This window comes from Paraburkholderia sp. SECH2, from assembly GCF_030464795.1.
Taxonomy (GTDB): domain Bacteria; phylum Pseudomonadota; class Gammaproteobacteria; order Burkholderiales; family Burkholderiaceae; genus Paraburkholderia; species Paraburkholderia aspalathi.
Genome location: NZ_JALPRH010000033.1, coordinates 1 through 57386, shown reverse-complemented (window position 1 = coordinate 57386; position 57386 = coordinate 1). Strand labels below are relative to the sequence as shown.

General features: G+C 62.3%; 55 protein-coding genes and 1 tRNA gene (1 of these 56 running past the window's edge). 31 read left to right on the top strand and 25 right to left on the bottom strand.

What is annotated here, in order from left to right:
* The 9 genes from ftsW to lpxC all read left to right on the top strand — a co-directional run.
* Positions 1–870, top strand: partial view of a putative lipid II flippase FtsW gene (ftsW, locus tag M0D66_RS33965; protein WP_054040789.1) — the 3' portion only. The gene continues 411 nt to the left of window position 1, outside the view; 870 of the gene's 1281 nt are visible here — the last part of the coding sequence; its start codon lies off the left edge, out of view; the stop codon is at positions 868–870.
* Positions 867–1985, top strand: coding sequence for an undecaprenyldiphospho-muramoylpentapeptide beta-N-acetylglucosaminyltransferase (murG, locus tag M0D66_RS33960; protein WP_054040787.1), 1119 nt, complete (start codon positions 867–869; stop codon positions 1983–1985). The genes ftsW and murG overlap by 4 nt, the downstream gene beginning before the upstream one ends.
* Positions 1982–3385: a UDP-N-acetylmuramate--L-alanine ligase gene (gene murC, locus M0D66_RS33955; RefSeq protein ID WP_200620023.1), complete on the top strand. Its 1404-nt coding sequence runs from the start codon at positions 1982–1984 to the stop codon at positions 3383–3385. The genes murG and murC overlap by 4 nt, the downstream gene beginning before the upstream one ends.
* A gap of 5 nt (positions 3386–3390) precedes the next feature.
* A complete protein-coding gene (locus M0D66_RS33950; protein ID WP_266212624.1) occupies positions 3391–4332 on the top strand; it encodes a D-alanine--D-alanine ligase in 942 nt (313 codons plus the stop codon).
* 35 nt (positions 4333–4367) lie between these two features.
* Positions 4368–5120: a cell division protein FtsQ/DivIB gene (locus M0D66_RS33945; RefSeq protein WP_200620025.1), complete on the top strand. Its 753-nt coding sequence runs from the start codon at positions 4368–4370 to the stop codon at positions 5118–5120.
* A gap of 27 nt (positions 5121–5147) precedes the next feature.
* Positions 5148–6380, top strand: coding sequence for a cell division protein FtsA (gene ftsA, locus M0D66_RS33940; RefSeq protein WP_007180311.1), 1233 nt, complete (start codon positions 5148–5150; stop codon positions 6378–6380).
* A 132-nt stretch (positions 6381–6512) separates the two neighbouring features.
* On the top strand, positions 6513–7709 hold the full coding sequence (gene ftsZ, locus M0D66_RS33935) for a cell division protein FtsZ (RefSeq protein WP_093645255.1): 1197 nt from the start codon (positions 6513–6515) through the stop codon (positions 7707–7709).
* A 261-nt stretch (positions 7710–7970) separates the two neighbouring features.
* Positions 7971–8474, top strand: a complete 504-nt coding sequence (locus M0D66_RS33930) for a peroxiredoxin (protein WP_054040776.1) — start codon at positions 7971–7973, stop codon at positions 8472–8474.
* A 289-nt stretch (positions 8475–8763) separates the two neighbouring features.
* Positions 8764–9681: a UDP-3-O-acyl-N-acetylglucosamine deacetylase gene (lpxC, locus tag M0D66_RS33925; protein ID WP_093645251.1), complete on the top strand. Its 918-nt coding sequence runs from the start codon at positions 8764–8766 to the stop codon at positions 9679–9681.
* An 81-nt stretch (positions 9682–9762) separates the two neighbouring features.
* Here the strand turns inward: lpxC and M0D66_RS33920 are convergent, their stop codons facing one another.
* Positions 9763–10248, bottom strand: coding sequence for a DciA family protein (locus M0D66_RS33920; protein ID WP_054040773.1), 486 nt, complete (start codon positions 10246–10248; stop codon positions 9763–9765).
* A gap of 291 nt (positions 10249–10539) precedes the next feature.
* On the opposite strand from M0D66_RS33920, the gene secA reads away from it, so the two are divergent.
* The 4 genes from secA to M0D66_RS33900 all read left to right on the top strand — a co-directional run bounded on the left by secA (position 10540) and on the right by M0D66_RS33900 (position 16075).
* Entirely contained in the window at positions 10540–13350 is a 2811-nt protein-coding gene (secA, locus tag M0D66_RS33915) for a preprotein translocase subunit SecA (RefSeq protein ID WP_093645249.1), read from the top strand.
* 151 nt (positions 13351–13501) lie between these two features.
* Entirely contained in the window at positions 13502–14743 is a 1242-nt protein-coding gene (argJ, locus tag M0D66_RS33910; protein WP_093645247.1) for a bifunctional glutamate N-acetyltransferase/amino-acid acetyltransferase ArgJ, read from the top strand.
* A gap of 43 nt (positions 14744–14786) precedes the next feature.
* Complete coding sequence (locus tag M0D66_RS33905; protein ID WP_093645245.1) at positions 14787–15656, top strand: ATP-binding protein; 870 nt, start codon at positions 14787–14789, stop codon at positions 15654–15656.
* Entirely contained in the window at positions 15653–16075 is a 423-nt protein-coding gene (locus tag M0D66_RS33900) for an NUDIX domain-containing protein (protein ID WP_054040765.1), read from the top strand. Before M0D66_RS33905 ends, M0D66_RS33900 begins: the two co-directional genes overlap by 4 nt.
* A gap of 98 nt (positions 16076–16173) precedes the next feature.
* On the opposite strand, the gene M0D66_RS33895 is transcribed toward M0D66_RS33900, so the two are convergent.
* The 9 genes from M0D66_RS33895 to M0D66_RS33855 form a co-directional block, all read right to left on the bottom strand.
* The gene (locus tag M0D66_RS33895) at positions 16174–16371 is read right to left on the bottom strand and encodes a DNA gyrase inhibitor YacG (protein WP_093645243.1); all 198 of its coding nucleotides are present in this window, start codon (positions 16369–16371) and stop codon (positions 16174–16176) included.
* A 102-nt stretch (positions 16372–16473) separates the two neighbouring features.
* On the bottom strand, positions 16474–17229 hold the full coding sequence (zapD, locus tag M0D66_RS33890; RefSeq protein WP_054040764.1) for a cell division protein ZapD: 756 nt from the start codon (positions 17227–17229) through the stop codon (positions 16474–16476).
* Between the two features lie 198 nt (positions 17230–17427).
* On the bottom strand, positions 17428–18030 hold the full coding sequence (coaE, locus tag M0D66_RS33885) for a dephospho-CoA kinase (protein ID WP_266212622.1): 603 nt from the start codon (positions 18028–18030) through the stop codon (positions 17428–17430).
* Between the two features lie 3 nt (positions 18031–18033).
* Entirely contained in the window at positions 18034–18975 is a 942-nt protein-coding gene (locus M0D66_RS33880; protein WP_266212621.1) for an A24 family peptidase, read from the bottom strand.
* Positions 18976–19001: 26 nt separating this feature from the next.
* The gene (locus M0D66_RS33875) at positions 19002–20231 is read right to left on the bottom strand and encodes a type II secretion system F family protein (RefSeq protein WP_266212620.1); all 1230 of its coding nucleotides are present in this window, start codon (positions 20229–20231) and stop codon (positions 19002–19004) included.
* Positions 20228–21541 (bottom strand): GspE/PulE family protein, encoded by a 1314-nt coding sequence (locus tag M0D66_RS33870; protein WP_266212618.1) that lies wholly within the window; start codon positions 21539–21541, stop codon positions 20228–20230. Before M0D66_RS33870 ends, M0D66_RS33875 begins: the two co-directional genes overlap by 4 nt.
* Positions 21542–21673: 132 nt before the next feature.
* Positions 21674–22978, bottom strand: a complete 1305-nt coding sequence (locus M0D66_RS33865; protein WP_256455991.1) for an HlyC/CorC family transporter — start codon at positions 22976–22978, stop codon at positions 21674–21676.
* Positions 22979–23181: 203 nt separating this feature from the next.
* Positions 23182–23258: transfer RNA gene (locus tag M0D66_RS33860), tRNA-Pro, on the bottom strand.
* Between the two features lie 38 nt (positions 23259–23296).
* Positions 23297–24289, bottom strand: a complete 993-nt coding sequence (locus M0D66_RS33855; protein WP_211706794.1) for a polyprenyl synthetase family protein — start codon at positions 24287–24289, stop codon at positions 23297–23299.
* A 239-nt stretch (positions 24290–24528) separates the two neighbouring features.
* Between M0D66_RS33855 and rplU the strand changes: the two genes are divergently transcribed.
* The 4 genes from rplU (at position 24529) to proB (ending at position 27672) form a co-directional block, all read left to right on the top strand.
* A complete protein-coding gene (gene rplU, locus M0D66_RS33850; RefSeq protein ID WP_007180329.1) occupies positions 24529–24840 on the top strand; it encodes a 50S ribosomal protein L21 in 312 nt (103 codons plus the stop codon).
* Between the two features lie 25 nt (positions 24841–24865).
* Entirely contained in the window at positions 24866–25129 is a 264-nt protein-coding gene (gene rpmA / locus M0D66_RS33845) for a 50S ribosomal protein L27 (RefSeq protein ID WP_007180330.1), read from the top strand.
* Between the two features lie 229 nt (positions 25130–25358).
* Entirely contained in the window at positions 25359–26480 is a 1122-nt protein-coding gene (gene obgE, locus M0D66_RS33840) for a GTPase ObgE (protein ID WP_266212617.1), read from the top strand.
* 73 nt (positions 26481–26553) lie between these two features.
* Positions 26554–27672 carry a glutamate 5-kinase gene (proB, locus tag M0D66_RS33835; RefSeq protein ID WP_211706795.1) on the top strand — a complete coding sequence of 373 codons (1119 nt, stop codon included), beginning with the start codon at positions 26554–26556 and terminating at the stop codon, positions 27670–27672.
* 114 nt (positions 27673–27786) lie between these two features.
* Here the strand turns inward: proB and M0D66_RS33830 are convergent, their stop codons facing one another.
* Positions 27787–28338, bottom strand: coding sequence for a CNP1-like family protein (locus M0D66_RS33830; protein WP_093645231.1), 552 nt, complete (start codon positions 28336–28338; stop codon positions 27787–27789).
* A gap of 76 nt (positions 28339–28414) precedes the next feature.
* The gene (locus M0D66_RS33825; protein ID WP_093645229.1) at positions 28415–29158 is read right to left on the bottom strand and encodes an RNA pyrophosphohydrolase; all 744 of its coding nucleotides are present in this window, start codon (positions 29156–29158) and stop codon (positions 28415–28417) included.
* A 372-nt stretch (positions 29159–29530) separates the two neighbouring features.
* Here M0D66_RS33825 and M0D66_RS33820 point away from each other — a divergent pair, with 372 nt between their 5' ends.
* Both M0D66_RS33820 and M0D66_RS33815 read left to right on the top strand, forming a co-directional pair.
* Positions 29531–31267 (top strand): proline--tRNA ligase, encoded by a 1737-nt coding sequence (locus M0D66_RS33820; protein ID WP_200620034.1) that lies wholly within the window; start codon positions 29531–29533, stop codon positions 31265–31267.
* A 12-nt stretch (positions 31268–31279) separates the two neighbouring features.
* Positions 31280–31879, top strand: a complete 600-nt coding sequence (locus M0D66_RS33815; RefSeq protein WP_054040747.1) for a MarC family protein — start codon at positions 31280–31282, stop codon at positions 31877–31879.
* Between the two features lie 138 nt (positions 31880–32017).
* Here the strand turns inward: M0D66_RS33815 and M0D66_RS33810 are convergent, their stop codons facing one another.
* Complete coding sequence (locus M0D66_RS33810) at positions 32018–32569, bottom strand: hypoxanthine-guanine phosphoribosyltransferase (protein ID WP_200620035.1); 552 nt, start codon at positions 32567–32569, stop codon at positions 32018–32020.
* A 143-nt stretch (positions 32570–32712) separates the two neighbouring features.
* Complete coding sequence (gene ffh / locus M0D66_RS33805) at positions 32713–34080, bottom strand: signal recognition particle protein (RefSeq protein ID WP_093645225.1); 1368 nt, start codon at positions 34078–34080, stop codon at positions 32713–32715.
* 81 nt (positions 34081–34161) lie between these two features.
* On the opposite strand from ffh, the gene M0D66_RS33800 reads away from it, so the two are divergent.
* From M0D66_RS33800 to M0D66_RS33785, 4 genes are all read left to right on the top strand, one after another.
* The gene (locus M0D66_RS33800; RefSeq protein ID WP_266212615.1) at positions 34162–35088 is read left to right on the top strand and encodes an inner membrane protein YpjD; all 927 of its coding nucleotides are present in this window, start codon (positions 34162–34164) and stop codon (positions 35086–35088) included.
* Between the two features lie 10 nt (positions 35089–35098).
* Positions 35099–35440, top strand: a complete 342-nt coding sequence (locus tag M0D66_RS33795; protein ID WP_266212614.1) for a PP0621 family protein — start codon at positions 35099–35101, stop codon at positions 35438–35440.
* Entirely contained in the window at positions 35437–36033 is a 597-nt protein-coding gene (gene ampD, locus M0D66_RS33790) for a 1,6-anhydro-N-acetylmuramyl-L-alanine amidase AmpD (RefSeq protein ID WP_200653093.1), read from the top strand. Before M0D66_RS33795 ends, ampD begins: the two co-directional genes overlap by 4 nt.
* 529 nt (positions 36034–36562) lie before the next feature.
* Positions 36563–39568 carry a ribonucleoside-diphosphate reductase subunit alpha gene (locus M0D66_RS33785; RefSeq protein ID WP_266212613.1) on the top strand — a complete coding sequence of 1002 codons (3006 nt, stop codon included), beginning with the start codon at positions 36563–36565 and terminating at the stop codon, positions 39566–39568.
* 88 nt (positions 39569–39656) lie between these two features.
* Here the strand turns inward: M0D66_RS33785 and M0D66_RS33780 are convergent, their stop codons facing one another.
* Positions 39657–39860 (bottom strand): hypothetical protein, encoded by a 204-nt coding sequence (locus M0D66_RS33780; protein WP_143131828.1) that lies wholly within the window; start codon positions 39858–39860, stop codon positions 39657–39659.
* Between the two features lie 411 nt (positions 39861–40271).
* On the opposite strand from M0D66_RS33780, the gene M0D66_RS33775 reads away from it, so the two are divergent.
* From M0D66_RS33775 to M0D66_RS33765, 3 genes are all read left to right on the top strand, one after another.
* Entirely contained in the window at positions 40272–41507 is a 1236-nt protein-coding gene (locus tag M0D66_RS33775; RefSeq protein ID WP_054040807.1) for a ribonucleotide-diphosphate reductase subunit beta, read from the top strand.
* A gap of 85 nt (positions 41508–41592) precedes the next feature.
* Positions 41593–41919 carry a hypothetical protein gene (locus tag M0D66_RS33770; protein ID WP_093645212.1) on the top strand — a complete coding sequence of 109 codons (327 nt, stop codon included), beginning with the start codon at positions 41593–41595 and terminating at the stop codon, positions 41917–41919.
* 30 nt (positions 41920–41949) lie between these two features.
* Positions 41950–42564: a histone H1-like DNA-binding protein gene (locus M0D66_RS33765; RefSeq protein ID WP_093645210.1), complete on the top strand. Its 615-nt coding sequence runs from the start codon at positions 41950–41952 to the stop codon at positions 42562–42564.
* A gap of 253 nt (positions 42565–42817) precedes the next feature.
* Here the strand turns inward: M0D66_RS33765 and M0D66_RS33760 are convergent, their stop codons facing one another.
* From M0D66_RS33760 to M0D66_RS33715, 10 genes are all read right to left on the bottom strand, one after another.
* Positions 42818–43294, bottom strand: a complete 477-nt coding sequence (locus M0D66_RS33760) for a glycine zipper 2TM domain-containing protein (RefSeq protein ID WP_054040737.1) — start codon at positions 43292–43294, stop codon at positions 42818–42820.
* Positions 43295–43319: 25 nt separating this feature from the next.
* On the bottom strand, positions 43320–44258 hold the full coding sequence (locus tag M0D66_RS33755) for a carbohydrate kinase family protein (RefSeq protein WP_256455996.1): 939 nt from the start codon (positions 44256–44258) through the stop codon (positions 43320–43322).
* Positions 44259–44354: 96 nt separating this feature from the next.
* Positions 44355–44855 carry a thiol peroxidase gene (tpx, locus tag M0D66_RS33750; RefSeq protein WP_054040805.1) on the bottom strand — a complete coding sequence of 167 codons (501 nt, stop codon included), beginning with the start codon at positions 44853–44855 and terminating at the stop codon, positions 44355–44357.
* 71 nt (positions 44856–44926) lie between these two features.
* Positions 44927–46258 carry a zinc-ribbon and DUF3426 domain-containing protein gene (locus tag M0D66_RS33745; protein WP_266212612.1) on the bottom strand — a complete coding sequence of 444 codons (1332 nt, stop codon included), beginning with the start codon at positions 46256–46258 and terminating at the stop codon, positions 44927–44929.
* Between the two features lie 48 nt (positions 46259–46306).
* Positions 46307–47209, bottom strand: coding sequence for a 50S ribosomal protein L11 methyltransferase (gene prmA, locus M0D66_RS33740; RefSeq protein WP_211701882.1), 903 nt, complete (start codon positions 47207–47209; stop codon positions 46307–46309).
* A gap of 3 nt (positions 47210–47212) precedes the next feature.
* A complete protein-coding gene (gene accC, locus M0D66_RS33735) occupies positions 47213–48580 on the bottom strand; it encodes an acetyl-CoA carboxylase biotin carboxylase subunit (RefSeq protein WP_054040733.1) in 1368 nt (455 codons plus the stop codon).
* 129 nt (positions 48581–48709) lie between these two features.
* Entirely contained in the window at positions 48710–49180 is a 471-nt protein-coding gene (gene accB / locus M0D66_RS33730) for an acetyl-CoA carboxylase biotin carboxyl carrier protein (protein WP_093645201.1), read from the bottom strand.
* A gap of 76 nt (positions 49181–49256) precedes the next feature.
* Positions 49257–49712 carry a type II 3-dehydroquinate dehydratase gene (gene aroQ, locus M0D66_RS33725; protein WP_093645199.1) on the bottom strand — a complete coding sequence of 152 codons (456 nt, stop codon included), beginning with the start codon at positions 49710–49712 and terminating at the stop codon, positions 49257–49259.
* Between the two features lie 194 nt (positions 49713–49906).
* Positions 49907–50455, bottom strand: coding sequence for a TlpA disulfide reductase family protein (locus M0D66_RS33720; RefSeq protein ID WP_200620043.1), 549 nt, complete (start codon positions 50453–50455; stop codon positions 49907–49909).
* A 17-nt stretch (positions 50456–50472) separates the two neighbouring features.
* Complete coding sequence (locus M0D66_RS33715) at positions 50473–51126, bottom strand: UDP-N-acetylmuramate--alanine ligase (RefSeq protein WP_093645194.1); 654 nt, start codon at positions 51124–51126, stop codon at positions 50473–50475.
* A gap of 212 nt (positions 51127–51338) precedes the next feature.
* Here M0D66_RS33715 and mpl point away from each other — a divergent pair, with 212 nt between their 5' ends.
* The 5 genes from mpl (at position 51339) to mtgA (ending at position 57279) form a co-directional block, all read left to right on the top strand.
* The gene (gene mpl / locus M0D66_RS33710; RefSeq protein WP_200620044.1) at positions 51339–52733 is read left to right on the top strand and encodes a UDP-N-acetylmuramate:L-alanyl-gamma-D-glutamyl-meso-diaminopimelate ligase; all 1395 of its coding nucleotides are present in this window, start codon (positions 51339–51341) and stop codon (positions 52731–52733) included.
* Positions 52730–53332: a YqiA/YcfP family alpha/beta fold hydrolase gene (locus tag M0D66_RS33705; protein ID WP_093645190.1), complete on the top strand. Its 603-nt coding sequence runs from the start codon at positions 52730–52732 to the stop codon at positions 53330–53332. The genes mpl and M0D66_RS33705 overlap by 4 nt, the downstream gene beginning before the upstream one ends.
* Before the next feature lie 177 nt (positions 53333–53509).
* Positions 53510–55624 (top strand): ribonuclease catalytic domain-containing protein, encoded by a 2115-nt coding sequence (locus tag M0D66_RS33700; protein ID WP_266212611.1) that lies wholly within the window; start codon positions 53510–53512, stop codon positions 55622–55624.
* Positions 55621–56484 (top strand): shikimate dehydrogenase, encoded by an 864-nt coding sequence (gene aroE / locus M0D66_RS33695; protein ID WP_256455998.1) that lies wholly within the window; start codon positions 55621–55623, stop codon positions 56482–56484. The genes M0D66_RS33700 and aroE overlap by 4 nt, the downstream gene beginning before the upstream one ends.
* A 72-nt stretch (positions 56485–56556) precedes the next feature.
* On the top strand, positions 56557–57279 hold the full coding sequence (gene mtgA / locus M0D66_RS33690; RefSeq protein WP_093645184.1) for a monofunctional biosynthetic peptidoglycan transglycosylase: 723 nt from the start codon (positions 56557–56559) through the stop codon (positions 57277–57279).
* The last annotated feature ends 107 nt before the right edge of the window (positions 57280–57386 follow it).

Genomic DNA, 57386 nt, shown 5'->3' with positions numbered 1-57386 from the left:
CTGATCCCGCACGTCGGCAAGGGCGTGAACGGTGCGCGTCGCTGGATTCCGCTCGGCATCACGAACATGCAGCCGTCGGAAATCATGAAGCTCGCCGTGACGATTTACGCGGCGAATTACACCGTGCGCAAGCAGGAATACATGCACAGCTTCGCCAAGGGCTTTCTGCCGATGGCGGTTGCAGTGGGTCTCGTCGGCGCATTGCTGCTGCTCGAACCGGACATGGGCGCGTTCATGGTGATCGCCGCGATCGCGATGGGCGTGCTGTTCCTCGGCGGCGTGAACGGCAAGCTGTTCGGCGGTCTGGTGGCGACTGCGGTCGGCACGTTCAGCTTGCTCGTGTGGGCGTCGCCATGGCGTCGCGAGCGGATCTTCGCTTACCTCGATCCGTGGGACGACCGTTATGCGCAAGGCAAGGCTTATCAATTGACGCACTCGCTGATCGCTTTCGGGCGCGGCGAATGGTTTGGCGTGGGTTTGGGCGGCAGTGTCGAAAAGCTCAACTACCTGCCGGAAGCGCATACCGACTTCATCCTCGCGGTGATCGGCGAGGAGCTAGGTTTTGTCGGTGTGCTCGTCGTGATCCTGATGTTTTACTGGATCGTACGCCGTTCGTTCGAGATCGGCCGTCAGGCGCTCGCACTTGACCGCACTTTTGCCGGGCTGGTCGCGAAGGGTATCGGCATCTGGTTCGGTGCGCAGACTTTTATCAACATGGGCGTGAACCTCGGCCTGCTGCCGACTAAAGGTCTTACGTTGCCGCTCGTTAGCTACGGCGGCTCGGGCATCGTGCTGAACTGCGTGGCGGTGGCTGTGTTGATGCGTGTCGACTACGAGAACCGGGTGCTCATGCGCGGAGGGAAGGTATGACGGCTCTCCCGCAACGCACGCTGATGGTGATGGCCGGTGGCACCGGGGGACACGTGTTCCCGGGGCTCGCGGTGGCGCACCTGATGCAGGCGTGGGGTTGGAAGGTCGTATGGCTCGGTAATCCCGCGGGGATGGAAGCCACGCTGGTGCCGAAGCACGGCATCCCGATGGAATACGTGCGCTTTGGCGGACTGCGCGGCAAGGGCTTGAAGACCAAGCTGATGTTGCCACTGAACCTGCTGCGCGCCTGCTCGCAGAGTTTGAGCGTGCTGCGTCGCGTGAAGCCGGACGTCGTGCTCGGCATGGGCGGCTACATCACGTTCCCGGCGGGTTTGATGACCGCTTTGAGCGGCCGTCCGCTGGTGCTGCATGAACAGAATTCGATTGCGGGTCTCGCCAACAAGGTGCTCGCGAAAGTCGCGAAACGCGTGCTGGTTGCATTCCCGAATGCGCTGCCGCACGGCGAATGGACCGGCAACCCGATTCGTGCGGAACTTGCGGGCGCAATTGCACCCAAAGCACGCTACGCAGCGCGCAGCGGTCCGTTGAATGTGCTGGTGGTGGGCGGCAGTCTGGGTGCAGCCGCATTGAACGAAGTGGTGCCGCGCGCGGTTGCGCTGCTGGCGCCGAATGAACGTCCGCGCATCGTGCATCAGGCGGGCGCGAAGCATATTGAAGCACTGCGTGAGAATTATGCGGCAGCGGGCCTGCAGGCCGGCGCCGATGTAGAACTCGTGCCTTTCATCGACGACATGACAAGCGCGTACGCGAACGCGGATCTGGTGATCTGCCGTTCGGGCGCGATGACCGTGTCGGAGATTTCAGCAGTAGGCGTGGCGGCATTCTTCGTGCCGTTCCCGTTTGCAGTAGACGATCACCAAACCACTAATGCAGCGTTCCTTGCCGATAACGGCGCGGCGCTGGTCGTGCAGCAACGCGATCTGTCGGCGGAAATGCTCGCCGACTGGTTGCGCAGCCAGACGCGAGAGACCCTCGCGGAGATGGCAGAGCGTTCGCGCTCGCTCGCGAAACCCGACGCCACGGAACAGGTCGCGCAGATTTGCGCGACTGTGGCGGGTTCGATTTCGGGCGCGAGCCCAGAAGGAAAGCAATGAAACACATCGTCAAACACATTCACTTTGTCGGCATCGGCGGTGTCGGCATGAGCGGCATCGCGGAGGTGCTGGTCAACCTCGGCTATCAGGTGAGCGGCTCGGATCTGTCGAGCAACGCGATCACCGATCGCCTCGCCGCGCTCGGCGCGCGCATCGCGATCGGTCACGCGGCGGAGAACATCGAAGGCGCGAATGCCGTGGTCGTTTCCACAGCAGTGCGCAGCGACAACCCGGAAGTGCTGGCCGCGCGTCATCGCCGCATTCCGATCGTGCCGCGCGCGGTGATGCTCGCGGAACTGATGCGCCTGAAGCAGGGCATTGCGATTGCCGGCACGCACGGCAAGACCACGACCACCTCGCTGGTGGCGAGCGTGCTGGCGGCGGGCGGGCTCGATCCGACCTTCGTGATCGGCGGGCGCCTGATCAGCGCGGGCGCGAATGCGCGGTTGGGTACGGGCGATTTCATCGTCGCCGAAGCGGATGAGTCGGATGCGTCGTTCCTGAATCTGTTCCCGGTGATCGAAGTCATCACGAACATCGACGCCGATCACATGGACACCTATGGGCACGACTTCGCGCGGCTCAAGCAGGCGTTCATTGAATTCACGCACCGTCTGCCGTTCTATGGGATAGCGGTGCTGTGCGTCGACGATCCGAACGTGAAGGAGATCCTGCCGTTCGTGTCGAAGCCGATCATCCGCTACGGTTTTGCGCCGGACGCGCAGGTGCGTGCGGTCAATGTCGAAGCGCGCGGCGGCAAGATGCATTTCACGGCACTGCGTGAAGACGCGGCGCCGATCGACATCGTCTTGAATCTGCCGGGCGAGCACAACGTGCAGAACGCTTTGGCCGCAATTGCAATTGCGACTGAACTTGAAGTGAAAGATGCCGATATCCAGCGAGCGCTGGCGGATTTCAACGGCGTGGGCCGGCGCTTCCAGCGCTATGGCGAAGTGCCGGTCATGTCGGAAGGCAAACCGGCCGGCGCGTACACGCTGGTCGACGATTACGGCCATCACCCGGTTGAAATGGCGGCAACGGTGGCGGCGGCGCGTGGCGCATTTCCGGGGCGGCGCCTGGTGCTGGCATTCCAGCCGCACCGCTTCACGCGTACGCGCGATTGCTTCGAAGATTTTGTGAAGGTGCTGTCGACCGTCGACGCGCTCGTGCTGACCGAAGTGTATTCGGCCGGCGAAGCGCCGATCGTCGCCGCAGACGGCCGCGCTCTCGCGCGCGCACTGCGCGTGGCGGGCAAGGTCGAGCCGGTGTTTGTCGATACGGTGGATGAAGTGCCGGACGCGCTCTCAGCAGTGGTGCGCGACGGCGATGTGGTGATCACGATGGGCGCGGGTTCGATCGGCGGTGTGCCGGGTCGCCTGGCGCAAGAAACGAAGGTGTGAGTGAAATGAGCAGCATCGACCCTAAACAGTTCGGCAAAGTAGCAGTGCTGCTCGGTGGGGATTCCGCCGAGCGCGAGGTGTCGCTCAATTCCGGCCGCCTCGTGCTGCAAGGTCTGCGCGACGCCGGTATCGACGCGCATCCGTTCGATCCGGCTGAGCGTCCGCTCGCCGCATTGAAGGACGAAGGTTTTGTGCGCGCGTTCAACGCGCTGCACGGCGGTTACGGCGAGAACGGCCAGATTCAGGGTGCACTGGATTTTTACGGCATCCGTTACACGGGTAGCGGCGTGCTCGGCTCGGCGCTGGGTCTGGACAAGTTCCGAACCAAGCTCGTGTGGCAGCAGCTCGGTATTCCGACGCCGCCGTTCGAGGCTGTGCTGCGCGGCGACGACTACGAAGCACGCGCAAAAGACATCGTCGCGAAGCTCGGCTTGCCGCTGTTCGTGAAGCCGGCCAGCGAAGGCTCGAGCGTCGCCGTGATCAAGGTGAAAAGCGCCGACGCATTGCCGGCCGCGCTGCTCGAAGCGGTCAAGTACGACAAGATCGTCGTGGTGGAAAGGAGCATCGAGGGCGGCGGCGAATTTACGGCCTGTATCGCCGGCGATCTGGATCTGCCGGTGATCCGCATCATTCCGGCCGGCGAGTTTTACGACTACCACGCGAAGTACATCGCGAACGACACGCAGTATCTGATTCCGTGCGGTCTGGCGGCTGACGAAGAGTCGCGCCTGAAAGTGCTGGCGCGCCGTGCGTTCGACGTACTTGGCTGCACCGATTGGGGCCGCGCCGATTTCATGCTCGACGCCGACGGCAACCCGTACTTCCTGGAAGTGAACACGGCGCCTGGGATGACCGATCACTCGTTGCCGCCGAAAGCGGCACGTGCGGTGGGCATCAGCTATCAGGAACTGGTGGTCGGCGTGTTGGCGCTGACGCTTAAGGATTAACAAAGGACTAACCGGGGCGACCCGAAAGCAACTCCATGTGGAACAACGTTCGCCAGCTCAATCTCGCCGCCAACGCATTGCATGCGTTGCTGGTGCTCGTGCTGCTGGCGGCAGGCGGTTACTGGCTCATCCAGCGTCCGAATTTCGCGTTGCGCGAAATCCAGATCGACGGCGACACCGAGCACATCAATTCGCCGACGGTGCGCGCGGGTGTAGTAGGGCGCTTGAAAGGCAACTTTTTTACGGTGGATCTCGACGTCGCACGCCAGGCGTTCGAGCAGATGCCATGGGTGCGTCACGCGAGTGTGCGGCGGGTTTGGCCGAATGCATTGGCTGTCACGCTTGAAGAGTACAAACCGCTTGGAACGTGGGGCAGCGATCAACTGGTGAGCGTGGACGGCGAACTGTTCACCGCGAACCAGGGCGAGCTCGAAGAGGAGCTGCCGGCGTTCGACGGTCCGGACGGAACGGCCAAAGAAGTCGTCGCGCGTTATGGCGATTTCAAGAAGTGGTTTGCGCCCTTGGGCGCGACGCCCGAAGAAGTCACGCTGTCGCCGCGTTACGCGTGGACGGTGAAGCTGTCGAACGGCATGCAGGTGGAACTTGGGCGCGAACGCAATCAGGACACATTGCTCGATCGGAGCAAGCGCCTGACCGCGGCGTGGAACGCGGTGACGCAACGTTGGGGAAAGGACATCGAGTATGCGGACTTGCGCTATCCGAACGGTTTCGCGATTCGTGCCGCTGGCATGCGCTTTATCAGCGAACCCGACAAGGGCAAGAAGTAAACGGACATCACACGCAATGAGCACGCTATGAGTAAAGACTATAAAGATCTGCTGGTCGCCCTCGACATTGGGACGTCGAAGGTAGTGGCTATCGTCGCCGAGTTGAAGGGCGAGGGCCACTACGAGGTGATCGGCCTCGGCCAGAGCGAATCGAAGGGGCTCAAGAAGGGCGTGGTGGTGAACATCGAAGCCACCGTGCAGTCCATTCAGCGCGCGCTCGAGGAAGCCGAGCTGATGGCCGACTGCAAGATCACGAACGTATTCACCGGGATCGCCGGCAGCCATATCCGCAGCTTCAATTCGAGCGGCATGGTGGCGATCAAGGAAAAGGAAGTCACGCAGACGGACGTCGCGCGCGTGATCGAGACGGCGAAAGCGATCAATATCCCGACCGATCAGCAGGTGCTGCACATCCTGACGCAGGAATTCATCATCGACGGTCAGGAAGATGTGCGCGAGCCGATCGGCATGAGTGGCATCCGCCTGGAAGTGAAGGTGCATATCGTCACCGGCGCGGTGAGCGCGGCGCAAAACATTGTGAAGTGCGTGCGCCGCTGCGGGCTCGAAGTGAACGATCTGATCCTGCAGCCGCTGGCTTCGTCGCTGGCGGTGCTGACGGAAGACGAAAAGGAACTCGGCGTGGTGCTGGTCGACATCGGCGGCGGCACGACGGATATCGCGATTTTCAGCGAAGGCGCGATTCGTCACACGGCGGTGATTCCGATCGCCGGCGACCAGATCACGAGCGACATCGCGATGGCGCTGCGCACGCCGACGCCGGACGCGGAAGACATCAAGGTCGACTACGGCATTGCAAAGCAAGCCTTGGCCGATCCGGACGAAATGATCGAAGTGCCGGGTCTCGGCGAGCGCGGTCCGCGCACGCTGTCGCGCCAGGCATTGGCGGCGGTGGTCGAGCCGCGTGTCGAAGAACTGTTTTCGCTCGTGCAGCAGGTGGTGCGCGAGTCGGGTTACGAGGAACTGCTGAGCTCCGGCGTGGTGCTGACCGGCGGCGCGTCGATGATGCTCGGCATGGTCGAACTCGGTGAGGACATTTTCCTGAAGCCGGTGCGCATTGGCGTGCCGGAATACGCGGGCGGTCTTGCGGACGTCGTGCGTAACCCGCGTTATTCGACGGCGATGGGCCTGCTCGTCGAAGGACGCTCGCAACGGATGCGCGGCCGCAAGGTCGCGGTGCAGTCGGGGTCGATGGGTCAGGTCTTCACGCGAATGAAAGACTGGTTCCTCGGCAACTTCTAACGAATTCTGGGTTTGAACGGTTTTACGTAAACACGCGCTGGTGCCGGCGGCTGGCGCGCGACAGGAGGTTGCCCGATCTCCTGCCGAATAACGGCCGAAGTGGCTGCAATTTTTTATCTTGACGGAGGCAACATGGAATTCCAGATGCTGGAAACCGAAACGAACGGCACCATCATCAAGGTGATCGGAGTAGGTGGCGCTGGCGGCAATGCCGTTCAGCACATGATCAACAAAGGCGTGCAAGGCGTCGACTTCATCGTGATGAACACGGACGCGCAGGCTCTGTCGCGTTCGCGTGCATCCGCGGTGATCCAGCTCGGTAACACGGGTCTGGGCGCTGGCGCCAAGCCGGAAATGGGCCGCGCGGCAGCAGAAGAAGCACGTGAGCGCATCGCCGACGCACTGCGCGGCGCGCACATGGTGTTCATCACTGCCGGTATGGGCGGCGGCACGGGCACGGGCGCAGCGCCGGTGGTCGCGCAGATCGCCAAAGAAATGGGTATCTTGACTGTTGGCGTGGTCAGCAAGCCGTTCGAATTCGAAGGCGGCAAGCGCATGCGTGTAGCAGAAGCTGGTTCGCAGCAACTGGAGGATCACGTCGACTCGCTGATCGTCGTTCTGAACGACAAGCTGTTCGAGGTGATGGGCGATGACGCCGAGATGGACAAGTGCTTCCAGTGCGCAGACGACGTTCTCAACAACGCAGTTGCCGGTATCGCGGAAATCATCAACGTCGACGGTCTGGTGAACGTCGACTTCGAAGACGTGAAGACGGTGATGGGCGAGCAGGGCAAGGCGATGATGGGCACGGCGACGGTTGCCGGCGTCGATCGCGCACGTTTGGCTGCCGAGCAGGCTGTGGCCAGCCCGCTGCTGGAAGGAGTGGATCTGTCGGGCGCGCGTGGCGTGCTGGTCAACATCACGTCGAGCCGTTCGCTGCGTCTGTCGGAAACGCGCGAAGTGATGAACACCATCAAGAGCTATGCTGCTGAAGACGCAACCGTGATTTTCGGCGCGGTGTACGACGATGCAATGGGCGACGCGCTGCGCGTGACGGTCGTGGCAACGGGTCTGGGCCGTGCGGCGAAGAAGCAGCAATCGGCCCCGATGACGCTGCTGCGCACCGGCACGGACAATCAGCCGGTCAGCGCGCACGCTGCTTACGCAACGTCGCAGTCCCACGCAAGCACGGCCGATTACGGCGCGCTGGATACGCCGGCTGTGTGGCGTACGTCGCGCGATACGGCGGCTTCGCACGTGCAGGCGCTGCAGGAAAAGGGCGTCGACACGTACGACATTCCGGCATTCCTGCGCAAGCAGGCGGACTGAGCGCGCGAGCAGGCTTTCGTTGTGGTGCTGCGGGTTGTACAGCAGCGTAGCACTGGCGGACGAATGCATGAGCGTGGCGGGTGAACGGCGAACAAGCCGCGTATCGTCTGATTCGCGGCAAGGACAAGTGCCCTCTTCGGATTCGCGAAGCGGATGGGGCAACTGTCGCCGGATGGCGGAGCCTGCAGTTAGGCAGACGCTGAAATTCACTGCGACACGATGGCGTGCGAGTGTGCTTCGCATCGATGCAAAGGACTGAGCATGATTCAAGTAGGTGAAAAGCTGCCCGACGCGACGCTCTTCGAGTTCGTCGAAGACGCGCGGGCGGGCTGCACGCTGGGGCCTAACAGCTTCGACGTGCGCGAGCAGACGGCGGGTAAGCGCGTGGTGATCTTCGGATTGCCCGGTGCGTTCACGCCGACCTGTTCAGCCAAACATGTACCGGGTTACGTCGAGCACGCCGAGCAGTTGCGCGCGCTTGGCATCGACGAGATCTGGTGCGTGTCCGTCAACGACGCGTTCGTAATGGGCGCGTGGGGACGCGATCAGCATGCCTCGGGCAAGGTGCGCATGATGGCGGATGGCAGTGCGGCTTTCACGCGGGCGCTCGGTCTTGAGCAGGATTTGTCGGCGCGCGGCATGGGAATCCGTTCCCAGCGCTACGCAATGGTTGTCGACGACGGCGTGGTCAAGACGTTGAACGTCGAGGCTGCCGGCAAATTCGAAGTCAGCGATGCAGGGAGTATTCTCGCTACGTTGAGCTAGTTACGATGGCGTTCGATGCCTTTGCCTCGATCTGCGCGGTTACCGCGTTGTATCAGGGCAACGGCGCATAAGACGCTTTTGTGACGGGCCGTTACTCGGGCCGATGACCGGAAACGCCTCCGTTCCGGACATCGGCCCGTCACGCTTTCCCTGACGGGCGCGCTTTGGGTAATGCAGCGAAACAGATTGATACGTTCCGTGTAACGACGCTCCTTAGGGTATTGGAGTATACTTCGCGCTATGGAATAAAAAGTCCCGATTGGGATTTTCAATCGAATAGAAGATCACCATGTTGAAGCAGCGCACTATCAAATCAATCGTCAAGACAGTCGGCATCGGCCTGCACTCCGGCCGCAAAGTCGAATTGACGCTCCGCCCGGCGGCGGCGAACACCGGCATTGTGTTTTCGCGGGTGGATTTGCCTACGCCGGTGGATATCCCTGCGTCGGCAATGGCGATTGGCGATACGCGTCTGGCTTCCGTACTGCAGAAAGACGGCGCGCGCGTGTCGACCATCGAGCATTTGATGTCCGCATGCGCAGGCCTCGGCATCGACAATCTTTATATCGACGTCACCGCTGAAGAAATTCCGATCATGGACGGCAGTGCGGGTTCGTTCGTGTTTCTGATTCAGTCGGCCGGTATTGAAGAACAGAACGCGCCGAAGAAATTCATCAAGGTCACCAAGCCGGTTGAAATTCGCGACGGCGATAAATTCGCGCGTCTCGATCCGTATTTCGGTTTCAAACTCAAATTCACCATCGATTTCCGTCACCCGGCTGTGGATAAAACCGGCCAGGCGCTGGAAGTGGATTTTGCCAATACGTCGTATGTGCGGGAAATTGCCCGTGCGCGTACGTTCGGCTTTGCGCATGAAGTGGAAATGATGCGCGAACTCGGTCTGGCACGCGGTGGCAGCATGGATAACGCCATCGTGCTGGACGAATACCGCATTCTGAACAACGACGGCCTGCGTTACGACGACGAATTCGTGAAGCACAAGATGCTCGACGCGATCGGCGATCTGTACGTGGTCGGCCATCCGCTGCTGGCTTCGTACACGGCATACAAATCGGGCCACGGCCTGAACAACGCTTTGTTGCGCGAGTTGCTGGCGCATGAAGATGCGTACGAAGTCGTCACGTTCGACGACACGCAGAAGGCGCCGCGCGGTTTCGCGTACGAAACGCAGACGGCATTTGCCTGATCGGCGTAGCGCTTTCGGATGAAATGTCCGAAGCGAATGGATGAAAAATAAGCGGCCCAGATGGGCCGCTTATTTTTTTGTTCAGCGATTTCTCCGATGCCGCGCTGCCATTTTCGCCAAAGCTTCCTGCAGCGGCGAGGGCGCGAGCGATTGGGAGAGCGCGTGCAGCGCGTCCGCGCCGACCGGCGTCATGCGCGCCTGTTTGACGGGCGGCGGCTCCTTCAAAGGCTGCGGCCGCACGCGAATTCTCAGCGCATTGACCGGCCAGCCGCGCTGCTGCAGATCCGACAGCAACCTCGGTTCGATCTGGCGCAGGCGGGCGGCCAGCGCATTGTGCGCGGCAAATAGGGCCAGCACGCCTTCCTTGATGAAGCTGGGCTCTACGCTCGTGGCCAGATAATCCGGCAGCAGTTCACGCAGATCCTTTTCCAGCGCCGCAATCTGCTCGACGCCCGCGCGCAGGGCCACAAACGCGTCGGTGCGATTGAGCACTTCGGCGACGGGCTGCGGGCGGCGCGCTTTGAACTGCTTGGGCGGCGGCCTTGAAAAGGACGGAATACGGCTCATGTTCGATAGTAACGGCGCGTTCGCACCCTATGTGCGTTCACGCCGCGATTGTACCGCGCGGGATGCATGCGGACCCGCCTCAATGCGTACCGTCGGACGTCGCTGCGGCGGGCTTTCTGTGCCCTGCCAACGTCGCACGGCTGACACAGGCGCGGCCGGGGGCGCGTGCTAAAATGCCCGATTCGAATTCACTCTTGGACTAAGCCGCCGAGGCCCTTCCGACCCCGGAGCGCACGTGCATGAACTTGCACGCCGCGAACCAGCCGAAGCCGCGACGCAGACACCGATCCGATGACCACCGGTTTTCTACAGAAGATTTTTGGCAGCCGCAACCAGCGGCTAGTCAAGCAATATCAAAAGACCGTCACGGCGATCAATGCGCTCGAGCCGCAGATCGAGCAATTGACGGACGACCAACTGCGCGCCAAAACGGGTGAATTCCGCCAGCGCGTCGCGAGTGGTGAGTCGCTCGACAAGCTCCTGCCGGAGGCCTTCGCGGTGTGCCGCGAGGCCAGCAAGCGGACGCTGAAAATGCGCCACTTCGACGTGCAGCTGATCGGCGGCATGGTCCTGCACTACGGCAAGATCGGCGAAATGCGCACCGGCGAAGGCAAGACGCTCGTCGCTACGCTGCCGGTGTACCTGAATGCGCTGTCCGGCCGCGGCGTGCACGTCGTCACGGTCAACGACTACCTGGCCCAGCGCGACGCCGAATGGATGGCGCGTCTGTACAACTTCCTGGGTCTTTCAGTCGGCATCAACCTGTCGCAGATGGATCATGGCGCGAAGCAGGAAGCGTACGCGGCAGACATCACCTACGGCACCAACAACGAATTCGGCTTCGACTACCTGCGCGACAACATGGTCTACGAGACCGATGCGCGCGTGCAGCGAGCCCTCAATTTCGCGGTGGTCGACGAGGTCGACTCGATCCTGATCGACGAAGCCCGTACGCCGCTGATCATCTCCGGCCAGGCCGAAGATCACACCGAACTCTATGTGCGCATGAATGCGCTGCCGCCGCTGCTCGAACGCCAGATCGGCGAAGAGAAAGCGGACGGCACCGGCGTCGAAAAGCCGGGCGACTACACGCTGGACGAAAAAGGCCGCCAGGTCTTCCTGACGGAATCGGGCCACGAAAAGGCTGAGCGTCTGCTCGCCGAATGGGGCCTGATTGGCGAGGGCGAAAGCCTGTACGCGCCGCAGAACATCACGCTGATGCACCACGTGTACGCCGCACTGCGCGCGCACACGCTGTTCTTCAAGGATCAGCACTACGTCGTGCAGAACGGCGAAGTCGTGATCGTCGACGAATTCACCGGTCGTTTGATGTCGGGCCGCCGCTGGTCGGATGGCTTGCACCAGGCTGTCGAGGCGAAGGAACACGTCAAGATCCAGAGCGAGAACCAGACGCTCGCGTCGATCACGTTCCAGAACTACTTCCGTATGTACGCGAAGCTGTCCGGCATGACCGGTACGGCGGATACCGAAGCGTACGAATTCAACGAAATCTACGGCCTCGAAACGGTCGTGATCCCGACCAACCGTCCGCCGAAGCGGATCGACAAGCAGGATCAGATCTACAAGACCGCCAAGGAACGCTATGACGCGGTGATCCGCGACATCCGCGATTGCCATGAGCGCGGGCAGCCGGTGCTGGTCGGCACGACCTCGATCGAAAACTCGGAACTGCTGTCGCATCTGCTGAAGCAGGCCGGGTTGCCGCACGAAGTGCTGAACGCCAAGCAGCACGCGCGTGAAGCTGAGATCGTCGCCGAAGCAGGCCGTCCGAAGCGGGTCACGATCGCCACAAACATGGCCGGTCGCGGTACTGACATCGTGCTCGGCGGCAACGCTGAAAAGCAGGCGTCCTTCATCGAGAAGGACGAAACGCTTTCGGAAGAAGAGAAACAACGCCGTATCCAGAAGCTGCACGACGAATGGCAGGCGCTGCATGATCAGGTGAAGGCCGCGGGCGGTCTGCACATCATCGGCACCGAACGTCACGAATCGCGCCGGATCGACAACCAGTTGCGTGGCCGTGCCGGCCGTCAGGGCGACCCGGGTTCGTCGCGCTTCTATCTGTCGCTGGAAGATCCGCTGCTGCGCATTTTCGCTGGTGATCGCGTGCGCGCGATCATGGACCGTCTGAAGATGCCGGAAGGCGAGGCGATCGAGGCGGGCATCGTGTCGCGTTCGATCGAATCGGCGCAACGCAAGGTTGAAGCGCGTAACTTCGACGTTCGCAAGCAATTGCTCGAATACGACGATGTGTCGAACGATCAGCGCAAGGTAATCTACCAGCAGCGCAATGAATTGCTCGAAGCGAACGACATCACCGAAACGATCGGCGCGATGCGCGGCGGCGTGATCGCCGATATCGTTCACCAGTTCGTGCCGGCCGGCAGCATCGAAGAGCAGTGGGACGTGCCCGAGCTGGAGGAAGTTCTGCGCAACGAATGGCAGCTCGACCTCGCGATCCAGGAAATGATCAACGAGTCGAACTCGATCAGCGCGGACGAGATTCTCGAAGCTGTCGAAGCCGCCGCAGACGAAGCGTATGAATCGAAGGTCGAACAGGTCGGCCGCGAATCGTTCAGCGCGTTCGAACGCTCGATCATGCTGCAAACGCTGGACCGTAGCTGGCGCGAACATCTGGCCGCGCTCGATCACCTGCGCCAGGGTATCCATCTGCGCGGGTACGCACAGAAGAATCCGAAGCAGGAATACAAGCGCGAGGCGTTCGAACTATTCGCCGCGATGCTCGACGCCGTGAAGCTCGAAGTCACCCGGGTGGTGATGAACGTGCAGATCCAGTCGCCGGAACAGCTGGAACAGGCCGCCGAGCAACTCGAAGAGCAAGGCGGCCACCTCGAAAACGTCGAGTTCCGTCACGCCGAATTCGCCGAAGCGGCAGCAGCAGCGCCTGCCGCTGCGGAAGCGGCTACCGCCGCCATGATCGGCGACGCGATGAGCCACGGCGCCTCGCACGCCATTGGGTCGGACGTGAGCGTGGACAACGTGCCGAAGGTCGGCCGTAACGACCCGTGCCCGTGCGGCAGCGGCAAGAAGTACAAGCAGTGTCACGGCAAGATCGCATAATGCCGAAAAGCGGCGCGCTTTAAGCGCGCCGCTTCGTTTTACACAATGTTTTGCTGATGATTTCGCGGTGGTTCGGCTACAGGCTTGAGCCATCAGTTACCGATCCCTCGATGCCGGCGCCTGCCGGCATTTTCTTCGACAGGTCGCGACCATGGCTGTCAATTTTCCCTCGATCGATCCCACTCAACTTCACCCTGTCGCCGGCGTCACGCTGGGCTGGGCGGAGGCGAATATCCGCAAGCCGAACCGCAAGGACGTGCTGGTCATTTCTGTCGGCGAAGGCGCGACAGTAGGCGGCGTGTTCACGCAGAACCGTTTTTGCGCCGCACCCGTCACTGTGTGCCGAGAGAATCTGGAGCGCGTGCGCGCGGGCGGCAAGCCGATTCGCGCGCTGGTGATCAACACCGGTAACGCAAATGCAGGTACGGGTGAGCCCGGCCTCGTGGCCGCGCGCGAAACCTGCGTCGAGCTCGCGCGTCTCGTTGATATCGCGCCGGAACAGGTGTTGCCGTTTTCGACGGGTGTGATTCTTGAACCGCTGCCGGTCGATCGTCTGAAGGCGGGTCTGCCCGCGGCGCTGGCGAACCGCAAGGAAGCCAACTGGTACGACGCCGCCCAGGCGATCATGACCACGGATACCTTGCCGAAAGCCACCTCGCGCCAGGTCACGATCGACGGTCACACAGTCACGCTCACCGGTATCAGCAAGGGCGCCGGCATGATCAAGCCGAACATGGCGACCATGCTCGGCTTCCTCGCATTCGACGCTAGCGTCGCGCAGCCTGTGCTCGACGCACTGGTCAAGCACGTGGCGGACCGCTCGTTCAACTGCATCACGATCGACGGCGATACGTCGACCAACGATTCGTTCATCCTGATCGCCTCGGGCAAATCGAGCCTGCCGGCGATCACGTCCACCGATTCGCCCGCTTATGCAGCGCTGCGCGACGCGGTGACCGAAGTCGCCCAGACCCTCGCACAGCTGATCGTGCGCGACGGCGAAGGCGCGACCAAATTCATGACCGTGCATGTCGAAGGCGGCTCGAGCGTCGGCGAATGCCGCCAGATTGCGTACGCGATCGGCCACTCGCCGCTCGTGAAGACAGCCTTCTATGCATCGGATCCGAATCTCGGCCGCATTCTCGCGGCTATCGGCTATGCCGGCGTCGACGATCTCGACGTCGGCAAGATCGATCTGTATCTGGACGACGTGCTGGTTGCTACCGCCGGTGGCCGCAACCCGGCCTACCGTGAGGAAGACGGCCAGCGCGTCATGAAAAAGAGCGAGATCGGCATTCGTGTCGTACTCGGCCGCGGTAATGCGCAAGCCACGATCTGGACTTGCGATCTGTCGCACGATTACGTGAGCATCAACGCCGACTATCGTTCGTAACCAGGTTTATTACGCGGCGCTTAAGGCCGCTTATCTCACAGCCATGGACAAACTCGAACAGTTTCTGACCCGGGCCGAAGCCGTGCTCGTCCGCCTCGAAGCAATGCTTCCGCCTGCTGCACCGGAGATCGACTGGTCGGCGGCGGTCGCCTTTCGCTGGCGCAAGCGCCAGGGGCGCGGCTATCTGCAGCCGGTGCCCGCCATTTCGTCGATCACGCTCGACGACCTGCAAAACATCGATCGCCAGAAAGGGCTGATCGAGCAGAACACACGTCAGTTCGTGCGCAAGCAGCCGGCTAACAACGTGTTGCTGACGGGCGCGCGCGGCACCGGCAAGTCGTCGCTGATCAAGGCTTGCCTGAACGCCTATGCAAAAGACGGCCTGCGCCTGATCGAAGTGGATAAAGACGATCTGCACGATCTCGGCGACATCGTCGATCTGATCGCGCAGCGGCCGGAGCGCTTCGTGGTGTTCTGCGACGACCTTTCGTTCGAAGATGGGGAGTCGGGCTACAAGGCGCTGAAGGTTGCGCTCGACGGCTCGATCGCTGCGCAGTCGGACAACGTGTTGATCTACGCGACGTCCAATCGCCGCCATCTGTTGCCCGAGTACATGAGTGACAACGAGACGTATAAGCACACGTCCGACGGCGAGATCCATCCGGGCGAACTGGTCGAAGAAAAGATCTCGCTGTCCGAGCGCTTCGGGCTGTGGGTCAGTTTCTATCCGTTCAAGCAGGACGACTACCTGTCGATCATCGGCCACTGGCTGCGCCATTTCGGCTGCGACGACGCGGAAGTCGAAGCGGCGCGCGGCGACGCGCTGGTGTGGGCGCTGGAGCGCGGGTCGCGCTCGGGGCGCGTCGCGTGGCAATTTGCTCGCGACTGGTCCGGACGGAAGACCCCGGCATGAGCGATGCGCAAAAGAACGTGGCTGGCCGCCCGGTGACTGAAGTCGCCGTCGGCGTGCTGATTCAGCCGGACGGACGCTATCTGCTGGCGCAGCGCCCGGCAGGCAAGCCGTACGAGGGATACTGGGAGTTTCCGGGCGGCAAGCTGGAGGCGGGCGAGTCGGTCGAGGCCGCGCTAGCCCGCGAGCTGCACGAGGAACTGGGTATCGACGTCAAGGCGAGCCATCTTTGGCACACGCTCGAACACGATTACCCGCACGCCTACGTGCGGCTGTTCTTCTGCAAGGTCACGCAGTGGTCCGGCGAACCGCACGGCCGTGAGGGCCAGGCATTTGTATGGCAGGCGCTGCCGGCGGATGTCTCGCCGCTGTTGCCGGCGACGATTCCCGTGCTGGAATGGCTCGCGGCTGAGAAAAACTAGAGAAATGATCGGCGGTTTTAAACGGCGCTGCGTGAGCAGCGCCGTTTTGCTTGGTCGCAGCACGCGTGCAAGCGGTGAGCGTCTGCAGTCTGCAGCGCTTAATGCGGGTTGTAGTCCCCGCCGGGCGATTCATCCGACGGCGTTTCTTCCTCTGTGCCGCCTATCTTGTACTTCTCAGCGGCCCAGGCGCCGAGGTCGGTCTGCTTGCAGCGGTCAGAGCAGAACGGGCGGAAGCGGCTTTCTGGAGTCCAGCGGACATCCTTGCCGCAAGTGGGGCATTTGACGACGGTAGGCATACGGTCAGGCAGTCAATCGGAAACGGAACAAGTTACGAATATAGGGGCATTTTTCGCCGCTTTAAAGGCGCGGCCCCTCGATTCAGGTCTGCAGGGCCGGCGTTACAGGCTGCAAAGTGTGAGCTGGAACGGCACGTCGACATCCACCGCGCGCGGACGCAAATCGCCGTCCTGCACTGTGAATCGCACCCAGAGCATGTACTTGTTGGCGCTGGCCTCGGGGATCACCCGCAATTCCGGTGCCACCCGTACCTGCATCAACTGGTATGAACGGCCTGACAGCATCTGCTGATAGCTGCCCTGCATCGCCATGACCTTGGACGCCTGACCCGATTCGCGCGCGAGGCGCAGCACGATTGTTGCCGCATCGCGCAACGGCAGCAGCGGCGTGACCCATTTGGCGATGTCCTGCCGACGCTGATCAGGATGGATCTGCTGCCATGCGTAGTACGAAGGCAAATCGAACTTGCAGGTGCCGCCAGGGATGATCGCGCGGCTGCGGATGCTGGCGAGCCATTCGTTGTCCGCCAGATGCTGGCCGGTCTTGCCCTGCATCTGTGAAAGCCCCGACAAGGTCTGCTCGATCTCCCCCAGCACGGATTCCAGCGCGTTCTGCTCGATCCCCGGATTGCCGCGGAACGGTGCCAAGGTTTGCCGTTGGCGCTCGAGCTCTTTCATCAGATCCGACTTCAGATCCGCGCGACCCGCAACCTCTGAGATTTCGAACAACGTTGTCAGTGCGACGTGATGTTCCCTGGCGTCTTCCTGAGTCAGAAAGAACGTGAAGCGCTCGAACAGATCTTCGAGGCGCAACAGCGTCCGGATTCGCTCGTTGAAGGGATACTCGTAAAGGATCAAGCGGGCTCGCCTCGGGCGTGGTCGGTGACGGGAATGCAGAACATTCTAATGCCGTGAGACTACCCTAGCAATCACGCACTTTTTCAGCGCGCTTTCGCAACTTTTTTCACATGTTTCAGGCGGTTTGGCGCGTGCTTTGCGTGTGCCTGTCACTGCATGGCTGAGCAAACATGGCAGCAAGCCACGTTCAGCGTATTCTCAGGCGCCCGCTAGGGACAGATAGACGCGATGCTGTGCGTCGACCTGCGCCTTGAGTGCCTCGAGCGGCGCGTTATCGTTGTCGATGATGTCGTCCGCTGCGACGAGGCGTGCTTCGCGCGTTGCCTGGCGGGCGATGATCGCCAGCACCTGTTCACGGCTAAAGCCGTTGCGGCTCATCACGCGCGAAATTTGCGTCTCGACGCTGCAATCGACGGTCAGTACACGATTCACGCGAGTCTTCCAGCTACCCGACTCCACCAGCAGCGGTACCACCACGATTACGTACGGCCCTTGCGCCTCGCGCTGCTCGCGTTCGGTCTCCGCACGAATCAATGGATGCGTGATGCCTTCGAGGCGTTTGCGCGCGCCGTCGTCGCTGAATACCAGCGTGCGCATGCGGGCGCGGTCGAGCGAGCCGTCTGCCGCGACGAACGAATCGCCGAACTCCGCGGCGATCTGCGGCATTGCGATGCCGTGTGGCGCCGTGATGCGGTGCGCAATCAGGTCTGTGTCGACAAGCGGCACGCCGTGCGCGGCGAACAGGTCAGCCACGGTCGATTTGCCGCTGCCTATGCCACCGGTCAGTCCCACAGCAAACATGCTTCAGCCTCCCAACGCCAGATAAAGCGGTGTGCCGAGAAATAGCGTAACAGCACCGCCCGCTGCGAGAAACGGCCCGAACGGCAGCGGCTCTTCGAAGCGCATGCGGCCGCGCCACGTTGCCGCGAGGCCGACCACTGCGCCGGCGACGGCCGCGATCAGCACGATTTGCGGTAGCGCGGCCCAGCCGAGCCACGCACCGAGCGCAGCCAGCAGTTTGAAATCGCCATAACCCATCCCTTCGACGCCGCGTACCAGCCGGAACAGCCAATGTACGACCCACAGCACCAGATAGCCGAAGATCGCGCCCAGCACTGCATCGTGCAGGCTCGCGAACATGCCGTAGAAGTTGACGATCAAGCCGGCCCACAGGAGCGGCAGTGTCATGGAGTCAGGGAGCAGATGAGTGTCGATATCGATCGCGCTCATTGCGAGCAAGGCGGCGCATAGTCCGAAGGCGGCGAGCGCCATGCCGGTCGGCCCATACAGCGCGAGGGCCCCAGCGGCGAGAGCGGCGCTGGCGATTTCGAGCAGCGGGTAGCGCAGGCTTACGCGTGTCTTGCACGCGGAGCAGCGCCCGCGCAACAGCAGATAGCTCAGCACCGGCAGGTTCTCCCACGCGCTGAGCACATGGCCGCAATGAGGGCACGCGCTGCGCGGCACCCACAGGTTGTAGCGGGCGGGCAAGCCGTCGTCTTCCGGCACTTGTTCGGTGACCTCGCTGACTTCCTCGCGCCACGCACGCTCCAGCATGATCGGCACCCGATGCACGACCACGTTCAGGAAACTGCCGATCACCAGACCGAACACGATCGCGAATGCAATCTGCAGGCCGCTGGGCAAGCTGCCGAACGCGAGGCCGAGACCGGTTGTGACGTGGCCGGACAGCAGGCCCGAAAACAGGCTGGAAGAAGTATCTGACACGAGCGGAGGGGTAGCCTGCATATAAAGGGTGGGATTCGGCTGCGATGCTACACCACGTTGCCGAGTTGAATAATGGGAAGATACATCGCGATCACCAGGCCGCCGACCAGCGTGCCCAGCACGATGATGACAAGTGGTTCGCACAGGCTCGAGAGCGTGCCGATCTTTTCGTCTACCTGACGATCGGCGAGCGACGCCACATCGATCAGCATCGTATCGAGCGCCCCTGACTCCTCGGCAACCGCAACCGGCTGCACGACCTCCGGTGGAAAGCAGTGCGCCGCGCGCATTGCGGCGGCGAGCCGTTCGCCGCGCCGCAGCCGCGCAGCAATCTCCACGGTGGCGCGATCGAAGAAAGCGTTGCCGGTAGCGTGAGTCAGTGAATCGAATGCGTCCGCGAGCGGTGTGCCCGCCGACAGCAAGGTGCCGAGTGCTCGGCTCCAGCGCGCCGCGCACAAGGTGCGCAGCAACGGACCGGCGACCGGCATTGTCAGCGATATGCGCGCGAAACGGATGCGCGCTGCTTCGGAACGTCGTAGCAGAAACGTCATAGCCGAGCCCACGGCGAAAACCATGATGAGCAGAGGAATGCTCCAGCGCGCGGCACCCGCAGACAAGGCCAGCACGAACTGCGTGGGCGCGGGCAGTTTCGCGCCGAAGCCGTCGAAGATCTGCTTGAAAGTCGGCACGACCCACACCAGCAACGCGGCGGTAATTGCGATGGCAAGCAACAGGATCGCGACCGGATAGGTGAGCGCCGCGCGCACCTTGGCACGCTGCGCGGCGGCGCGTTCGCGGTCGTCGGCGATCCGGGCGAGGACGGCAGGCAGCGCGCCGGCTGCTTCGCCGACTTCGACAAGTTGACAGTACAGCGCATTGAACTGCGCCGGATGCCGCTGCAACGCTGCCGAAAAGCGCAGGCCACCGGTGATGCCGCGTGCCAGCGCGCCGACGATCCGCGGCATGCCTTGCCGGCGCGAACCATCCGCTTGCGCCAGCAGTTCCAGCGAGGGCGCGAGTGGTAAGCCGGCACGCAGCAGACTGGCGAGCTGCCTGGTGAACACCGTGACGTCGTTGGTGCGGGTTTGGGGGCGCGGCGCTGGCCCGCGTGCCGCGAGTTCGACGATGAACAGCTTTTCGCGTTTGAGTATGGCGCGTGCTGTGCTGACGTCCGGCGCAATGAGCGCGCCGGTTTTCTGTACGCCGTCGGCATCGACGCCGCGCCATTTGAAGCGCAGCTCGGCCGCTGGCGGTGGGTGAGTCGTCGCTGTGCTCATGCGACCTCGGTGGCGCCCAGCGCCTCGGTTAGGCTCGTCGTGCCGTCGCGTACACGCGCCAGGGCGGCATCGCGCAAGGTGACCACCTGTTCGGTTTGCGCGAGCCGGGCCAGTTCATGGGTACCTGCGCGTGCCACGATCAACTCGCGCATCGCCTCGGAGACGGGCATCACCTGGTGAACCCCAACGCGGCCACGGTAGCCGATGCCGTGGCAGGCTTCGCATCCGATGGCGGCGAATGGTTGCCAGCTGTCGAGGTGATCGTCAGTGAAGCCTGCTGCTCGCAGCGCCGCTGCCGATTGCTGCGCCGGTGCGCGGCATGCCACGCAGAGCCGCCGCACCAGCCGCTGTGCCGTCACCATCCGTAGCGCGGCGGCGAGATTGTACGGTTCGACGCCGACGTCTATGAGGCGCGCGACCGCCGCAGGTGCGTCGTTCGTATGCAAGGTGGACAGCACCAGGTGACCGGTTTGCGCTGCCTTCACGGCAACATCGGCGGTTTCGTCGTCGCGAATTTCGCCGACCATGATCACATCGGGGTCCTGACGGAGAAACGCACGTAGCGCCACCGCGAACGTCAGGCCGGCCTTTTCGCGCACGCTCACCTGATTGATACCCGCCAGTTGAATCTCCGCCGGATCCTCTACTGAGCACAGATTGCGCGCCTCATCGTTGAGCATGTGCAAGAAGCAATACAGCGACAGCGTCTTGCCGCTACCGGTGGGGCCAGTGACGAGCACGAGGCCGTGCGGAGCGCGAATCGCGGCATCGACGGCTTCACGTTGCTGTGGATCGAGGCCGAGCGAGTCGAGCGACAGATCGGTGGGTAGTGCGTCGAGCCTGCGCAACACCAGCTTTTCACCGAACAACGTAGGCAGCGAGTTGACACGATAGTCTTCGACGCGGCCGGGCGACGTGGCAATCCGCAGCCGGCCGTCCTGCGGCACGCGCCGTTCGGCGATATCCATGCGTGCCAGCACCTTCACGCGTGTGATGAACGCGTCGCGCAGATGCGCGGGAGGCTGAGGGATTTCATGCAGTACGCCGTCGATGCGCAAACGCACGCGCCAGCCATGCTCCGCCGGTTCGATGTGCAGGTCCGACGCATTGCGGCGGGTTGCTTCCTGCAAGGTGTCAGTCAAGAGACGTACGGCAGGGGCGTTGTCGGAATCGGCGAGACTCGCGTTGAGGTTGGCACTGACACTTGCATTGGCGTTTGCCGCAAAGGCGTTATGCCTGGGTTGGGCTGCACTTTCGCCATCGACGACGACAGGCCGCAACGACGCCGCGCGTTGAAATGAATCTTGCATGAGAGACCGGTGATGAGCCGCCTGTAGAACACGACGACTTCATCATCCAGTAAGGCCGCTGGCACCACCATTCAGCCAATCGGCTAATGGCGCGAGACGCGCCGATATGCGACGCTGTGCGGCATGCAGGGCTTAACCGCGAGCCGCCTTGATGGCTTTCGCGCCCGTGCGAGTCGGCGGCTTGAACAGCTTGACGGTGCGGATCGCCTGGTCGTCGCTGCGCATCACTTCAAGTTTCACCTCGCCGATCTGCACACAGACGTCGCCGTCCGGAATCTCTTCGAGAATCTCGAGGATCAGGCCGTTGAGCGTTTTCGGTCCGTCGGTCGGCAGCGTGAGATGCAGCCAGCGGTTCAGTTCGCGCAGCGGCATGCTGCCGGCCACGATACATTCGCCGTTCTCGTTCCAGCCGCCGCGTGAATTGGCACTACGCGGAATCGAGGTAGTGAATTCGCCGATTAACTCTTCGATGATGTCTTCCGGCGTGACCAGCCCTTGCAACTCGCCGTATTCGTTCACGACCAGCGCCGTGCGGTGACGGCTTTCCTGGAAGTACTGTAGTTGCTGGAATACCGGCGTGCCGCTCGGCACGAAATACGGCTCGGCCAGCAACTCGCGCAGTGTCTCGCGCTCGAGTTCCTGGTTGTGCAGCGCAGCCAGTGTCTTGCGCACGTGGAGCACGCCGAGCACCCGGTCGATGTCGCCTTGATAGACGATCAGCTTGTTGTGATAACAGGTTTCGAGCTGATGCAGGATTTGTTCGAACGGCGCGTCGAAGTCGAGCGCTTCGATGCGGCGGCGCGGGATCATCACGTCGTCGACGGAGATGTTCTCGAGGTCGAACAGGTTCAACAGAATGCTGCGGTGCTTGGTCGGCATGAAGCTGCCGGATTCGAGCACGATGGTGCGCAGCTCTTCGGTGGAAAGCCGCTGATCGTGCGCGCCTTTGGTATTGATATGCAGCACGCGCAAGATCGTGTTCGCGAACAGATTGACGAACCAGACGAGCGGCCTGCCGATGCGCATCATCGGTGCGATCAGCAGGCTGGCCGGCAGGGCGATCTTCTCGGGGAAGGTTGCGCCGACGATCTTCGGCGTAATTTCCGCGAACACGATAATCAGAAACGCGACGATGCCGGTCGCGATCGACAGCACTACGTTGTTACGGCCGAAGGTATGCAGCGCGATCGAGGTGGTAAGCACCGGGATGATCGTGTTGAACAGATTGTTGCCGATCAGGACCACGCTCAACAGCTGGTCGGTGTGCGCGAGCAGGCCTTGAGTGGTCTTTGCGCCGAGCGCATTCTGGTTGGCAAGGTGTTTCAGGCGATGGCGGTTGATCGCCATCATCGCCGTTTCGGAAATCGAAAAGAAGCTGGAGCAGATAAGCAGCAGAAAGACGGCGCCGATCTGCGCCCATAAGGGAAGTTGTTCCACGCGTAGTGAAGGATAGGGGACGGGATGGAGAGAATATAGCAGAGGGGGCTGGGCGAGCCGCCTCCGCGGAGGGTCTATGACGCTTTGGGGCAAATCGTACGGAGCGGCAAGGCGTCGGTGCGGTGCAGAAAATCGCGACCCAAAACAAAAAACCGCCAAGCAAGCTGGGCGGTTTTTCGAGCCTTGAACTAACAAGGCAAATCTGGTCGGGGTGAGAGGATTCGAACCTCCGGCCTCTACGTCCCGAACGTAGCGCTCTACCAGGCTAAGCTACACCCCGATCTGTACTGCTGGACTCTTACGGTGTTTCAGTCTCGTTCAAGACTGTCTTGCCGTCGAGTAAGAACATAATTCTAGCAGGCTATCTTTGAAAATGGAATCCGGAAATGAAGAAATTGCTGCAGCTGCGGCCATCGCTTCCTGCTTCGCGCACTCGAGTGTGTGATCCAGTGCGCCGGAACGCGTGATCGCTTCAAAAATGGTGTCGAAACGATCGGTGCCGCCTTGCTCGATGGCTTCCCGCGCGAGCGTCGACTGCTCGGGCGTGCCGCGTTCGATCAGATAAATCAGTGGTAGCGTGGGTTTGCCTTCGCGCAGATCGTCGCCGGCGTTCTTGCCCATCGATTCAGCCGTGCCGGTGTAGTCGAGCCAGTCGTCCATGATCTGGAACGCCGTGCCGATGCGGCGGCCGAATTCCGCGGCAGCGGCTTCCGTCTTCGCGTCCGAACCGGCCAGCACGGCGCCGAGCTGGGCGGCGGCTTCGAACAATTTGGCGGTTTTGTAGCGGATCACCTGCATGTAGCGCGCTTCGTCCACGTCGGCGTCGTGCATGTTCAGCAACTGCAGCACTTCGCCTTCGGAGATGATGTTGGTCGCCTCCGACAGGATTTCCATCACGCGCATCTTGCCCACGCCGACCATCATCTGGAACGAGCGGGAGTAGAGAAAGTCGCCGACCAGCACGCTCGCAGCGTTGCCGAACAGCGCATTGGCGGTCTGGCGGCCGCGCCGCAGGTCGGATTCGTCGACCACGTCGTCGTGCAGCAGCGTCGCCGTGTGGATGAATTCCACCACCGCGGCGAGTTCGTGCCGGTGCCCGGTGGTTTCACCCAGTGCGCCCGCCACCAGCAGCAGGAGCGCGGGCCGCAGCCGCTTGCCCCCGGCGCTGATGATGTACTCGGAGATCTGATTGATCAGCATCACGTCGGACGCCAGACGGTGCCGTATGACGCGATTGACCTGCTGCATGTCTTCGGCGATCGGAGCGAGCAGGCTGGCGGCGTTGGAGGAGGGGGTGGCAGTCGACGACATGATGGCTGAATTGGGTAGTGCCGCGAATTATAAGGCGAATCGCGACAGTTCCGGGTCGCAGGCTGCGGCACGGCGCGACGGAGGCAACGGCGAGGCCGTGTGCCGGGGCTGGACGGCAAGGCGCCGGGCGGTGCGCGCGGCGACTCTCAATGAGTTTTGACCGAGCAGCTAACTCTATGTATAATCACGGGTTTCCGCGCGCGGTGCGTGGGAAAAATGAACACAGAGTGAGGTTCTCAATGTACGCGGTCATAAAAACCGGTGGCAAGCAGTATAAAGTTGCCGTCGGCGAAAAACTTAAAGTAGAACAGATACCGGCAGACATTGACGCTGAAATCACGCTCGACCAGGTTCTCGCAGTGGGCGAAGGCGAATCGATTAAGTTCGGTACGCCGCTGGTCAGTGGGGCTTCCGTCAAGGCTACCGTCGTGTCGCAAGGTCGTCACGCAAAAGTGACCATCTTCAAGATGCGTCGCCGGAAGCACTACCAGAAGCATGGCGGCCACCGCCAGAACTATACCGAACTGCGCATCGACGCGATCAACGCGTAAGCGCAACGGTTAAGGAGCAAATCAAATGGCACACAAAAAGGCAGGCGGATCATCCCGCAACGGCCGCGACTCTGAATCGAAGCGTCTCGGCGTCAAGGTCTACGGCGGTCAGGCCATCAACGCTGGCGGCATCATCGTTCGCCAACGTGGCACGCGTATGCACCCGGGCGAAAACGTCGGTATCGGCAAGGATCACACCTTGTTCGCGCTGACGGACGGCCACGTCAATTTCTCGACGAAGGGCGCAGCGAAGAAGCACATGGTCAACGTCGTCCCGGCAGCAGTCTGAGTTTAATCAGGCACGGGCTTCAGGACCGGAAAAAGGCCCCGCGAAGTTCGCGGGGCTTTTTTTATTGCAGCGCTTTTTGTCCGAAGAATTGGCGGATTGCATCGCCAAATCGGCGCGGTTAGCCGATCGGCTGATTGCCCACCGTACGGCGAGCGCGGCAAAATAGCAGCATCTGAAAGCATCAACCCAGCAGCACCATCTAGCAGCACACCACGGGACGGAGTTACGCATGAAGTTCATTGACGAAGCGAGGATTGAAGTCATCGCCGGCGACGGAGGGGATGGCAGCGCGTCGATGCGCCGCGAGAAATTCGTTCCGTTCGGCGGCCCGGATGGCGGCGACGGCGGCCGGGGCGGCAGCGTGATCGCGGTCGCAGACCGCAACATCAACACGCTGATCGACTACCGCTACGCGAAAAAACATTTGGCGCGCAACGGCGAAAACGGCCGCGGCGCGGACTGCTACGGCAAGGGCGGCGACGACATCACGCTGCGCATGCCGGTCGGCACGACTATCACCGATATGGAAACCGGCGAGCTGATCGCCGATCTGACCGAGCACAACCAGAGCGTGCAGATCGCGCAGGGCGGTGCGGGCGGTCTCGGTAACCTGCATTTCAAATCCAGTACGAACCGCGCGCCGCGTCAGAAAACCGACGGCAAACCCGGCGAGCGTCGCATGGTGCGCCTCGAATTGAAGGTGCTGGCCGACGTCGGTCTGCTCGGCATGCCGAACGCCGGCAAGTCGACCTTCATCTCATCGGTGTCGAACGCGCGGCCGAAGATTGCCGATTACCCGTTCACGACGCTCGCGCCGAATCTCGGCGTGGTACGTGTTGGGCCGAGCCGTAGCTTCGTAATTGCCGACATTCCTGGCCTGATCGAAGGCGCGGCGGAAGGCGCCGGCCTGGGTCACCAGTTCCTGCGCCACTTGCAGCGCACCGGCTTGCTGCTGCATATCGTCGACCTTGCACCGTTCGACGAAGCCGTCGATTCCGTCGCGGAAGCCAAGGCGATCGTCAACGAGCTGCGCAAGTACGACGAGCTGCTCTATGAGAAGCCCCGCTGGCTGGTGCTCAACAAGCTCGACATGGTGCCCGAAGACGAGCGCGAAGCGCGCGTATCGGCCTTCCTTGAAGGCTACGGTTGGGAAGGCCCGGTGTTCGAAATCTCGGCGCTGACCGGCCAGGGCTGCGAAAGTCTTTGCTACGCGGTGTATGACCACATCGCCGCGCATTCGGACGCGCAGCGCGCGGCGGAAGCCGAAGATCTCGCTGCCGACGTGCGTTTCCGCGCAAAGCCGGAAGCACCGGCCGCTGCGTCGGACGACTCGAGCGTCGACCCTCAGTAATAACAAGCCTGAGCGCCGGCGCCTGCACGGGTCGCCGGCATGCATCACGCGTCATCTTGGGAGACCGCGCACAATGCGTTCCGTCATCGCAGATTCACGGCGATTGGTAGTGAAAGTCGGCTCGAGCCTCGTTACGAATGACGGGCGCGGCCTCGATCGTGCTGCGATCGGCCGCTGGGCCGCGCAGATTGCCGCACTGCGCGCGCAGGGCAAGGAAGTGGTGCTGGTCAGTTCGGGCGCCATTGCCGAAGGGATGCAGCGGCTCGGCTGGACCAAGCGGCCACGAGAAATCGACGAATTGCAGGCGGCCGCGGCTGTCGGTCAGATGGGGCTCGCGCAAGTCTACGAAAGCCGCTTTGCCGAGCATTCGATCCAAACCGCGCAGATTCTGCTGACCCACGCCGATCTGGCCGATCGCGAACGCTATCTGAACGCGCGTTCCACGTTGCTGACGCTGCTGCGTCTGGGCGTCGTGCCGATCATTAACGAGAACGACACGGTCGTCACCGACGAAATCAAGTTCGGCGACAACGACACGCTAGGCGCCTTGGTCGCCAATCTGATCGAAGGCGATGCGCTCATCATCCTCACCGATCAGCAGGGGCTTTTTACCGCCGACCCGCGCAAGGATCCAAACGCAACGCTCGTTCAGCAGGCCGATGCCGGTGCGCCGGAGCTCGAGGCAATGGCGGGCGGCGCGGGTTCGAGCCTGGGCCGCGGCGGCATGCTGACCAAGATTCTTGCCGCTAAACGCGCGGCGCATAGCGGCGCCAATACGGTGATCGCGAGCGGGCGTGAAGCAGACGTGTTGTCACGGCTGGCCTCGGGTGAGGCGATCGGCACGCAGTTGATCGCGCGCACGGCACGCATGGCAGCGCGCAAGCAATGGATGGCCGATCACCTGCAGGTGCGAGGCCACGTGGTGATCGACGACGGTGCAGTCGAAAAGCTGACTGAAGGCGGCAAGAGCTTGCTGCCGATCGGCATCGTCGGTGTGCAGGGCGCGTTTGCGCGCGGCGAAGTGATCGCTTGCCTGAGCGCGGCAGGGCGCGAAGTCGCGCGTGGCCTGACGAACTACAGCAGCGCGGAAACCAAGCTGATCCAGCGGCGTCCGAGCGGCGACATTGAATCGGTGCTCGGTTATATGCTGGAGCCCGAGGTCATTCACCGCGACAATCTTGTGCTGGTCTGACTCCCGAGCACGGTTCGCACGACAGAAAAAAAGCCGTTCCAGCGTGAGCTGGAACGGCTTTTTCACGTTCGCGGCGGCTTCCTCTTTCGAAGAAGTCCGCTCGCTAAATCTGCTTTAGTGAACCAGTGAGGTCTGCGTGCGCTTGTAGCGGATGTTCTCGACAATCTGCTTGGCGTTGCCCGTGGGCATCTTGTTCGCGCAGAAATAATCCTGATACAGCACCGCCTGATAGGCGTTCAGCGCGCCATTCTCGATGCGCCTGAAGTCGTTGGCGACGGTCTGGTCCCAGCCGTCGTGATCGGCGTTCAGCCCCGCGTACTGGCGCCATTCATACGTATCGCAGCGGATCCCTTCGTAGTTCACATTGCGTGCGCCGCTCTGGCTCGTTACGACGACGGTGTAGCGCACTACGCCGTCGGTGCCGACTGTAAGCGAATTTCTATCGATCGCGAATTGCAGGGGCGTATTGCCCGAAACCTCGAAGGGCAGCAGATTCGAGTCTTGCGGCAGCGGCGGCAAGGCGTCCACCTTGTTTTCAACCCAGTTGCTCGGCCGGTCCAGCAGATAGGCAAACGCGCTGTCGTCTTTATTTGAGGGTTTGCTGGCGCAACCAGCCAGCAGGGCGCCAGTGGCGACGCACGCCACGACGAGAGCAAGTGCTTTCAATATGGTTTCCTCGAAACACTGGTGCGGCTCATCGAGCCGCACCAGTAGAGGCGGCGTGGACAGCCGCACAGAATTGTTAATTGCGCACGCCAGGGCGGAACAGCGAGCCAGCGGTTTCGCGCTCCGATTCGTCTTCGTGTTCCGGCGCGGAGCCAACTTCGGCAACCGACCCGGAGCCCGGACCGCAATCAGACGCGATCGTCGTGTGAATCGACGTTTCGATGGTGAGTGTGGTCACCGAGGCGGTGACCGTCATCATCGTCGAATCCGGCGGACTTTCCATTGACGACGCTATCCGGGGATAACGCGGCCCATGGTGCCCGCCAGGTTTTTCCGCACGCGGCGCAGCCCGGCGCATGAAACGGGATAGCTCCGTCAGCGCCAACTGATACACATCCCGCTTGAACTCGATCACACAGTCGAGCGGCACCCAGTACTCGTTCCAACGCCACGCATCGAACTCAGGGTGGTCGGTGGCGCGCAAGCAAATGTCGCAATCGCGTCCAACCATCCGGAGCAAAAACCAGATTTGTTTCTGGCCGCGGTAATGACCGCGTACTTCGCGCTTGATGAACTTGTCAGGCACCTCGTAACGCAACCAGTCGCGTGTGCGACCGATCACCTTGACGTGCTCAGGAAGCAGCCCGGTTTCTTCGTGTAACTCCCGATACATCGCTTGCACGGGGGTCTCTCCGTACTTGATGCCCCCTTGCGGAAACTGCCAGGAATGTTCACGGAGCCGTTTGCCCCAAAACACCTCGTTGTGCGCGTTCAAGAGGATGATGCCGACGTTCGGGCGAAAGCCTTCACGATCCAGCATACAACCACCTTCGAATCCTTTAAAATTGCTTTGATTATAAACAGATAACGGACCCGACGCACCGATTCGCACCAGATTGGAACGATTCGCCGCAAAAGGCCCGCGTTTGCGGTAGCCTGTCAGTCTTTCCGTGCCTTATCCCTTGCTGCAAAGGCTTTGCGCGGCGGCTTCGGCGCCGCGATCGGGCCGGTTTTGCCGGGGTTTTGCCTGGTATGCGCAGGCCGTTTGCCGGGTCTGAGCCGAATTCCTGGTCAGAGTTTGGCCGGATATGCGGCGCGTCCGTGCCGGCGCAAGGCCGGGTCTGTGTCGGTTTCCCCACCGTTTTCACCTTTCGGGCGGTCCCTCCGGAGCCGCCGCTTTTGGAAAATCTGAATGAAAGCTTCCCGTTTCTTTATCGGCACACTGAAAGAAGCGCCCGCCGACGCCGAGATCGTCAGCCACAAGCTCATGGTGCGCGCCGGCATGATCCGCCGCGTTGCCGGTGGCATCTATAACTACCTGCCGGTCGGCCTGCGCTCGATCCGCAAGGTGGAAGCCATCGTGCGCGAAGAAATGAACCGGGCAGGCGCGATCGAACTGTTGATGCCTTCGGTGCAGCCGGCTGAGCTGTGGCAGGAATCGGGCCGTTGGGAAAAATACGGCCCCGAGCTGCTGCGCTTCAAGGATCGCAAGCAATCCGATTTCGTGCTCGGACCGACCCACGAAGAAGTGGTCACGGATATCGCGCGCGGCCAGATCAAGAGCTACCGCCAGTTGCCGGTGAACTTCTATCAGGTCCAGACGAAGTTTCGCGACGAGATCCGTCCGCGTTTCGGCGTGATGCGTGGTCGCGAGTTCATCATGAAAGACGCGTACTCGTTCGACAAAGACGCGGAAGGCCTGCGCGAGTCGTATCGCAAGATGTACGACGCGTACGTGCGCATCTTTACGCGCCTCGGTCTGGATTTCCGCGCAGTGGCAGCGGACAACGGTTCGATCGGCGGCAGTGGTTCGCATGAATTCCACGTGATCGCCGACACCGGTGAAGACGCGATCGCGTATTGCCCGACCTCGGAGTTCGCTGCGAACGTTGAGGCGGCCGAAGCGTTGCCGTTGTACGCTGAACGCGCAGCGCCGACCGAAGAGATGAAGAAGACGGCAACGCCGGGCAAAGCAAAGTGCGAGGCCGTGGCCGAGCTGCTGAACATCCCGCTCGAGCGCACCATCAAGTCGATCATCCTCGCCACGGAAAACGAAGGCGCCGAACCGACCATCTGGTTGCTGATGCTGCGCGGCGATCACGAACTGAACGAGATCAAGGCAAGCAAGCTGCCGGGTCTGGCGGACTTCCGCATGGCGACCGAGGCTGAGATCATCGAGACCTTCGGCACGCCGCCGGGTTACCTCGGCCCGATCAACACGAAGAAGCCGATCAAGGTTATCGCGGATCGCACGGTCGCCAACATGAGCGACTTCGTGGTGGGTACGAACGAAGTGGATTACCACACCACCGGCGTCAACTGGGGCCGCGATCTGCCGGAGCCGGTCGTCGCTGATATCCGCAATGTGAAGAAGGGCGATCCGTCGCCGGACGGCAAGGGCGTGATCGACATCTGCCGTGGCATCGAAGTCGGTCACGTGTTCCAGCTCGGCAAGAAATACTCGGAAGCGATGAACGCCACCTGTCTCGACGAGAACGGCAAGCCGCAGCCGATGGAAATGGGCTGCTACGGCATCGGCATCACGCGGATTCTGGGCGCGGCGATCGAACAGAATTTCGACGACAAGGGCATCATCTGGCCGGAGTCGATCGCACCGTTCGAGGTTGTGCTGTGCCCGATGGGTTACGACCGCAGCGAAGCCGTGCGTGAGCAGGCCGACAAGCTGTACGCGGAGCTGGTCGAAGCCGGTGTCGACGTGATCCTCGACGATCGCGGCGAACGTCCGGGCGTGATGTTCGCCGACTGGGAACTGATCGGCGTGCCGCATCGCCTGGTGATCGGCGATCGTGGTCTCAAGGACGGCAAGCTCGAGTATCAAGGCCGCCGCGACGCTGAAGCGACGCTGCTGCCGGTCGAAGACGCCGCTCAAACGGTGATCGGCAAGGTTCGCGCAGCATTGGCGCAATAAGCGGAGCGGACGGTGGAGTACACCTTCGTATCTGCGACCGTCCTGCTGATTCTGATCACTGATCCGTTAGGCAATATTCCGCTCTTTATCAGTTGCCTGCGCAGCGTTTCGCCGAAGCGGCGCACGATCGTCATCCTCCGTGAGGTGGCGATCGCCTTCGCGATCCTGCTGGTGTTCATGGTGGTCGGCGACCGCTTCCTGCGCATGATGAGTCTGACCGACCAGTCATTGCGCATCGGTGGCGGGATTGTGCTGTTTCTGATTGCGCTCAGGATGGTGTTTCCGCATCCTGACGGCCCGTTCGGCGGCGATACGCGCGGCGGCGAGCCGCTCATTGTGCCGCTCGCCATTCCGGCGCTGGCGGGTCCGTCGGCTCTCGCGACGGTGATGCTGCTGACGTCGCAGGCGCCCGGCAAGATGTTCGAGTGGATTGGTGCGCTGACCGTCACGATGATCGTCTGCGCGATCGTGCTGATGCTGGCGGAGCGCATTCAGGCGTGGCTCGGTGAGCGCGCCATGATGGCCTTTGAACGGCTGATGGGATTGGTGCTGGTGGCGATCTCAGTCGAAATGATGCTCGGCGGTATTCGCTCTTTTGTGCATCAACTTTGAGCGAGATCCGGTGCGGGGTTCCGCACGGTAGCGCAGCAGTGCTATCGCCAGCCTGACAAACAAAAAGCGGCCCGCGGGCCGCTTTTTTTACGCCGGTGCGCGCCGTACGTGGCGCCGCCGGAACAACTAGGCTTTAAATTAAGCCCCTTCGGTCAACGCCCGAATAGTCGGCAGGTTGCGCCAGTAGCCTTTCGCGTCCATCCCGCAACCGAACACGTAGCGGTCCGGCACTTCGAAACCACAGTAATCCGGGCGCAGTGGCTTGGCCTTCGGAATGATCTTCTCGCACAGTACCGCGCTCAGGAAGCGCTTCGCGCCCATCGCGAGGATACGGTCGCGGATCGCCGCCATCGTCTCGCCTTCGTCGAGGATGTCGTCGAGCACCAGCACGACGCGATCCTTCACCGACTCAGCCGGCGCCACGCGCCACTGCATCTCATTACCACCTTTGGTGGTGTTGCGATAACGGGTCAGGTGGATGTAGTCGAATTCGAGCGGGAAATCGAGGTGCGGCAGCAGCATGCCGGTGAACACCGCCGCGCCGCCCATCACCGACAGCACGAGCGGAAAGTCCTCGCTCATCTCGTTGCGGATGGCGGCAGCCATGCCGCTGATCGACGCGTTGACGTCGTTGGCCGAAACGATTTCTTCGGAGTGGCTAAAAATATGGAGAGCTTCTTCGCGGTTCATGACGTCTGACGGGCGGTAACTGTATACATAGTGTGGGTGAGAACGACGGCGTGCGGTACAGAATAAACCCGCACAAATTCCGAGTCAGCCGCGCGTGCCGTTGTTTATGCACGGAAGCACGCGCGCCGCCGTCTTGCTAAAGCTTAGCGCATGCCGGGCATCATGCCCTTCATGCCGCGCATCATCTTTTGCAGATTGCCGCCCTTCAGCTTTTTCATCATCGTGCGCATCTGGTCGTACTGATTCAGCATGCGGTTGACTTCCTGCACCTGCACGCCTGCGCCGGCGGCAATGCGGCGCTTGCGGGTGGCCTTGATCAGATCGGGCTTGGCGCGCTCCAGCGGCGTCATCGAGTTGATGATGCCTTCCATGCGGCGCATCTGCTTTTCGGCCTGGCCCATGTCGGCGCCGGCGGCGGCTTGCTGGAACTGGGCCGGCAGTTTGTCCATCAGCGACGACAGGCCACCCATGCCCTTCATCTGGGTCAGCTGCGCGCGGAAATCGTTGAGGTCGAAGTCGCCGCCTTTCTTGACCTTGTCGGCGAGCTTCTGCGCGGCCTGAACGTCCACGCCGCGCTGTGCTTCTTCGACGAGGGCGAGAATGTCGCCCATGCCGAGAATCCGGTTCGCCATGCGATCCGGGTAGAAAATTTCGAGGCCATCGAGCTTTTCGGCGACACCGACGAACTTGATCGGCTTGCCCGTCACGTGACGCACGGAGAGCGCCGCGCCACCACGTGAATCGCCGTCGAGCTTGGTGAGGACCACGCCGGTGAGCGGCAATGCGTCGCTAAAGGCCTTCGCGGTGTTGACCGCATCCTGGCCGAGCATCGCGTCCACGACGAACAGCGTTTCCGCCGGTTTCAGCGTGCTGTGCAGCGCGGCGATTTCGGCCATCATCGCTTCGTCGATACCCAGACGGCCGGCCGTGTCGACCAGCAGCACGTCGTGGTAGTGGCGCTTGGCCCAATCTACCGCGGCGATCGCGATATCCACCGGCTTCTGATCCGGTTCCGACGGGAAGAAATCCGCGCCGACCTGCTCGGTCACCGTCTTCAACTGCGCAATAGCAGCCGGGCGGTAGACGTCGCACGAAACCGTGAGGACCTTCTTCTTGTACTTCTCGCGCAGGAGCTTGGCGAGCTTGCCGACCGTGGTCGTCTTACCGGCGCCTTGCAGACCCGCCATCAGGATGACGGCCGGCGGCGTGACGGCGAGATTCAGCTCGACGGCCTTGCCTTCATAGTCGCCGCCGATGATCGCGGTCAGCTCGCGCTGCACCACGCCGACCAGCGCCTGACCCGGCGACAGGCTGCTGAGCACTTCCTCGCCTAGCGCTTTTTCCTTCACCTTGGCGATGAACTCGCGCACGACGGGCAGCGCCACGTCCGCCTCGAGAAGCGCGAGGCGCACTTCGCGCAGCATTTCTTGGGTGTTCGCCTCGGTGAGCCGGGCTTCGCCGCGCAGCGTCTTGACGACGCGCGCCATCCGTTGAGTCAGATTGTCGAGCATGGGGAGCGATGAACTGTGCGGCCGGAGCGGGGCGCGAAGCGGGAGACGTCGCGGAGCAGGGGCCTAGTGTAAACTTCGAATATGGATATTGTACTGTATGCCCTCACTGCGCTCCTCTACGGTGGTCTCGCCGTGGCCGGCTGGCGCTCGCACCGGCACGCCGCCTTGCGCCCCATGCTCGAGAGCGTGCCGCCGGTGCCCGTCTCCGCGGGCATCCCGGCCGCATCGGCCGCTTCCGGCATGAGCAGTTCGGGCCGCGCGCTGCTGTTTGTCGCGCTGCTGGCCCACGGCGTGCTGCTGCACACCACCATCTTTCCCCAGAACGCGATGGTGTTCGGTTTCGCGTTCGCGCTGTCGGCGATGTTCTGGCTCGGCGCCGGCATCTACTGGATCGAGAGCTTTTTCTTTCCTCTCGACGGCTTGCGCCTGCTGGTGTTGCCGCTCGCCTGCGTCGCTTCTTTATTGCCGCTGGCGTTCAGTGGCGTGCGTGTGCTGCCGTATTCAGCCGCGCCGATGTTCAAGCTGCATTTCCTGATCGCCAATATCGCGTACGGTCTGTTCGCGATCGCGGCGCTGCACGCGGTTCTGATGCTGCTGGTCGAGCGGCGTCTGCATGCCATGCGCGGCGGCATGTCGCAACGCAATGCGGCTGCGGCGGGCAACGGCTGGCTGTCGAGCTGGCTCGACACCTTGCCGCCGCTGCTGACACTTGAAAAGCTGCTGTTTCGTCTGATCGGCGCCGGCTTCGTGCTGCTCACGCTGACGCTGGTCTCGGGCATCCTGTTTAGCGAGCAACTGGTGGACCGCGCCTTGCGGCTCGATCACAAGACCGTCTTCGCGATTCTTTCCTGGGTGATGTTCGGCGCGCTGCTGACCGCGCGCAAGGTTTCCGGCTGGCGCGGCCGTGCGGCATTGCGCTGGGTGCTGGCGTCGTTCGTCGCGCTGTTGCTGGCGTACGTCGGCAGCCGTTTCGTATTCGAGGTGCTGTTGCACCGTGCTGTAGTGTGAGTGTCCTGCTATGCGACAAATTTTTCTGCTGATCCTGTTGTTCATCGTTGGCCAGTGGCTGGTCAAGGCGCTGCGTCGTCATGACGCGCAAACGTCGCAACGCACCGGCGCCGGTGCGAATGGCGCCGCGGGCGCCGGCGGTGCACGAGGCCAGAGCGCTCCGAATGGCGGCGCGCGTGGGCCTAATGCGCCGCAAGCGCGACCCCAGCTCGCCGAGCCGATGATCCGTTGCGCCGAGTGCGGCGTGCACGCGCCGAAGAGCGACTCCGTGGTGGTGGCGGGGCAGCCTTTCTGCAGCGCCGCGCACGCGCAGCGTCATGGCGCGCGTCCCTCGGGCCGCGACGCTCGATGAGCGTCCAGTTCACCGTCGACGCCGACGGTTGGGTCGCCGCCGCACACAAGCTGCCATCGCCGAATTTCGAAGCGCGGCCCGAAGGGGTCGTGCCGACGCTGATCGTCGTCCACAACATCAGCTTGCCGCCCAATGAGTTCGGCGGCACCGCGATCGCCGAACTGTTCCTGAATACCCTCGACTGCGACGCGCACCCGTACTACGACACGCATCTGCGCGGCGTGCGGGTGTCGGCGCATTTCGTGATTCATCGCGACGGCGCGCTCGAGCAATTCGTGTCCTGCAACGAGCGGGCATGGCACGCCGGGCCGTCGAATTTTTTCGGCCGCGAGCGCTGCAACGATTTCTCGATCGGCATCGAGCTGGAGGGCAGTGATACGACTGCTTTCGAAGCGGCGCAATACCGCACGCTCGGTGCACTTGTGACGGCGCTCAAGGCCCGCTATCCGATCGAGGGCCTCGCCGGTCACTCGGACATCGCCCCCGGTCGCAAGACCGATCCAGGGCCGCATTTCGAGTGGCAGCGTCTGCAGCGCGATACCGCGTTGGCGGATCAGTACTTCCCCTATCTCAAGTTTTCCAAAACGCTGTAACGACCCTTCGCGCAACCTCGCGTGATGCGAGGAGAACAAGGCTGTGCCTTGTTCTCCGGGGAGTCGGCTTCGCGTCGCGCTATGCAAAAGTCAAGCCTTTGAAAGCAAATAAAACGATTTGACCTGTCTTGAAACTACACTATACTTGGTGCCAGAAATTCAGTTTTGCACTATATCTTGTGTCCGGTGTGTATAACTCTGTGCATAACTGAGTGTATAAGTCTGCGGCGCCCCGCTTCCCGAGCACGGCGCCGCAAGCATTCCGGGCAGCGATAAAAATTCCTGCGGCGTGGCCGATCGAGAGAGCCGGCAGCGTCCAGAAACATTCAGGAAAAGGGCATAGCAAGTGATCGCGACACACATGATGAAGACCGTTTTCAATTCGAACCAGGCTTCATCGCTGTCGCATCCCGCCACCCGGCTCAGCCGGCCTTTTTCCTGCACCCCATCGCTTGCGCACGCGGCGGCGCAGCGTTCGTTTTAATCCGCGGTTATCTCCGCAACATTTCCAAGACCAGGAGCTTTGCACATGCAAACCACCGACAACGCGACGACCCGGTACGAGGGTTCACCGGCTGGCCAGGCCTTCGGCCAGACACAAGGCGCCCAGGCGCTCGCGCCGCAAGTGACCTACGCCGACTACAAGGTGATCCGTCGTAACGGCAGCGTGGTGTCGTTCGAGCCGTCGAAAATCGCCATCGCCGTGACGAAGGCATTTCTGGCCGTCAACGGTGGTCAAGGCGCGGCGTCGGCTCGCGTGCGCGAACTGGTCGAGCAACTTACGCAGAACGTGGTGCGCGCACTCGTGCGCAGCCGTCCGAACGGCGGCACGTTCCATATTGAAGACATCCAGGATCAGGTCGAACTCGCGCTGATGCGCGGCGGCGAACATAACGTCGCGCGTGCATACGTGCTGTATCGCGAGAAGCGCACCCAGGCGCGCGGTCATGACGACCAGATCGTCGCCAGCACGCCGGGTCTGAACGTCACCGACAACGGCGTGACGCGTCCGCTCGACATGGCTGCGCTGCGCGGCATCATCGAACTGGCGTGCTCGAATCTGGGCGACGCCGTGAGCGCCGATCCGATCATCGCGGAAACGGTCAAGAATCTGTACGACGGCGTGCCGATGAGCCAGGTCTACGACTCGGCAATTCTGGCCGCCCGCACGATGATCGAAAAAGACCCGGCTTATGGCCAGGTCACGGCCCGCATCCTGCTGCACACGATCCGCCGCGAGATCCTCGAAGAGGAAGTCACGCAAACAGAAATGGGCGATCGTTACGCCGAATACTTCCCGCAATTCATCAAGCGCGGCGTGCAAGCCGAGCTGCTCGACGACAAACTCCTGCAGTTCGACCTGAAGCGCCTCGGCGCCGCACTCGACAACAACCGCGACCTGCAGTTCGGCTACCTCGGCCTGCAGACGCTGTACGACCGCTACTTCCTGCATCACGACGGCGTGCGCATCGAAATGCCCCAGGCATTCTTTATGCGTGTCGCGATGGGTCTGTCGCTGAACGAGATCGACCGCGAAGCGCGCGCGATCGAGTTTTACAACGTGCTGTCGAGCTTCGACTTTATGTCGTCCACGCCCACGCTGTTCAACTCGGGCACCCGCCGCTCGCAATTGTCGTCGTGCTACCTGACCACGGTCGACGACGACCTCGACGGTATCTACGAAGCGCTGAAGGAAAACGCGCTGCTGTCGAAATTCGCCGGCGGTTTGGGCAACGACTGGACGCGTGTGCGTGCTCTGGGTTCGCACATCAAGGGCACCAATGGCAAGTCGCAAGGCGTCGTGCCGTTCCTGAAGGTCGTCAACGACACGGCTGTCGCCGTGAACCAGGGCGGCAAGCGCAAGGGCGCGGTCTGCGCGTACCTGGAAACGTGGCACCTGGACATCGAAGAATTCCTCGAGCTGCGTAAGAACACCGGCGACGACCGTCGCCGCACCCACGACATGAACACGGCGAACTGGATTCCCGACCTGTTCATGAAGCGCGTGCACGAAGGCGGCGACTGGACGCTGTTCTCGCCGTCCACCTGCCCGGATCTGCACGACAAGTTCGGCGCGGAATTCGAAACGGCTTACACGGCTTACGAAGACAAGGTCGCGCGCGGCGAGATCAAGCTGTTCAAGAAGATTCCGGCGGCGCAACTGTGGCGCAAGATGCTGGGCATGCTGTTCGAAACCGGCCACCCGTGGATCACGTTCAAGGATCCGTGCAATGTGCGTTCGCCGCAACAGCACGTCGGTGTCGTCCACTCGTCGAACCTGTGCACGGAAATCACGCTGAACACCAGTGACGCCGAAATCGCCGTCTGTAACCTGGGCTCCGTGAACCTCGTCGCTCACTTGAAGGAACAGGCGGACGGCACTCTGGCGCTCGACCACGACAAGCTCAAGCGCACCGTCAGCGTCGCGATGCGCATGCTCGACAACGTGATCGACATTAATTACTACGCAGTCGCCAAGGCACGTAACTCGAACCTGAAGCACCGTCCGGTCGGCATGGGCATCATGGGCTTCCAGGACTGCCTGCACCTGCTGCGCACGCCGTATGCGTCGCAAGAGGCGGTTGCGTTCGCCGATACGTCGATGGAAGCGGTCTGCTACTACGCCTACTACGCGTCGACGGAGCTGGCGCAGGAGCGCGGCCGTTACTCCAGCTACCGCGGCTCGCTGTGGGATCGCGGCATTCTCCCGCAAGACTCGGTGAAGCTGCTGGCCGAAGCGCGTGGCGGTTACGTTGAAGTCGATTCGAGCGAATCGATGGACTGGACCGAACTGCGTTCGCGTATCGCCACCTACGGCATGCGCAACTCGAACTGCGTCGCTATCGCACCGACGGCGACCATCTCGAACATCATCGGCGTGTCGGCCTGTATCGAACCGACGTACCAGAACCTGTATGTGAAGTCGAATCTGTCGGGCGAATTCACGGTGGTCAACGACTACCTGGTGCGCGACCTGAAGGAACGCGGTCTGTGGGACGAAGTCATGGTCGCCGACCTGAAGTACTTCGACGGCACGCTCTCGCGCATCGACCGCATCCCGGCCGACCTGCGCGCGATCTACGCGACCGCGTTCGAACTCGATCCGGTATGGCTGGTCGAGGCGGCTTCGCGTCGTCAGAAGTGGATCGACCAGGCGCAGTCGCTGAACATTTACATGGGCGGCGCGTCGGGTAAGAAGCTCGACGAGATCTACAAGCTTGCTTGGGTGCGCGGTCTGAAGACGACCTACTACCTCCGCACGATGGCGGCGACGCACGTCGAGAAGTCGACGGTGGCGCACGGCGCACTGAACGCGGTGAGCTCGGGTGGCGGCGAAGGATCGGGCGGTGCGGGTGGTGTCGGCGGCGGCGCGGCAGGCGGCTTCGGCGTGAGCGGTGGTGCAGCTTCGGGCGGCATCCAGGTCGCGGCGGCAGCGTCGGCAGTTGCAGTCGAAGCAGCCCCGGAAGCAGATGGTCCGGTGTGCATGATGCGTCCGGGCGATCCTGGTTTCGACGAGTGCGAAGCTTGCCAGTAAGAAGTCTGGCGATCGCGACTAAGCACGAAGCAGGCGGCAGGATCGCCGCTTGCTAAGCGGGTTGTAGGTAAAGACCCGAATGCAGCGATCAGCAAGCTTGATAGAAGTGATGCATAAGCGAAGTAGACGAGCGGCGCAGCGAAACGAAATCGACGTTGCGCCGCTCGTCGAAAAGCAGCGAAGCACGGCAAGCAACTGAAGTCGTGAAGCGGCAGGCAAACAGCAGGCAAGCGGTAAGCAAGTAGTAGATGACGCAGTCAGCAGTCGGCAGCACCGACGAAGCGCTCGACATGAAGCGCTCAGCAAACGCTCCGGTCGAAGGTCGATCGACACAACCGGTCAGATGCATCGCTCGACATTGCATTGAACTCCGCCTCGCCAGCACTGACGAACAGGCAAGCACGGGACAGCCGGAACGTCAGCACGAGGCAGCAGGAAGCAATCGCAAAACGCTGCAAGCACGCTCCGCAATACAGATAGATAGAGCAGCGAAACGTCGCTTTGACACGTTGCTCTTCGAGCTCGCGAAGCACCTCGACGACACGCGTTCAACACGCTTCACATGAGGCGACACACACAGTCTGTTGAACAAAGTGTTGTATGAACGTAGCAACGCGAATCGAAAACAGGATTTTTCATCAGCGAACTCTTTTATCGCTCGTGAAAAGATGGTACAAACCGTTCTAAATTGATGGTGACATTTATGCTCAACTGGGATGACGAGATCACTGCCGTAACTCCCTCGAGCGCTACGCAACAGAATGTGTTGCGCAACGCTGCGGGATCGGCTGTCGGTTCGCAAGTCGGAACGCGTTCCGCTCCTCACGCTCCCTCGGCTCAAGACATCTTCGCGAACGACATCGCTGTCGCTCCCGTCGCTCATGTGACCCACGCTGCTACCGGAACGGCTGCCGCCTCCGAAGCGCGAGTCAATGTCGCCGACAAACGCATCATCAACGGCCAGACCGACGTCAATCAGTTGGTGCCGTTCAAATACAAGTGGGCCTGGGAAAAGTATCTGGCTGGTTGCGCCAACCACTGGATGCCGCAAGAAGTGAACATGTCGCGCGACATCGCCCTCTGGAAAGACCCGAACGGTCTGACCGAAGACGAGCGCCGCATCGTCAAGCGCAACCTGGGCTTCTTCGTGACGGCCGACTCGCTGGCCGCCAACAACATCGTGCTGGGCACCTACCGCCACATCACGGCGCCCGAATGCCGCCAGTTCCTGCTGCGCCAGGCGTTCGAAGAGGCGATCCACACGCACGCTTACCAGTACATCGTCGAGTCCCTGGGCCTCGACGAAGGCGAAATCTTCAACGCGTATCACGAGGTTTCCTCGATCCGCGCGAAAGACGAATTCCTGATTCCGTTCATCCATACGCTGACCGACCCGGCCTTCAAGACCGGCACGCTCGAGGCAGACCAGACCCTGCTGCGCTCGCTGATCGTGTTCGCCTGTGTGATGGAAGGCCTGTTCTTCTACGTCGGCTTTACGCAAATCCTGGCGCTGGGTCGCCAGAACAAGATGACCGGCGCCGCGGAACAGTACCAATACATCCTGCGCGACGAGTCGATGCACTGCAATTTCGGCATCGACCTGATCAACCAGATCAAACTCGAAAACCCGCAACTCTGGACGGCTGAGTTCCGCGCGGAAATCCGCGAGATCTTCCAGCAAGCGGTCGAACTTGAATATCGTTACGCAGAAGATACGATGCCGCGCGGGGTGCTCGGCCTCAATGCGTCGATGTTCAAGAGCTATCTGCGCTTCATCTGCAACCGCCGTTGTCAGCAGATCGGTCTCGATCCGCTGTACCCGAACGAGGAAAACCCGTTCCCGTGGATGAGCGAGATGATCGACCTGAAGAAGGAACGCAACTTCTTCGAGACGCGAGTGATCGAATATCAGACTGGCGGCGCGCTGACCTGGGAGTGATCCGGGTTCGTGTCGCAGATGCATTCATTTTGGGGATGCCGGCAGGCTTCGGCCGCGGCAATTTAGTTAGGAGCAGAACCGCCTGATGCAAATTGTGCCCAGTGCGCCGCGTGCCTTCGCGGCCCACAAACATGACTGGCACTTTGCGAACCCTTCAGTGGGATGGGCAAACTTCCCCCCGGAAAAAGCCGCTGGCGTTGCCGCCAGCGGCCCGATCAAGCAATTGCCGGCGCTGAGATCCAGCGCCGACCAGATCTGGCGCGCGGTGCCCAAGGGCACGGCGCGCCTTACCGCATTCATTAGCGTAAGCGCGCAGCACCTGCGTACGCCGATGAATAGCCCGCTTCGTAGCGCGCGCCCTGAGAAGCGTCCGCGGGAAGCGGGTTTTGACGAAGGGTGTAGTTTGAACTGACTCTCATCTGAAAACCTGAAGGAGAAAATGATGGCAACTATCAAGAAAGCAGCAGCTAAGAAACCCGCAGCCAAGAAAGCTGCTCCGGCAAAGAAGGCTGCTCCGGCGAAAAAAGTCGCTGCCAAGAAAGTCGCAGTGAAGAAGGTTGCAGCGAAGAAGGCTGCGCCGGCAAAGAAAGTCGCTGCCAAGAAAGTCGCAGTGAAGAAGGTTGCAGCGAAGAAGGCACCGGCAAAGAAGGCAGCGCCGGCTAAGAAAGCAGCAGTGAAGAAGGTTGCAGCAAAGAAGGCAGCACCGGCGAAGAAGGCCGCAGCAAAGAAGGCGCCGGCTAAGAAGGCTGCTGCCAAGAAGGCTGCGCCTGCTAAGAAGGCTGCTGCCAAGAAAGCTGCGCCTGCCAAGAAGGCTGCCGCCAAGAAGGCTGCGCCTGCGAAAAAGGCTGCCGCTAAAAAGGCTGCGCCTGCCAAGAAGGCTGCCGCGAAGAAGGCCGCTGCTCCTGCCAAGAAGGCTGCCCCTGCGAAGAAGGCTGTTGCCAAGAAGGCTGCACCTGCTCCCGCTGCGACTTCTGTCTCGAGCGCACCGGCGGCGACGGTGAAGACCGCGCTGAACCCGGCAGCTGCATGGCCGTTCCCGACGGGCAGCCGTCCGTAAGCAGTAGAAGTACTTCGACACGTCTTACTGTGTGTCGATGATCGAGTAGCGCTTGAAGCAGCATCACCGAGCGCTACTCGGTCAGGGTCCCGTTGCCGGGTTTCTGGCGACGGGATTTTTTTTGCCCGGGCGAGGGTGCTGGCTTTGAGAAGCGAGTTCGAAACCCGCAGGCGAAAAAAAACGCATGCACAGAGGGCATGCGTTTGAAGTCGTCGCGGTGGCGCGTGAAGCGCGACCGCACGAGAGGGGAAACTTAGTGTGTGACGCGCGTGACGCCGCCGCTGGAAAGCAGACGGACGCGCTCGCCGGCGCGGAAGATTTCGCCGGTGGCGCTTTGCGTGATCGCGCGCATGTCGCCGTTATCGAGTCGCACGGTGATCTCGAGGCCGTCGTGCACCGCGACGCCGTTCTCGACCGCATTACCTGCCACTGCGCCAGCCAGGCCGCCGATGATGCCCGTCACGATCGAGCCGCGACCACCGCCAATCGCGCTGCCGGCCACCGCGCCCAACGCGCCGCCGCCGATCGCACCCAAGCCGCTCGGCTGGCCGTTGTTCGAACTGATCTTCACGGCCCGAACGCTGTCGACCGTGCCCATGCGGACCGTTTCTTCGCGTTGTGCCTGCGACGCCGTGTAGACGTCGGCAGAACTGCTGTTGTACGCACACCCCGACATGGCCAGCGAACCGGCGATCAAGGCGGCCACTACCAGGCGACTCGTTGTTCTCATTCCCTAACTCCAATAGCTTGCGGCATTACTGCAGGTCGTATCCGAACGCCTGCTTGAACCGTTCGTTGATCTCCGCCCGGTTGGGCGCGTAGTTTTGCGGGCCTTGGTGTTCGATCTTCAGCGCGCCCATCAGACTTGCCAGACGCCCCGTGGTCGCCCAGCCCAGCTTGTTCTCGATGCCGTAGAGCAAGCCGCCGCGGAATGCGTCGCCACAGCCCGTAGGGTCGAGCACCTGCTGTGCCTTGACCGCCGGGATGGCTTCGATGCCACCGGCGTGATGGATCTGCGCGCCTTGTTCGCCGAGCGTGACAATCAGCGCTTCGACCTTGCCGGCGATCTCTTCGATCGACCAACCCGTTTTGTTGCTCACCAGTTTGGCTTCGTAATCGTTGACAGCTACGTAAGTAGCAAGTTCAATCATGCGGCGCAGCGACTCACCGTTGAACAGCGGCAAACCTTGGCCCGGATCGAAGATAAACGGCACGCCGGCCGCTGCCAGGTGCTCGGAATGCTGGATCATGGCGTCGTAACCGTCCGGTCCGACGATGCCGAGCGTGATGCCCTTCGCTTCGTCGGCGCGGTTCAGGTGCGCCTGCATCATCGCACCAGGGTGGAACGCGGTGATCTGGTTGTTTTCGAGGTCGGTGGTGATCATCGCCTGGGCCGAGTACGTGTCCGGCACCACCAGGACGTTTTCCGTCGAGAGGCCGAGCTGCTTGAAGCGGTCCATGTAGAGCTGCGCGTCGATCGCACCAAGCGCGCCCATGATGCGCGCGTTGCCGCCGAGCAGATGCAGCGAGTAGGCGATATTGCCCGCGCAGCCGCCGAACTCACGGCGCATCGTCGGCACGAGAAAGCTTACGTTCAGGATGTGGACCTGCTCCGGCAGGATGTGCTCCCGGAAGCGGCCTTCGAAGGTCATGATGTTGTCGTAGGCGAGCGAACCGCAAATCAGCGTAGCCAAGGCGAGCGTTCCTGTAAAAATCGATAAAGAGAATGGGCACGACGATGTGACAGCGCCGCGCATGAAGCGCGGCGCCGGGGTTCGTGCGCGAAGGTTTTACTTCAGCGCGGCAAGCGCTGCGTCGTAGTTCGGCTCGTTCTTGATTTCGCCGACCAGCTCAGCGTGCACGACCTTGTCGTTCTCGTCGACGACCACCACGGCGCGTGCCGTCAGACCCGTCAGCGGGCCGCTCGTGACGTCGACGCCATAGGCTTGCGCGAACTCATGGCCGCGGAACGTGGACGCCGTCACAACGTTCTCGATGCCTTCGGTCGTGCAGAAACGCGACGCGGCGAACGGCAGGTCGCCCGACACGACGATCACAGCCGTGTTGCTCAGCTTGGCCGCGGCCTCGTTGAACTTGCGGGTCGACGTGGCGCAGGTCGGCGTGTCGAGGCTCGGGACGATGTTCAGCACCTTGCGCTTGCCGGCAAAGTCGGCCAGCGACAGCGGCTTCAGATCCTTGCCGACCAGCGAGAAGGCGGGGGCAGTCTGGCCCACGCTCGGGAACGTGCCGGCTACTTCGATCGGGTTGCCACCCAGCGTAACTTGACTCATGTTGTCGTGCTCCGAAAATTCGTCAGTAATGACGGTGAACACGCCCGGTCAGTGCCGGGCGCGAGGATGCGTTACGGATAAAAAATCTGTACGCGGAAATTTGACGCGACCGCATTGCCCGTGTCGAGATGCACGATCATGGTCTGGGTCGTGTGCGCCGGCAGTCCGGCCGCAATCGGCGTGCCGGGTGCGACGTAGTCTTGCGGCCACAACACGCGGCGCACGGCGACATTGTTCTGATCGTCGAGCAGCGTGAGTTCGATCGCCGGGTAGGCCAGCGCAACATTGGCGCGGTTGCGCAGCGGCATCTTCAGTTCGAGCTTGTGCGGGCCGTCGATCTGCCGCAGGTCGGACGGTTCGACCTGCAAACCGTCGATGTCGTGCGGCGGCGTGATCTGGCAGCCGAGCTGCGCGCAGGCCTTTACGTAGAGCGTCTGCGAACGTGGGAAGTAGACCTGCACGGTTTCACGCTGCCACCAGGCGAGTTGCGCGAGCAGGGCGATAACCAGCAGCGCGGCGACCACCGAGCCGAAGATGATCCAGCCGAGGCGGCGCGGTTCGGCCGGGCGTGTTTCGCGCACCACCGGGAAGGGATCGACGCCGTCATGCACCGGCTGGACCGCGAAGGGTTCGCCGCTCGATCCAAAGGTGGCCGGGCCTGGACCCGAGCCACCACCCGCGGCGGCCGCGCCCAGGCCGGCTGCCGCAGCTACGCCTGCAGCGCCTACGCCAGCCGCACCCAAGCTGGCCGCTCCGAAATGCGGTTCATTGTCAGGAATGCCATGCAAGCTGGCCGGCTCGTGCAAAACCGGCTCGTCAGCATCAGCAAGATGTTCAGAAGGACGCTCGGTCTTGTGCCAGACCCGCGGCGCTGCTTCCGTAGACGGATTGGCCTCGTAAGCGAAAGGCTCACGCGGCAGGTCCGGGGGCGTCTCGGCCTCGTTGGCAACGGGTTCGAGCGGCACGTTCGCGAGACTGGGTTCGTGGTCGGCAGCAATCGGCGTGGTGAAGGCGCTCGCCGGCAGTTCCGGCTCGGTAGCGTGACGCGGCGTGACCGCGACGCCTGCGCCAGTTGAAATCGGCGTAAGCGGCAGATTGCTGGCGCTGTGAAGCAGGCGGTTGTCGATCGCGGCGTCGGGCGCCGGTGCCCACGGATCCCATGCTTCAGCGCTGAAATCGGGGCCCTTGGGGCGTACGCCGGACAAGGCCTCGATCGCCGCAGCCGCGGCAATTGGCTTGGCGGAGGAGAAGTCGCCGACCTCGTTCAGTTCGAACAGGCTGCTCGATGCGTCGAATACTTCATGGCAGTGCCCGCAACGCACGAGGCCGCGGCGCAGCGCGAGCTGCGCCGGTTGCAGGCGGAAGACGGTTTCGCAGAAGGGGCAACGCGTCGCCAGGAGCATATTGAGCCGATAAGCCGAAAGGCCGTTGGTTGGACAATACGCCTTATTCTAATGGCTTTCGCGGCGCGTTCCCGTCAGGCATACCCAACCTTCGTGTTCGCGCCATACGCCGATGTCGATCCATCGCGAATAGACCTGCGCCACTTCGTCCGCCTGGCGCGCCAGAATGCCTGACAGCGCGATCCGGCCACCCGCCTTGACTTTCGACGACAACATCGACGCCATCAGCTTGAGCGGGTTGGAGAGGATGTTGGCGACCACGATATCGAACTCGCCGGTGGGGCATTCGTCTGGCAAACCGTACGTGACTTCCGCCCGGTTGCGCTCGCTGTTGTAACGCGCCGATTCGACCGCCTGCGGGTCGATATCGATGCCGTACACCGGGTTGGCGCCGCACTTCTTCGCGAGGATCGCGAGGATGCCCGAGCCGCAGCCGTAGTCGAGCACGGATTGCTCCGCCTTCACCGACTGCTCCAGCCATTCCATACACAGACGCGTAGTGGGATGGCTGCCGGTGCCGAACGCGAGGCCCGGATCGAGTTCCAGCACGAGTGCGTCAGGGTCCGGTGCGTCGTGCCACGAGGGCACCACCCAGATGCGCTCGCCGATCGAAATCGGATCGAATTGCGACTGTGTGAGACGCACCCAATCCTGCTCTTCGACTTCACGCACGGTAAACGACGGCGCGCTTTCCAGCCCCACCTCGTTGGCCGCCGCCGCGAGCAGCACACCCGGCTCCTGTTCCGGCGCGAGCAGGGCGATCACGCGCGAACGCTGCCACGCCGTACGATCCGGCGTGAGACCGGGCTCGCCGAACAGCGGCTGCTCGTCGGGCGTGTCGGCGTCCGCATCTTCAACCGATACGGACAACGCGCCCAACTCGAGCAGCGCGTCGGAGAACTCCTCCGCGTGCTCGCGTGCCAGCTCGGCGATCAGTTCCCGGTAACTCATGACTTATGCTTCTTCCGGCGCGGCCTGCTGCTTCGCCGCCAACCGGTTTTCGAGGTAGTGAATGCTGGTGCCGCCTTCCACGAACTTCGCGTCCAGCATCAGCTCGCGGTGCAGCGGGATGTTGGTCTGGATGCCTTCCACCACCATTTCCGACAGCGCGATGCGCATGCGCTTGATCGCCTGTTCGCGCGTCGCGCCGTAAGCGATCAGCTTGCCGATCATCGAATCATAGTTCGGCGGCACGAAATAGCCATTGTAGGCGTGCGAATCGACGCGGATGCCGGGGCCGCCCGGCATATGCCACGACGTCAAACGTCCCGGCGACGGCGTGAACTTGAACGGATCTTCCGCGTTGATCCGGCATTCGATCGCGTGACCCTTGAACACGATGTCGCGCTGACGGAACGCGAGTTTCTCGCCCGCTGCAATGCGAATCTGTTCCTGCACGATATCGACGCCGGTGATCAGCTCAGTCACCGGATGTTCGACCTGCACGCGCGTGTTCATTTCGATGAAGTAGAACTCGCCGTTTTCGTACAGGAATTCGAACGTACCCGCGCCAAGATAGCCCATCTTCTTGCAGGCGTCCGCGCAGCGATCGCCGATGCGGTCGATCAGGCGGCGCGCGATGCCGGGCGCCGGCGCTTCTTCGATCACCTTCTGGTGACGGCGCTGCATCGAGCAATCGCGCTCGCCGAGCCAGACTGCGTTCTTGAACGAGTCGGACAGAATCTGAATTTCGATGTGCCGCGGGTTCTCCAGGAATTTCTCCATATAGACCTGCGGGTTGCCGAACGCACGGCCGGCTTCTTCGCGCGTCATGTTGACCGCGTTGACCAGCGCCGCTTCGGTGTGGACCACGCGCATGCCGCGGCCACCGCCGCCGCCGGCGGCCTTGATGATCACCGGGTAGCCGACCTGGCGGGCAATTTTCACGATCTCTTTCGGATCTTCCGGCAACGCGCCTTCAGAACCCGGCACGCAGGGCACGCCAGTCTTGATCATGGTTTGCTTGGCGGTCACCTTGTCGCCCATCATCCGGATGGTTTCCGGGCGCGGGCCGATGAAGGTGAAGCCGGACTGCTCGACGCGTTCGGCGAAGTCGGCGTTTTCCGACAGGAAGCCGTAGCCGGGGTGGATCGCTTCGGCGTCCGTCACTTCTGCCGCGCTGATCAGCGCCGGCATGTTCAGGTAGCTCAGATTCGAAGGCGCCGGGCCGATACAGACCGCCTCGTCGGCGAGCTTCACGTACTTGGCTTCCTTGTCGGCTTCCGAATAGACGACGACCGTCTTGACGCCCAGTTCGCGGCAGGCGCGCTGGATACGAAGCGCGATCTCGCCACGATTGGCAATGAGAATTTTTTCAAACATAGCGGATTTTCGACTCATCAATAGGCGCCCGGTCGATCACAACACGGGCTGCCTCAGAGGATCGGTCGCGCGCCTCGGGACGGCAGGCGCGCGGGCGGCAGGCGCAAAAAAAGCGCAAAGCGTGCCGCGTTAGCCGACCACGAACAGCGGTTGGCCGTACTCGACCGCCTGGCCGTTTTCGACGAGGATTTCCTTCACCACGCCGGACTTGTCCGACTCGATTTCGTTGAGCAGCTTCATCGCTTCGATGATGCAGATCGTCTGGCCTTCCTTGACCGTGTCGCCCACCTGGACGAACGGATCGGCGCCCGGCGACGGTGCGCGGTAGAAGGTGCCGACCATCGGCGAGGTCACTACGTGGCCTTGCGGCGCGACGGGCGCCGGCGTAGCCGGGGCGCCCGCTGCGGCAGCCGGTGCTTCGCCGCCCGGCAGCGGTGCCGGCTGGGCATATTGCGGAGCATACGAAGCGGACGGTTGCACGTAAACCGGCGGCGCATTCTTGACGATGCGGACCTTGCCTTCGCCTTCGGTCACTTCGAGTTCGGAAATACCGGACTCCGAGACGAGGTCGATCAGAGTTTTCAGTTTACGTAGATCCATCAGGAAGCCCCTTTCAATGCGTAAAGTGCCGGCGCGTGCAATCGCAGTACCCGGCTTAAATTGGACGTGTTTGGAATCAGCCGCGCGACGAGCCGGCCGACAGCCGGTCGAGCGCGAATTCGAGCGCGTACATATATCCCTTCCAGCCAAGGCCGCAAATCACGCCTTCAGCCTGGTCGGAGAAATACGAGTGATGCCGGAACGGTTCGCGGCGATGTACGTTCGAGAGATGAATCTCGACGAACGGGATGCCGACCCCCGCCAGTGCGTCCCGAATGGCCACGCTGGTGTGCGTGTACGCGGCGGGATTGATCAGTATGAAATCGGTTTGTTCAGTCCGGGCGGATTGGATGCGATCGACGAGAGCGCCTTCATGATTGCTCTGGAACGACGCGAGTTCGACGCCTGCGTCCGCTGCGCGGTCCGCAAGTGCCTGATCGATCTGCGGCAGCGTTACGCGGCCATAAACCTCCGGTTCCCGGGTGCCGAGAAGGTTGAGGTTGGGGCCGTGCAGTACCAGCAGTCGCGTCATGGTCGCTTCTTTTTCCGTGGAATTGGGCGCACTTTAGCGCTGATTAGAGAAACTTGTCTAGTTTCCTGCGCGTTGGAAACGATCCCGGCGATCTTTCGCCATCTGTCCGGGCGCCCATCTTCTCTCAAATTCGAGCGATTTGCGCGTAATTTCGCGCCTTTTGCCTCGATCTGATCGTCAAAAGAATGTGAAATTTAGAGCGCGTCGAGCGTCTGTTTCAGCGCTTGTGGGTCGATTTGCCCTAATTTTGTCGAGCGGATGTTGCCTTTTGCGTCGATTACGACGGTAAAGGGCAGGCCGCCCGCAGTATTGCCGAACGCGCGCGCAAGGTCGGCGCCGCCGAACCCGGTGACGTAGACCGGGTAGGCCACTTTCACCTTCTGCAGGAACGCCTGGACGTTTTTATCCGAATCGACGCCAAGTCCGACGAACTGGATTCCTTTCTTCGCATATTCGCGTTGAAGTTGCGAAAGAGCGGGCATTTCCTCTACGCACGGTCCGCACCAGGACGCCCAGAAGTTGACGACGATTGGGTGGCCTTTAAGCAAACTTAGCGATTGCGGCTTGCCGTCGACATTCGTGACGGGCGCGGTCCAGAGTTGCTCGACGGCGCTTTGCGTGGAACCGGGCTGCGCCGCGTGGGCGACTTCCGGGTCGCCGTTCAGCAAGTGATTGGCCAGCACCCCGCCACCCGCGGCGGCGATCGCGACGAGCGCGCCTGCCAGAATCCGTGTCGTATTCATTCCAGGTCTAGGTCTGTCTAATTAGTTGAAGAGGTGACGTTGCTGCTGTCGAGCAGCGCCTGAACGGCCTGCTGATTCGCCCGAGCCGTGCGGCCGCGCGCGTCGGCCCGAACCGCGCCGCGCAAGTCGTCCGTTTCGTACAGGGCGACGTGGATGCCGGCCGGCTCCGCATCGCGCCCTTCGTTCGTGGGGCGCCAGAGGAAGCTAAGCGTCTCGACGTAGCCGCGACCGGCGAAATGCCGTGTCTCCGAAACGTCGTACTGGATGTTGGCGTTCAGAAAGTAGATCGCGACTTCTTTCGGGTTGTCGCAGAACACCTGAAGGTGAATATCCGAGTGTTCGCCGGCTGTGCCGCCGAGCACCGCGCCGGTCAGATAGGGATTGAACGGCGCAAGCCGCTCCATCCAGTCGATCGCGATACGGCGGAGCCGCCGCAACAGCACTGGCTGACTGTCGCCCTGGAACAGCGACTGATATTCACGGATTTCTTCTTCGATCTGGTCGTTATCCGGCAGCCATTCGCCGGCAACACGGCTCTCGCCGACTACCTGCCGTGCCGCTTTACGCTTGGCCGTTGCGTAGTCCAGACCGTCTTCAGCGATCATCCGGGCAGCTGCGATGGCGATTTCCTCGCGCACGCGCTGCGGATCGAAATGTGATTTGCGAACCATCTCTCAATCATACTAGAGATTGATGACAGCCCTTTCTGGGCGGTTCACGCAGGGCGTTTTGCGGGGGCGGGACGGGCAGCCATCCTGGCGGCCCCGTTCGTAGGGCGATTCGGAGGCGTCGGTTACAATAGCGTCCTTTGCGGACGGTCGTTTCGACCGCTCTTCCGCACTCCCATCCCTCGCAAAATACGCCCGCGCGGCACGACAGGCTTATGCACATCCACATCCTCGGTATCTGCGGCACGTTCATGGGCGGACTCGCGGTCCTCGCGCGCGGCGCGGGCCACACCGTGACGGGCTGCGACGCCGGCGTCTATCCGCCCATGAGCACGCAGCTCGAGGCACAAGGCATTCGTCTGATTGAAGGCTATGACGCCGAGCAGTTGAACGGTCTCAATGCCGACCTGTTTGTGATCGGCAATGTGGTCTCGCGCGGCAACCCGCTGATGGAAGCGATCCTCGATCGCGGCCTGCCTTATGTGTCCGGTCCGCAGTGGCTCGGCGAGCACGTACTGAACGGCAAGTGGGTGCTGGCGGTGGCCGGCACGCACGGCAAGACCACCACCAGTTCGATGCTGACCTGGCTGCTCGAAGACGCGGGTCTCAATCCGGGCTTCCTGATCGGCGGCGTGCCGCTGAACTTCGGGGTGTCGGCGCGGCTAACCGATTCGAGCTTCTTCGTGATCGAGGCCGACGAGTACGACACGGCCTTCTTCGACAAGCGCTCCAAGTTCGTTCACTACCGGCCGAAAACCGCGGTGCTGAACAACCTCGAGTTCGATCACGCCGACATTTTCCCGGATCTGGCGGCGATCGAAACGCAGTTCCATCATCTGATCCGCACGGTGCCGGGCATTGGCCGTATCGTCACGAACGGTCGTGAAGACGCGCTGGAGCGCGTGCTGACACGCGGTTGCTGGAGCGAAGTCGAGCGTTTCGGCGTGCAAGGCGGCTGGGAAACCCTGCCAGCTGAAGACGGCGTGCCGGTCGATGAGCGTTTTGCCGTGTATCACAACAGTGAGCGCGTCGGCGTGGTCGAGTGGCAGGTGCAGGGCGAACACAACCGCATGAACGCGCTTGCCGCGATCGCCGCCGCGCGCCATGTCGGCGTGCCGCCAGCGCAAGCCGCGAAGTCGCTGGCGAGTTTCCGGAATGTGAAGCGCCGTATGGAAGTGCGCGGCAGCGTCGACGGCGTGACTGTCTACGACGATTTCGCTCACCACCCCACGGCCATCGAAACGACGGTGGCCGGACTGCGCGCCCGCGTCGGCCATGAAAACACGCGAATCCTGGCCGTGCTGGAACCGCGCTCGAACACCATGAAGCTCGGGGTGATGAAGGCGCAACTGCCGGCGAGTCTGGCCGACGCCGATCTCGTGTTCGGCTACGGCGCGCCGGCTGGCCGCGACGCACTCGGCTGGGATCTCGGCGAGGCGCTCGCACCGCTCGGCGGCAAAGCGCAGGCATTCGACAATCTCGACGCGCTGGTCAAGGCGGTGGTTCACGCAGCGCGCCCCGGCGACCAGGTTCTGGTGATGAGCAACGGCGGCTTCGGCGGCGTGCATCAGAAGCTGCTCGACGCACTTTCCGCACGAGGCGCTTCGTGATCCTTTATCTGCACGGTTTCCGTTCGTCACCCAATTCGTTCAAGGCGCGCGTGCTGGCGGCGCGCCTCGTCGAACTTGGCCGCAGCGACGAATGGTGCTGTCCGATGCTGCCGGTTTCGCCGTTCGAGACCGTTGCGCTCGCTGAATCGCTGGTCGCGGCTGCGAAGCCGAAAGACGTCACGGTGATCGGCAGTTCGCTCGGCGGCTACTTCGCCACGCATCTCGCCGAGAAGCACGGCTGGCCGGCGGTGCTGTTGAACCCGGCGGTCGTGCCGCAGCGCGACCTGAGCGCCTATCTCGGCGAGCAGCCGCTGTGGCACGGCGGCGGCAGCATCACGGTCGAGCCGCATCATCTGGACGAGCTGCGCGCGCTCGGCGTCGCGTCGATCACGCGGCCCGAACGCTATTATTTGATGGCCGCCACCGGCGACGAAGTGCTCGATTACCGCGAAATGCTCGCGCACTATCCGGGCGCACGCACTACGCTGATCCAAGGGAGTGACCACGCGATCAGCGAATTCGCGCAATACGTCGACGAGGTGCTGGCCTTTTGCGATGCCGAAGACGTCGAGCCGCCGGCGCCGCGCGAAGCCGCCTGAGCGTGCCGACGATCCCGCAGCGAGGCCGTTGCGGATCACCAGAATCATGCCGCCGGCGCGCGCGTATCGCGCCGCGGATCCACTACCACGAACACGTTGCCGTGCCGCGCACGCAGTGACCGATAGCTGAACCCAATCGGGCGCGCCGGCAGATGCAAGACAGAACGAGAGTATTGAGTGAACGTTTTCTTTGAGGAATCGGGCAGTTTCAAGGCGGGCAGCGTGCTGTCGCGTCAGGGCGATGCTTTTCAGGTCGAGCTGCCGGGCGGCCGGCGCGCCAAGGTGCGCGCGAAAGACGTGCTGATCGAATTCGAAAAGCCGAGCGCGGGCGAGCTGATGCAACAGGCTGACGCCGCCGCGCAGGATATCGATCTGGACTTCCTGTGGGAATGCGCGCCGGAAGACGAATTCCCGTTTGCCACGCTGGGCGCCGAGTATTTCGGCGATGGGTTCGGCGCCATCGAGCGTGCGGCGCTGGTGCTGCGCCTGCACGGCTCGCCGGTGTACTTCCGCCGCAAGGGCCGCGGCATGTACCAGCGCGCGCCGCAGGAGCAACTCAAGATGGCGCTCGCCGGACTGGAGCGTAAACGCCAGCAGGCGCTGGTGCAGGCCGGTTACGAAGACGAACTGAAGGCGGGCCGTCTGCCGGAAGGCTTCAGCGGCAGCAAGGCGCTGGCTTTGCTCACGAGGCCCGACAAGAACACGATCGAATACAAGGCGCTCGAAGGCGCGGCCGCGGCGCGCGGTATCTCACAGGCGCGGCTGATGCTCGAATGCGGTGGAATTCCGTCGGCTCGCGCGTTGCATGAGGCGAAATTCCTCTCCGAGTTTTTCCCGCACGGCACCGGCTTTCCGCCGGTCACGGTCGGCACATTGCCGGAAGATCTGCCGGAAGCCGATGTACAGGCGTTCTCGATCGACGACATCACCACGACCGAAATCGACGATGCATTCTCCGTCGAGCATCTGGCCGACGGCCGCGTGCGGATCGGCGTGCATATCGCCGCGCCGGCGCTCGGCATTGAGCGTGGCGACGAGGTCGATGCGATCGCGCGCACACGTCTGTCGACCGTTTACATGCCGGGCGACAAGATCACGATGCTGCCCGATAGCGTCGTGGAGGCGTTCACGCTGGCTGAAGGCGGCTTGCGGCCGGCTCTGTCGCTCTACGTGATCATCAATCGCGAGACGCAGGAGATCGTGGCGAGCGAAACGCGCGCCGAGCGTGTGTTCGTGAAGAACAATCTGCGCCACAACACGCTGGACGAGCTGGTCACCGAAGAGGCGCTCGCCGCCGGTACCGGCGACTATCCGCACAAAGAGGACATCGCCGTGCTGTGGCCGTTCGCGCAGGCGCTGTTCGAAAAGCGTCAGACTGCGCGCGCCGGTTATGGCCTGCGCCGCGAAGTGCAGCGCAACACCGATTTCAACTTCTATGTGGAAGGCGAGCACATCACGATCACGCCGCGCCGACGTGGGTCGCCGCTCGACACGATCGTCGCGGAGCTCGCGATTCTCGCCAACTCGTCGTGGGGCGCGTTCCTGCATGACCACGGCGTGCCGGGCATCTACCGTACGCAACGTGCGTTCGGTGCGCCGACCGGCCCGAAGCGCACTCGCATGCAAACCAATGCGGCGCCGCACGAAGGCCTGGGCGTCACGCAATACGCGTGGAGCACGTCGCCGCTGCGCCGCTACGTCGACCTTGTGAACCAGTGGCAGTTGCTCGCCTGCGTGCAGCATGGCGTGACCGCGAAACTGGCCGCACCGTTCAAGCCCAAGGACGCCGATCTGTTCGCCGTCGTGCAAGGTTTCGACGACACCTACACCGCGTATGCCGATCACCAGCGCCGCATGGAGTACTTCTGGTGCCTGCGCTGGCTGAAGCAGGAGAACCGGAAGCAGGTGGTGGCATCGGTGGTGAAGGGCGATCTCGTGCGTCTGGAAGAGATTCCGCTGCTGCTGCATGTGCCGGGTCTCGGCGTGCATGCACGCGGTACGCGCTTGCAGATGGAAGTGATGTCGATCGACGAACTGACCGTCGAAGCGTCCGTGCGCCTGCTGCATGTGCTCGACGCGCCGGCGGTGACGAGCGGCAGCGAAGCTGAGGAAGCCGACGAGGGTGAAGAAGAAATCATCGACGTGGCTGAGGAAAGCGCCGAAGGCGAAGCCGAGGCTCAGGCGGAAGCCGACCTCGACGGCGGCGCGACCGAACCGGGCGACGCCGAAAACGCCGCTGGCACCAGCGATGCAGCAGCCGACCAGCAGCACGTCACGGAGCCGGGACGATGAGCGTCAGCGATTCGCGCGACCGCTACGCGGTCATCGGAAACCCGGTCGGTCATAGCAAATCGCCGTTCATTCATGGCCGCTTTGCCGCGCAAACCGGCGAGCCGATCGAGTACGGCCACCTGCTCGCGCCGGTGGATGCTTTCGTGCCGCACGTGCGCGCTTTTATCGAAGCTGGCGGCCGCGGCATGAACGTGACGGTGCCATTCAAGCTCGACGCGCATGCGTTCGCCAACACCCTGTCGCCGCGGGCGGCAGCAGCGGGCGCGGTGAACACACTGCGGTTCGACGCAAACGGTGTCTACGGCGACAACACGGACGGCTTCGGCCTCGTGCGAGACATCGAGGTGAATCTCGGCGTTTCGTTAAAGGGTGCACGGATTTTGCTGCTTGGTGCGGGCGGCGCCGCGCGCGGCGTCGTGCTGCCGATGCTGGACCGCTCGCCACATACGCTGACGATCGTCAACCGTACGGCAGCGAAGGCCGAAGTGTTAGTGGACCAGTTCGCGCAGGCCGCAGGCGATGTCGCATGCCGTCTGACCGGCGGCAGCGCGCGAGCGATCGAAGCGGGCACATACGACGTGATCGTCAACGCGACGGCGGGCAGTCTGGATGCTTCGTTGCCCGAATGCGACGACCGCGCGTTCGGCGCCGGCACACTCGCTTACGACATGATGTACGGCGCGCATCCGACGGTGTTCATGGAGCACGCGCGGAAGCTGGGTGCACGCGGCGCCGACGGCCTCGGCATGCTGGTCGAGCAGGCGGCCGAGTCGTTTTACGTGTGGCGAGGCGTGCGGCCCGACGGCGCGCCGGTGCTGGCGGAATTGCGAGCGTTATTGACGGCGCCGCCGCACGCGTAGACCACCGCATTAATTTCCAGACTACGCAACGCACCAACCCACACGTTCACCGACTCGAGGACTCCAGGTACGATGAAAACAACGCGGCGCGCGAGCCGGCCAGGTCCGGTGCGATGGATCTTCTATCTCGGCGCCGTGTTGGCGATTGCGTGGCTTGCGACGCAGGCGTTTTACTTCGCGCAGATTGCGGTGTGGAATTACACGAATCCCCGGTCGACCGCTTTTATGCGATCGGACGCGTGGCGTTTGTCGCAGGACCGGCCTGATCTGTCGGTGCAACGCACGTGGGTACCGTACGAACAGATTTCGCACAATCTGAAGCGCGCGATTATCGCTTCCGAAGACGCGAACTTCGTGAATAACAACGGCTACGAGACCGACGCCATTTTGCAGGCGTGGGAGAAGAACAAGGCCAAGGGCAAGATCGTTCGCGGTGGTTCGACGATTACTCAGCAGTTGGCGCGGAATCTCTTTCTATCTCGTGAGAAGAGTTATATCCGCAAGGGGCAGGAGCTGATCATCACGTGGATGCTTGAGACCTTGATGGACAAGCAGCGCATCTTTGAGATTTATCTCAACTCCGTTGAATGGGGCAATGGGGTTTATGGCGCGGAGGCGGCCGCGCATTATTACTACAAGACTTCTGCTGCCAAATTGACTGCCGGGCAGTCGGCGCGGCTGGCTGTGATGCTGCCGCAGCCTAAGTATTTTGATGAGCACAGGGGCTCAGCGTATCTGGCTCAAAGGTCGCGCGTGATTGCGCGGCGGATGGGGGCTGCTGAGTTGCCAGATTGACGGTTTTTTTTGCCTGCGCGGCGCTTGTTTTGTCCGTGTTCCTGGGGCTTTGGCCTTTCCTTGAATTGTTAGTGGTTTATTAGCGTTGCCCCTGTGCGGGGCGGCAC

Bases quoted from the DNA above. Each gene is read 5' to 3' on its own strand.
- M0D66_RS33810 (WP_200620035.1), bottom strand. From the start codon at position 32,569: ATGAACCGCGAAGAAGCTCTCCATATTTTTAGCCACTCCGAAGAAATC.
- secA (WP_093645249.1), top strand. From the start codon at position 10,540: ATGACCACCGGTTTTCTACAGAAGATTTTTGGCAGCCGCAACCAGCGG.
- M0D66_RS33855 (WP_211706794.1), bottom strand. From the start codon at position 24,289: ATGTCGTCGACTGCCACCCCCTCCTCCAACGCCGCCAGCCTGCTCGCT.
- M0D66_RS33870 (WP_266212618.1), bottom strand. From the start codon at position 21,541: ATGCAAGATTCATTTCAACGCGCGGCGTCGTTGCGGCCTGTCGTCGTC.
- murG (WP_054040787.1), top strand. From the start codon at position 867: ATGACGGCTCTCCCGCAACGCACGCTGATGGTGATGGCCGGTGGCACC.
- M0D66_RS33900 (WP_054040765.1), top strand. From the start codon at position 15,653: ATGAGCGATGCGCAAAAGAACGTGGCTGGCCGCCCGGTGACTGAAGTC.
- M0D66_RS33760 (WP_054040737.1), bottom strand. From the start codon at position 43,294: ATGAGAACAACGAGTCGCCTGGTAGTGGCCGCCTTGATCGCCGGTTCG.
- accB (WP_093645201.1), bottom strand. From the start codon at position 49,180: ATGGATCTACGTAAACTGAAAACTCTGATCGACCTCGTCTCGGAGTCC.
- mtgA (WP_093645184.1), top strand. From the start codon at position 56,557: ATGAAAACAACGCGGCGCGCGAGCCGGCCAGGTCCGGTGCGATGGATC.
- M0D66_RS33820 (WP_200620034.1), top strand. From the start codon at position 29,531: ATGAAAGCTTCCCGTTTCTTTATCGGCACACTGAAAGAAGCGCCCGCC.
- M0D66_RS33920 (WP_054040773.1), bottom strand. From the start codon at position 10,248: ATGAGCCGTATTCCGTCCTTTTCAAGGCCGCCGCCCAAGCAGTTCAAA.
- accC (WP_054040733.1), bottom strand. From the start codon at position 48,580: ATGTTTGAAAAAATTCTCATTGCCAATCGTGGCGAGATCGCGCTTCGT.
- murC (WP_200620023.1), top strand. From the start codon at position 1,982: ATGAAACACATCGTCAAACACATTCACTTTGTCGGCATCGGCGGTGTC.
- tpx (WP_054040805.1), bottom strand. From the start codon at position 44,855: ATGAGTCAAGTTACGCTGGGTGGCAACCCGATCGAAGTAGCCGGCACG.
- M0D66_RS33905 (WP_093645245.1), top strand. From the start codon at position 14,787: ATGGACAAACTCGAACAGTTTCTGACCCGGGCCGAAGCCGTGCTCGTC.
- M0D66_RS33875 (WP_266212620.1), bottom strand. From the start codon at position 20,231: ATGAGCACAGCGACGACTCACCCACCGCCAGCGGCCGAGCTGCGCTTC.
- M0D66_RS33785 (WP_266212613.1), top strand. From the start codon at position 36,563: ATGCAAACCACCGACAACGCGACGACCCGGTACGAGGGTTCACCGGCT.
- M0D66_RS33930 (WP_054040776.1), top strand. From the start codon at position 7,971: ATGATTCAAGTAGGTGAAAAGCTGCCCGACGCGACGCTCTTCGAGTTC.
- mpl (WP_200620044.1), top strand. From the start codon at position 51,339: ATGCACATCCACATCCTCGGTATCTGCGGCACGTTCATGGGCGGACTC.
- proB (WP_211706795.1), top strand. From the start codon at position 26,554: ATGCGTTCCGTCATCGCAGATTCACGGCGATTGGTAGTGAAAGTCGGC.
- M0D66_RS33745 (WP_266212612.1), bottom strand. From the start codon at position 46,258: ATGCTCCTGGCGACGCGTTGCCCCTTCTGCGAAACCGTCTTCCGCCTG.
- rplU (WP_007180329.1), top strand. From the start codon at position 24,529: ATGTACGCGGTCATAAAAACCGGTGGCAAGCAGTATAAAGTTGCCGTC.
- M0D66_RS33880 (WP_266212621.1), bottom strand. From the start codon at position 18,975: ATGCAGGCTACCCCTCCGCTCGTGTCAGATACTTCTTCCAGCCTGTTT.
- ftsA (WP_007180311.1), top strand. From the start codon at position 5,148: ATGAGTAAAGACTATAAAGATCTGCTGGTCGCCCTCGACATTGGGACG.
- M0D66_RS33795 (WP_266212614.1), top strand. From the start codon at position 35,099: ATGCGACAAATTTTTCTGCTGATCCTGTTGTTCATCGTTGGCCAGTGG.
- ffh (WP_093645225.1), bottom strand. From the start codon at position 34,080: ATGCTCGACAATCTGACTCAACGGATGGCGCGCGTCGTCAAGACGCTG.
- prmA (WP_211701882.1), bottom strand. From the start codon at position 47,209: ATGAGTTACCGGGAACTGATCGCCGAGCTGGCACGCGAGCACGCGGAG.
- M0D66_RS33720 (WP_200620043.1), bottom strand. From the start codon at position 50,455: ATGAATACGACACGGATTCTGGCAGGCGCGCTCGTCGCGATCGCCGCC.
- M0D66_RS33825 (WP_093645229.1), bottom strand. From the start codon at position 29,158: ATGCTGGATCGTGAAGGCTTTCGCCCGAACGTCGGCATCATCCTCTTG.
- M0D66_RS33715 (WP_093645194.1), bottom strand. From the start codon at position 51,126: ATGGTTCGCAAATCACATTTCGATCCGCAGCGCGTGCGCGAGGAAATC.
- ftsZ (WP_093645255.1), top strand. From the start codon at position 6,513: ATGGAATTCCAGATGCTGGAAACCGAAACGAACGGCACCATCATCAAG.
- M0D66_RS33765 (WP_093645210.1), top strand. From the start codon at position 41,950: ATGGCAACTATCAAGAAAGCAGCAGCTAAGAAACCCGCAGCCAAGAAA.
- M0D66_RS33950 (WP_266212624.1), top strand. From the start codon at position 3,391: ATGAGCAGCATCGACCCTAAACAGTTCGGCAAAGTAGCAGTGCTGCTC.
- aroQ (WP_093645199.1), bottom strand. From the start codon at position 49,712: ATGACGCGACTGCTGGTACTGCACGGCCCCAACCTCAACCTTCTCGGC.
- aroE (WP_256455998.1), top strand. From the start codon at position 55,621: ATGAGCGTCAGCGATTCGCGCGACCGCTACGCGGTCATCGGAAACCCG.
- M0D66_RS33800 (WP_266212615.1), top strand. From the start codon at position 34,162: ATGGATATTGTACTGTATGCCCTCACTGCGCTCCTCTACGGTGGTCTC.
- argJ (WP_093645247.1), top strand. From the start codon at position 13,502: ATGGCTGTCAATTTTCCCTCGATCGATCCCACTCAACTTCACCCTGTC.
- M0D66_RS33945 (WP_200620025.1), top strand. From the start codon at position 4,368: ATGTGGAACAACGTTCGCCAGCTCAATCTCGCCGCCAACGCATTGCAT.
- M0D66_RS33770 (WP_093645212.1), top strand. From the start codon at position 41,593: ATGCAAATTGTGCCCAGTGCGCCGCGTGCCTTCGCGGCCCACAAACAT.
- coaE (WP_266212622.1), bottom strand. From the start codon at position 18,030: ATGTTTGCTGTGGGACTGACCGGTGGCATAGGCAGCGGCAAATCGACC.
- M0D66_RS33895 (WP_093645243.1), bottom strand. From the start codon at position 16,371: ATGCCTACCGTCGTCAAATGCCCCACTTGCGGCAAGGATGTCCGCTGG.
- rpmA (WP_007180330.1), top strand. From the start codon at position 24,866: ATGGCACACAAAAAGGCAGGCGGATCATCCCGCAACGGCCGCGACTCT.
- lpxC (WP_093645251.1), top strand. From the start codon at position 8,764: ATGTTGAAGCAGCGCACTATCAAATCAATCGTCAAGACAGTCGGCATC.
- M0D66_RS33775 (WP_054040807.1), top strand. From the start codon at position 40,272: ATGCTCAACTGGGATGACGAGATCACTGCCGTAACTCCCTCGAGCGCT.
- ampD (WP_200653093.1), top strand. From the start codon at position 35,437: ATGAGCGTCCAGTTCACCGTCGACGCCGACGGTTGGGTCGCCGCCGCA.
- obgE (WP_266212617.1), top strand. From the start codon at position 25,359: ATGAAGTTCATTGACGAAGCGAGGATTGAAGTCATCGCCGGCGACGGA.
- M0D66_RS33780 (WP_143131828.1), bottom strand. From the start codon at position 39,860: ATGTCGAGCGCTTCGTCGGTGCTGCCGACTGCTGACTGCGTCATCTAC.